We start from the raw sequence: 56591 nt of genomic DNA, 5'->3' as shown, positions 1-56591 counted from the left end.
ACCCTGCGCGACGGCAAGCCGAGCACACCGTTCATGTCGTTCGGCGACGTGGTGCGGATTGAAATGTTCGACGCTGCCGGCAACAGCATCTTCGGTGCGATCGAGCAGCGTATCGAGCAGGCGGCCAGGCCCTGAGGAGGGACGCGGCGATGGAGATTCCGGTCGACGACGGCATCGTGCTGTACACCTACTGGCGATCCAGCGCCGCCTACCGCGTGCGCATCGGCCTGGAGCTGAAGGGCCTGGGCTGGGAGGCGCGCCCGGTTCATCTGCTGCGCGACGGTGGTGAACAGCACGGCGAAGCCTATCGCGCACTCAATCCGCAGGAGCGGGTGCCGACCCTGCTGCACGAGGGGCAGGTGCTGACCCAGTCGCTGGCGATCCTGGAGTATCTGGACGAACGTTTTCCGCAGACGCCGCTGCTGCCGGCCGATGCCGCCGGCCGCGCCCGCGTCCGTGCGCTGGCGCAGCTGGTGGCCTGCGACATCCATCCGCTGAACAACCTGCGGGTGATGCAGTATCTGGAACGCAGCCTGCACCTGTCCGCCGATGTCCGCACCCAGTGGACGCTGCAGTGGATCGCCGAAGGCTTTGCGGCCCTGGAAACCCTGCTGGCCGGGAGCAGCGACACCGGCACTTTCTGCCATGGCGACCGGCCCGGCCTGGCCGACATCTGTCTGCTGCCGCAGGTGTACAACGCACATCGCTTTGGTCTGGATCTGTCGCCGTATCCGACTCTGCGCCGCATCGAAGCCGCCTGTCAGGCGCTGGATGCATTCGAGCGTGCGCGCCCGGAAAACCAGGTCGACGCGGCCTGATTGCCGCTGCGATCGCCGGGCATGGCCCGGCGCTACGCCCCGGTGGTCGGTGGCAGCGCCGGGCGACGCCCGGTGGATCCCGCATCCCCGATGAGCAACTGCCGCAGGTCATCGCGGAACAGCCGGTAGGCGTCTTCTCGACGGACCTCGTCGGCCTGCCGCAACACCCATGCGGGATGCACCGTGGCAGAGCCCCGGGTGCCATCCGGCAGGGTGTGCCAACGGGCACGATCACGCGTCAGGCTGAAATGGCGGCCGAACACCGCCGACGCCGCCGTTGCGCCCAGGCACACGATGATCTCCGGCCGCACCCGCTCGATCTCGCCCAGCAGCCACGGACGGCAGGCCTGCACATGGCGGCCCTGCGGACGTTTGTGCAGGCGCACCTTGCCGCGCCTCTCGTGGTGGAAATGCTTCACTGCGTTGGTCAGGTACAGCGTGGAGCGGGCGATACCCAGCTCGGTCAGGGCACGGTCCAGCAGGGCGCCGGCAGGTCCCGCGAAGGGGCGTCCGCACAGGTCCTCGGTGTCACCCGGCTGTTCGCCGACCAGCATCACCCGTGCATCGCCAGGCCCTTCACCGAACACCACCTGGGTGGTGGACTCCCACAGGGGGCACTGCCGGCAGCCCACTGCCTGGCGCTGCAGGGTAGCCAGATCACTGGAGGGTGAGGGGAGCGGGGATGTCGCCTGCCGCGACGGGATCCGCCGCTGGGGTGGCTGCGCCGGGCGATCGTGCATGGCCTGCACGCGGTCGCCAGCATCGCGGATCAGCCCGGGCAGCAGCTGCGCCTCGGGCAGGTGCCGCCAGTACCGGGCAGGCATCTCCTGCTGCATCATCCGCGTGTTGAGGCGTGCGGGATTGAAGATGCTTGCGTAGTAGGTCTGCCAGAGCGTCTCGCGTGCGTCCTCCGCTGGTGCCTGCTCGCGGTGCCCCCCAGCGCCGAATGACAGCGCCTGGCCATCCCAGTGCACGCTCCGGTAGGGGGTGAGGATGGCCCAGCGCATGCCAGCGAAGCGGCGTGCGAAGAACCCCGCGACCCGGTCGACGATCCGATGCTGCGGCTCGAACCATGCGATGAAGGCATCCTGCTCGCCGGGGATCTCACGGAATCGCACGAACGCCTTCATCTTGTGCGTGTCGCGGCGGACCGCCTGCGCCATCGTCATCGCGCGCAGCACATCGGCGTCGGTGGGATTGGAGAGCAGCGCGCGCTCGCCGTGCACGATCCGCCACAGCAGCCGGTACAGCAGTGGCATCGGCTGCGCATCGGCATGGCACAGGCAGGTGGAGGCCAGCTCAAGGAACGCACTCGGCACATGCGGCACGGGGGGCGTTTCCAGCAGCGGGGCCTGGGTCGCTGCAGGAGCATCCAGCAACGATCCGGCGCCGCTTTCCAGCCAGTCCAGCTGCTCGGGCGACAGCCCGCGCAGCAGCGCTTCGCGCGCTGCACCCCGCCAGGCATCGAGCGACCACGGGGGATCGACCCGCAGCGACCAGCGCTGGGCGTCAGGCCGCCGGCGGTGCATCGAACAGCGATCCCTGGCGGGGCGGCGGCGCCAAACGCGCACGCAATGCCACAGGATCCTCCAGCGCCTTGCGTGGCTGGTGGTCAGCCAGCAGCACGAACGGCAGCAGCTTGCCCATCGGTGCCTTCAGCCTCGCAATGTCCGCCACCCGCAGCCGGCCATGGCGGCGCGCCATCAACACGCGTTTCACATTGCGTACGCCGAGCCCGGGAACCCGCAGCAGCAGTTCCTTCGGCGCACGATTGAGGTCGACCGGGAAGCGCTCGGGATGGCGGATCGCCCAGGCCATCTTCGGATCGATGTCCAGATCCAGCATGCCCCCCTGCGCGGTGTCGGTGATCTCTTCCACGCCGTAGCCATAGAAGCGCAGCAGCCAGTCCGCCTGGTACAGCCGATGCTCGCGCTGCAGTGGCGGCGGCTGTACCGGCAACTGCAGACTGGCGTCGGGAATGGGGCTGAACGCCGAGTAGTAGACGCGGCGCATCCGGTAACTGCCGTACAGATTGTCGGCACTGCAGAGGATCTGCTTGTCGCTGGCGCCATCGGCACCGACGATCATCTGCGTGCTCTGCCCCGCCGGTGCGAAGCGCGGGGCTTTCGCTCGCGTCCGGCGCGGCGCGCCCGCGGTGATCGCGCGCGATGCCTTGCCGGCCTCCTTGGCTTCCTCGATGCGCCAGCGCAGCTCGCCCATGGCGCCGCGGATCGAGCCGACGGTCTTCTCCGGAGCCAGTTTCGTCAGTCCGGCCTCGGTGGGCAGTTCGACATTGATCGAAAGACGGTCGGCGTGCCGGCCGGCCGCTGCCAGCAGTTCCGGCGATGCTTCGGGAATGGTCTTGAGGTGGATGTAGCCGGCGAAGCGATGTTCCTCGCGCAGCCGGCGGGCGACTTCCACCAGGCGCTCCATCGTGTAATCCGCATTGCGGATGATTCCGCTGGAAAGGAACAGGCCCTCGATGTAGTTGCGCTTGTAGAAGTCCAGGGTCAGCGCGACCACCTCATCCACACTGAAACGCGCGCGTGGCACGTTGCTGGAGACGCGGTTGATGCAGTACGCACAGTCGTAGACGCAGAAGTTGGTGAGCAGGATCTTCAACAGGGACACGCAGCGGCCGTCCGGCGTGTAGCTGTGGCAGATGCCCATGCCCTCGGTGCTGCCGATGCCACCGCTGGTCCGGGAGTCGCGCTTGCCGGACCCGCTGGAAGCACAGGAGGCGTCGTATTTGGCGGCGTCGGCAAGAATGGCCAGCTTGCGGAGGGTGTCCATGGCGGCACGCTACGCAGGGGCTGTCTCATTGGGTGAGACAGCCCCTGAACTCTTCAGGATCTGCCGCCGGGCATGGCCCGGCGCTACCGACGGGCGAGCGCCGCCACCGGGCACGGCCCGGCGCTACCGATGCACTGGCACCGCCACCGGGCATGGCCCGGCGGGGTGGATCAGAAGCCGTGGGTGATGCTCGGCTGGCCTGCCGAATAGTCGGCGTACGGGTCGTGCTCGCCGCTGCTGCCTTCGGAGAGGCGGAACTTCAGCGCCAGGCCGTCGCGCGAATCGGCAGCGCGCAAGGCTTCCTCCTGCTCGATCACGCCGGACTTGGCGAGCCGGAACAGGCATTGGTCGAAGCTCTCCATGCCTTCTTCCAGCGAGGCTTCCATCGCGGCCTTGATCTCGTGCACCTGGCCGCGTCGCAGCAGGTCGCGGATCATCGGGGTGTTGATCAGCACCTCGGTGGCTGGAAGACGGCGGCCGTCCTTGTTCTTCACCAGGCGCTGGCTGATCACCGCACGCAGGTTCAGCGCCAGGTTCATCAGCACGTTCTTGTGCGCGCTTTCCGGGAAGAAGTTGAGGATCCGCTCGATGGTCTGGTCGGCATTGTTGGAATGCAGCGTGGCCAGGCACAGATGGCCGGTCTCGGCGAAGGCGATGGCCGCTTCCATCGTCTCGGCATCCAGGATCTCGCCGATCAGGATGACGTCCGGTGCCTCGCGCATCGCGTTCTTCAGCGCATTGTGGAAGGCATGGGTGTCCAGCCCCACTTCACGCTGGTTGACGATGGACATCTTGTGCTTGTGCAGGTACTCGATCGGATCCTCGATGGTGAGGATGTGTCCGGTCGTGGTGCTGTTGCGATGGTCGATCATCGACGCCAGCGAGGTCGATTTGCCGGAACCGGTGGACCCCACCACCAGCACCAGCCCGCGCGGGGTCATGATGACGTCCTTCAGCACCTGCGGCAGGTTCAGCTCCTCGATGCTCGGGATCCGGCTGCGGATGGCGCGGATGACCATGCCGACCTCGCCCCGCTGCTTGAACACGTTCACCCGGAAACGGCCGGCATCGGCCAGGGCGATGGCCATGTTGAGCTCCAGCTCGCGCTCGAACTGCGGCACCTGGCCTTCGTCCATCAGCGAATAGGCTATCTTCTTGACCATGCCGGGCGGCAGGCCGGTGTTGCCCAGCGGATAAAGCTTCCCCTCGATCTTGATGTAGACCGGTGCTCCGGTGGTCAGGAACATGTCCGAGGCGTTCTTTTCGGTCATCAGCTTCAGGAAGTAGCCGATATCCATCGCGAATTTTCCCCAACGAAACTGCCGGCGCCCGTTGCAAGCACGGCGCTGGCTTGACGACAATGGCCGTGAACCGACAACCGGTACGGCCTCCCCAATGAAACGACCTAGCTTCGCACGAATGCGCCACGGCCTGTATGTGATGGCGTTTGCATTCGCACTGTCTGCCCCCGCCTGGGCGCAGGACGGTGCGCTGGAACTGGCCCAGGCCCGGCAGGCGGTGGATAAGGCCACCCAGGCCGATGCCGACCAGTACGCCCCGGACCTGATCGATCTGGCCCGGCAGGGCCTGGAGCAGGCGCAGCGCGCCGCTGGCGATCGCCGCGAACGCAAGAACGCCCCGGCCATGGCCCTGCGCGCGGCGGCCGATGCCGACCTGGCCCGCGCCCGCAGCGAGGAGGCCACTGCCACCGCGCAGCTGCAGCTGCGCCGCAACGAGGTCAACCAGCTGCAGCGCCAGCTCTCGACCGGGGAGGACCGCCGGTGAAACACGTGAACGCCGCAACCCTGGCCGTACTGCTGGCTCTGCCGACCCTTGCCCTGGCGGCCGACAACCCCGTGGTGGCCCAGCTGAGCCAGCGCCTGATGGCCATCCAGGCCAATCCGGACACCGCCGAACTGGGCGCCTTCGAGCGCATGCAGGCCCAGCAGGCCATTGCCACTCTGGACAAGGCCAAGCGCCGCGACCAGGAGTTGGCGACCTACCTGGCCCAGCGCCGGGTCGAGATCGCCGAGACCGCCGTACGCGCGGCCCTGGCCGCCCGTGAGGTCGATCGGCTCGAGCGGACCCGCAGTGACCTGCTGATCGAGGCGAGCCGCCGCGATGCCGCCCGCGCCCGCCAGGAGGCCGAACAGCTGCGCATGCAGGCGCAGATGCAGGCCGAGGAAGCTGAACGCCTGCGTCAGGCTGCCGAGGCCGAGACGCTGGCACGGCAGGACGCCGAGAACGCCCTGACCAGCGTGGCCGGCAAGCAGCAGCAGCGATTGAGCGCGGCCCAGCAGAATGCGGCGAAACTGGCCCGCGAGGAGGCCGAGCTGGTGTCCGGGCAGAAGCTGCCGGGCTCGAAGTTCGACGGACGCGGCGAGGTCTTCACCTTCGCCGGTGATGCTTTCGGAGCGGGCGGCTCCAGTCTGTCCGCCGGGGCGCGCAACCAGGCCAAGGCGTTGGCCGAGTACCTGAACATCGGGAAGAAGGGCCGGCTGCGCATCGAGGCCTACGACAGCGCCAACGGCGTCGGGCAGAAGCGCGCCGAGGCCCTGCGTGATGCACTGGTGGCGGGCGGTGTCGCCAGCAACCGCATCCAGATCAGCGGCAAGAAGGCGGCGTCGACCCGGGCGCGCTCGGCCGAGGTCATCATCGCCCCGTAATTGATTGATATTGTTTGTTTTTCGTTGCGTTGAGCATTCAGCCTGAACCTCGCCCCGGCGGGGTTCGGTCTTTTTGTCGCAGGGGTCTTGTACCCCGCCCGGAGCAGGCGTAGGGTCAATCGTCCGGGACGCAATGCCGCGGACCGGACGATGGGAGGGCCGGGCCGATGCAAGCAGGGCGCGAACCGCAGCAGACCGACGTGCGCAGGCCAGTGCCGCAGGTCGTTGTGCGCACCCATGCAGCCATCGAACGGCGCTCCTCCATGAACAACGCCCCGTGCCTTGCGGCCGGGGCGTTCGCGTATCTGTCGAAGGAGGTCCATCATGTTTGAAGATCAGCCCCAGAGCGAGATCGACGCACGTCGCGCGCGTGATCCGGAGTTCAGGGCACTCCATGACCAGCACCGCAAGTTGAACAAGAAGTGCATGGACGCGGAGTTGGGTGTACTCCCGATCGATGATGTCACCCTGGGTCGCATGAAGCGTGAGAAGCTGCTGGCCAAGCAACGACTTCTGCGAATGTACGAAACACCGCTCCCAACGACGTCCGCCACGCTGTGACGCACCTCGTCGCGCCCGGAGCGGCGTGACCCGGCCACAGAAGGCCCGGCCAGGCGCTCGCGCCCTGGCGTCGCGGTACCGCCGATGACGGCGGCCGCGCCAAGGCACCACAGGCGGTGGTGCCTTGGCCCGCACGTCCCTGTCTCACCGATGCGGACGGTACCGGTCTCCTCGTCGATCCGGGGCCGTCCGCATCCCTTTTGCGGCAGCGTCGCGCCCATGCCCGGACTGACCTGACTTTCAGCGCCATCCGTCGGATAATCCTCTGTCCGGCCCTGTGTGGCGCGAACCGAAAGTCCTGCGAATGCCCATCCATTCTTCCGTCCTCGAACTCATTGGCCAGACCCCGATCGTCAAGGCCCAGCGCCTGGACACCGGTGTCTGCGAGCTCTATCTGAAGCTCGAGAACGCCAACCCGGGTGGATCGATCAAGGATCGCATCGGCCTGTCGATGATCGAGGCAGCGGAGAAGCGCGGGGACCTGAAGCCGGGCGCGACGCTGGTCGAGGGCACCGCGGGCAACACCGGACTGGGCCTGGCCCTGGTCGCCCAGCAGAAGGGCTACAAGTTGATCCTGGTCGTTCCCGACAAGATGAGCCGGGAAAAGATCTTCAATCTGAAGGCGATGGGCGCTGAAGTGCGTCTGACCCGCTCGGACGTGGCCAAGGGCCACCCGGAGTACTACCAGGACCTGGCAAAGACCATCGCCGAGCAGACGCCGGGCGCCTACTTCATCAACCAGTTCGGCAACCCCGACAATCCGGCCGCCCACGAATTCGGCACCGGCCCGGAGATCCTGGAGCAGATGGGCGGCGATCTGGACGCCATCGTGTTCGGCTGCGGCAGCTCGGGCACCATGACCGGCCTGTCGCGCGCCTTCGCCACGCTGTCGCCAAAGACCGAGCTGGTGCTGGCCGACCCGGTCGGGTCGATCCTGGCCGAGTACATCAACGATGGCGTGCTCAATGACAAGTCGGGCAGCTGGCTGGTGGAAGGCATCGGCGAGGATTTCCTGCCCTCGATCTCCGATTTCAGCCGTGTCACCAAGGCCTATGCCATCAGCGACGCCGAGAGCTTCCATACCGCACGCGAACTGCTGGGCAAGGAAGGCATCCTCGGTGGCTCCTCCACGGGTACCCTGCTCGCCGCCGCGCTGAAGTACTGCCGCGAGCAGACCACGCCGAAGAAGGTGCTGGTGCTGGTGTGCGACACCGGCAACAAGTACCTGTCGAAGATGTACAACGACTACTGGATGCTGGACAACGGCTTCCTCGAGCGCCCGCAGCACGGCGACCTGCGCGACCTGATCCTGCGCCCGTACGGCCAGCGCGACACCGTCGTGATCGGCCCGAATGATCTGTTGACCACCGCCTACCAGCGGATGAAGCTGTACGACGTCTCGCAGTTGCCGGTGATGGAGGGCGACCAGCTGGTCGGCATCGTCGATGAAAGCGACGTACTGCTGCATGTCTACGGCGACGAGGCGCGCTTCCGGGATCCGGTGGCCACGGCCATGGTCAGCAAGCTGGACCGGCTGGACGTGAAGTCGCCGATCGAAGCCCTGCTGCCCGTGTTCGATCGTGGCCAGGTGGCGATCGTGATGGACGGCAATGCCTTCCTCGGCCTGATCACCCGGATCGATCTGCTCAACTACCTGCGGCGTCGCGTTCAGTAACGCGAAGATCGCAGACGATCGCAGCTGAATTCACGTTTATTCGCGTCAAAGGTTGTTAAGGCCGCGCTGATAGACTTCCGCTCCTTCGACGGCACCGTCCACCGGTGCCCATCAGGAATCAACATGTCCAACGCTTCTTCCCAGGATCGCGCGCTCGCCCTGGCCACCTTGGCCATCCACGGCGGCCAGTCGCCCGATCCGAGCACCGGTGCGGTGATGCCGCCGATCTACGCCACCTCGACCTATGCGCAGTCCAGCCCGGGCGAGCACCAGGGCTTCGAATACTCGCGTACGCACAATCCGACCCGCTTTGCCTATGAGCGTTGCGTCGCCTCGCTGGAGGGGGGAACCCGCGGTTTCGCCTTTGCTTCCGGCATGGCCGCCAGCTCGACCGTGATCGAACTGCTGGACGCCGGCAGCCACGTGGTGGCGATGGATGACATCTATGGCGGCAGCTTCCGCCTGTTCGAGCGCGTGCGCCGCCGTACCGCCGGGCTGGACTTCAGCTTCGTCGATCTGACCGACCTGGCCGCGTTCGAGGCTGCGATCACGCCGGCCACGCGCATGGTGTGGATCGAAACCCCGACCAACCCGATGCTGAAGATCGTGGACATCGCCGCGGTCGCCGCCATCGCCAAGCGCCATGGCCTGATCGTGGTGGTGGACAACACATTCGCCTCACCGATGCTGCAGCGTCCGCTGGAACTGGGTGCGGACCTGGTCCTGCACTCGGCCACCAAGTACCTCAACGGGCATTCGGACATGGTCGGCGGCATGGTCGTGGTCGGCGACAACGCCGAACTGGCCGAGCAGATGGCGTTCCTGCAGAACTCGGTGGGGGGCGTGCAGGGGCCGTTCGACAGCTTCCTGGCCCTGCGTGGCCTGAAGACCCTGCCGCTGCGCATGAAGGCGCACTGCGCCAATGCGCTGGCCCTGGCCCAATGGCTGGAAAAGCACCCGGCGGTGGACAAGGTGATCTACCCCGGCCTGGCCTCGCACCCGCAGCACGACCTGGCGACCCGCCAGATGGGCGGCTACGGCGGCATCGTCTCGATCGTCCTCAAGGGCGGCTTCGAGGCGGCCAAGCGCTTCTGCGAGAAGACCGAGCTGTTCACCCTGGCCGAATCGCTCGGCGGCGTGGAGAGCCTGGTCAACCATCCTGCCGTGATGACCCATGCGTCGATCCCGGTCGCGCGCCGCGAGCAGCTGGGCATCAGCGATGCGCTGGTGCGCCTGAGCGTCGGGGTGGAAGACCTGGGCGACCTGCAGCTGGACCTGGAACGGGCGCTGGGTTGAGCCGCACCATGGCCAGCAACGACGAAAGCAGGGGAGGGAGGCGGGCGCCACGTCGCATCGTCCACGCCCTGCGCGCCCGCTTGGGCGGGCTGCGCCGTTGGTGGCTTGCCCGCGGACTGGAGCAGGCACGTTTCCCCAGGCTGCCCGCACCGGCCGCTGGCGACGCGCGCGGTGAAACGCTGGTCTTCCCGCCGACCGACCCCACCCTGGGGCCGGGCGTCAATCTGTACGGCTACATCCACGGCCAGTTCGGTCTGGGGCAGACGGCACGCATGTATGCCCGTGCCCTGCTGGGTGAGGGATATCCGGTTGCGGTGAACGATGCCGCCCTCCGCATCCCGCATGCGTGCAATGACCACAGCCTGTCCGGCCAGCTCGGACGGGGCGCGCCCTATCCCTTCAACCTGGTGTTCGTGAATCCGGACCTGTTCGGTGAACTGGCGCCCCGCCTGCCACGCGATACCTACACCATCGCGTTCTGGTTCTGGGAACTGGATACCGTGCCGGCCGCATGGCAGCGAATGCTGGAGCAGGTCGACGAAGTCTGGGTCTCCACCCGCTTCGTCGAGGATGCCTTCCGGCGCGCGACCGGCAAGCCGGTGGTGCGCATTCCGCATCCGATCGTGCCGCAGCCCGGCGCGGACCTGTCCCGGTCCAGCTTCGGCCTGGACGACGACGCGTTCGTGTTCCTGTGCAGCTTCGACTTCAATTCGTCGATCCACCGCAAGAATCCGTGGGCGGTGCTGGCGGCGTTCCGCGCGGCCTTCGATGGCGCACCGGACAACGTGCAGCTGGTGATGAAGTGCAGCAACGGCTTCCGCCATCCGCAGCGGCTGCGCGAGCTGATGCAGCAGGCTGCCGGCGATCCGCGCGTCCTGGTACGCGACCAGGTGCTCGACGATGCGCAGCTGCACGCATTGCAGGAAACTGCCGATGCCTATGTCTCGCTGCACCGCGCGGAAGGGCTGGGGCTCGGACTGGCCGAGAGCATGGCCCGTGGCAAGCCGGTGATCGCCACCGCCTGGTCGGGCAATCTCGATTTCATGAACGAGGGCAACAGCTGCCTGGTGCCGTTCCGCACGGTGCCGATCCGCCCGGGGGAGTATCCCTTCGCCGATGGCGGCACCTGGGCCGAGGCCGACGTGCCGGCCGCGGCAGCGTGGATGCGCCGGCTCGCGCGCGAACCGGGCCTGGCGCAGCAGATCGGCGCGCAGGCGCGCAGCGACATCCTGGAAACCATGAGCCTGCAGGCCGCCGCAACGGCCATGCGCGCTCGATTGCAGTCTTTGGAACGACACGACCGATGAACCCAAGAACCACCACCACCGGGCACGAGGATTGGACATGCTGGGTATGCTGAAGGCCCTGTGGAACTACCGCTATTTCATTTTTTCCTCGATCAAGAACGAGCTGCGGCTGCGCTTCATCCGCAGCCGCCTGGGCGCCCTGTGGATGATCATCCACCCGCTGATGCAGGTGCTGATCTTCGCCACGATCCTGTCCGAGGTGCTGGCCGCCAAGCTGCCGGGCATCGATGACAAGTACGGTTACGCGCTGTACCTGATGTCCGGCACCCTGTGCTGGACGATGTTCTCCGAGACCATCGGCAAGTCGGTGAACCTGTTCGTCGACAGCGGCAACCTGATGAAGAAGATGTCGTTCCCCCGCATCTGCCTGCCGTTCATTGCCGGCGGCACGATGCTGGTCAACAACGTGCTGCTGCTGGTGGCGATCTTCGCGGTGTTCGCGGTGATGGGTCACATGCCCACGGCCGAGGCCCTGTGGCTGCCGGCACTGATGCTGCTGACGCTGAGTTTCTCGATGGCGCTGGGCCTGCTGCTGGGCGTGCTCAACGTGTTCATGCGCGATATCGGCCAGGTGGTTCCGGTGGTCCTGCAGGCATTGTTCTGGCTGACCCCCATCGTCTACCACATCACCATCCTGCCCGAGCGCGTGCAGGCGATCTTCCGGCTCAACCCGTTGCTGCCGCTGGTTACCAGCTACCAGAACGTGCTGCTGTTCGACAAGCCGCCGGTCTGGGGTGACCTGTTGTGGCTGATGATCGCCACGGTGGTGCTGGCATTGGCTTCGCTGGTGATGTTCCGTCGTGCCAGCCCGGAAATGGTGGATGCGCTATGAGTGGTGAACTGAAGGTCGACAACGTCGGCAAGGCGTATCGCGTCTGGACGAGCGAGTGGCTGCGCGCGGCGCGCTGGTTCGGTGTACCGACGCGGCCCAAGGAAGAGAACTGGGTGCTGCGCAATGTGTCCTTCACCATCGCGCCCGGCGAAGCCGTCGGCGTGATCGGCCAGAACGGCGCGGGCAAGAGCACCCTGCTCAAGCTCATCACCGGCACCGCCCAGCCCACCGAGGGCCAGGTGACGCGGACCGGCCGCGTCGCGGCGATCCTCGAGCTGGGCATGGGCTTCAACCCGGACCTCACCGGTCGCCAGAACGCGTTCCACTCCGCAGGCCTGATGGGCTATTCGCAGGAGCAGATCGAAGCCGCGATGCCGGAGATCGAGGCCTTCGCCGAAGTGGGCGAGTATTTCGACCAGCCCGTGCGTACCTATTCCAGCGGCATGCAGGTGCGCGTGGCGTTTGCCGTCGCCACTGCGTTCACCCCGGACCTGCTGATCGTCGACGAGGCCCTGTCGGTCGGCGACAGCTACTTCCAGCACAAGAGCTTCGACCGCATGCGTCGCTTCCGCGAGGAGGGCACGTCGATCATGCTGGTCTCGCACAGCCTCAGCGACGTGAAGGCACTGTGCGACCGCGCGATCCTGCTGGACAAGGGACGAGTGCTGAAGGATGGCGAGCCGGACGAGGTCATCGATTTCTACAACGCGCTGATCGCGAAGAAGGAAAACGAGACGCTTGCGGTCGAGCAGCGCCGTGGCAAATCCGGCTGGGTGACCACCCGGAGCGGGACCGGCCAGGCCCGCGTGGAATCGCTGCGACTGCTCGATGGCGAAAGCAGCCAGGAGGTCAAGCTGGCAACCGTTGGCCAGAAGCTCCGGCTTGAACTGAAGGCGCAGGTCAGTGCCGACCTGCCCAGCCTGGTACTGGGGTTCATGCTGCGCGACAAGCAGGGTCACATCATCTGGGGCAGCAACACCTGGCATACCGGTCAGGTCCAGCGAGATGTACGGGGCGGAGAACAGGTGGTCTACCACCTGGACTTCACCTGTACGCTGGGCCCGGGTTCCTACTCGGTGTCGCCGGCGCTGGTCAGCACCGAAACGCACATGGTCGACAACTTCGAGTGGGTGGACAACCTGCTGGTGTTCGACGTGATGAATGCCGACAGGACTACGTTCATCGGATCAAACTGGCTCGATGCGGCCTTCAGCGTCGAACGCAGCCGCGCATCGGCCGATGGTGTGCAGGCGGACTGACGGACAACCATGTCAAAGCTGATTTCCTACGCGCAGAATTTCGAAGACGTCATGCTCTGGCGCGCGCTGTCACATGTGGTCAATGGCTGCTATGTCGATGTGGGCGCACAGAGCCCCGATACCGACTCGGTAAGCCGGATGTTCTACGAGCATGGCTGGCGCGGCGTGCACGTGGAGCCCACGCCGCAGTATGCCAACCTGCTGCGCGATCGCCGGCCGGATGAAGTGGTGCTGCAGGTGGCCGTAAGCGATCAACCCGGGATACTGCAGTTCTTCAACATCGCCGATACCGGCCTGAGCACCACGGATCCGGCCATCGCTGCCGAACATCGGGCGGCGGGCTTCAACGTCTCCGACGTGCGTGTACCGGCGCTGACGCTGGACACCGTGCTGGAGCAGGTGCCAGCCACCGACATCCACTGGTTGAAGGTCGACGTCGAGGGCGCAGAGGAACTGGTGCTGCGCGGTTGGCAGCGCGATACCCGCTTGCCCTGGCTGGTCGTGGTGGAAAGCACGCGTCCGCTGAGTTCGGAACAATCCCACCAGAGCTGGGAACCGATCCTGCTCGACAAGGGGTACCGGTTCGTCTATTTCGACGGCCTCAACCGGTTCTACGCCAGTGCGCAGCATCCCGAACTGGATGCGGCATTCGAGAGCGGACCCAATGTGTTCGATGATTTCAGTCTGAGTTCGGGCTCGCAGTTCTGCTCGCAGATCAACCTGGCCTATCACGAACTGCAGACGCTGGCGGATCGACGCGAGGTCGAACTGAACGAGCGGATCCAGGATCTGGACGCGGCACTGCAGCGGGCGCAGGAAGAATCCGCCGAGGCAACCGAGCACAACGCCCGGGCAATGGAAAGGCTGCGCAGCGAGCACGAAGGCGCGGTCCGTGCGATGGCAGTGGCCCAGCGGGAACTGGTGAGCAAGCATGAGCGTGAGCGCAGCCTGCTCGACAGGAAGGCGCTGACCGAACTGCACGAGCTGACTGAGCAGGTCACCAAGGGCAAGCACGAGGCCCACCGCTGGTGGTTGGCGCATGAGCAGCTGCGCGCGCAGCTGGATGCGATCGAACGCAGCCGTTCGTGGCAGCTCACGCGGCCGTTCCGGGCCGTGCGCCGGCGCCTGTCGTCCAGCGTGCTGGGCCGCATGAAACGGGCGCTGCGACCGGCGGTCGTGCGCGCGCTGAAGGTCGCCATGGCCGCACCGTGGCTGCGACGCCTGGCCAAGCCCCTGGTTACGCGCATTCCCTTCCTTCACCAGCGCCTGCAGAAGATCGCCATCAGCGAACAGCTGTTCGAGATCGAGCGGGCGCGATTGGCTGCAATGGAGGGCAACGAGCACGAAGTCACTGTCGTCCATCTGGATCGACGGGCCCGGCGCGTGCTGGAAGACCTGAAGCGTTCAAGGAATGAAAGGGCTGCCCGATGAGAGTGCTGATTGACCTGCAGGGTGCACAGACCGAGAGCCGATTCCGGGGCATCGGGCGCTATTCGACCTCGCTGGCGCAAGCGATGGCCCGCAATGCGGGCGACCATGAGATCTGGGTGGCGGTCAACGGCACCTTCCCCGATGGCATCGGCGATATCCGCCAGGCCCTGGATGGCCTGGTCCCGCAGGAACGGATCCGTCAGTTCGATACCTTCAGCCGGGTAGGCTGGCCGAACGCCGCGGATGCGTGGCGGCGTGGTGCATCCGAGCTGATGTGGGAAGCGTTCCTGGACGGCCTCCAGCCCGACTTCATCCACGTATCCAGCCTGTTCGAAGGTTCCCAGGGCGGTGCGGTCGGCTCGATCGGCAAGTTGCCGGGCGTACGGGCGGCGACCGCGCTGACCCTTTATGACCTGATTCCGCTGCTCAATCCCGACGTCTATCTGGCATCGGACTGGGTCCGGTCCTGGTACATGGACAAGGTCGAGTCGCTCAAGCGCGCCGACCTGCTGCTGTCGATCTCCCAGCATGCCCGGCAGGAGGCTTTGCAGGCGTTGGATATCGATCCGGCGCGTGTGGTCAACATCTCCTCGGCAATCTCGCCGCACTTCGTGCCGATGGTCATCGGCGAACGCGAGCAGACCCTGTTCCGCGAGCGCTTCGGCCTGCGTGGCCGCTACGTGATGTACAGCGGGGCAATGGAGCCGCGCAAGAATGCAGAGGGTCTGCTGCGGGCATTCTCCCTGATGGATCCTGCCGTACGTGCGTCGACGCAGCTGGTCATCGCCGGCAAGGTGTCCGAGCACGACCGCCGCAATTTCGATGCGCTGGCAGCGCAGCTCGGCGTCAGCAACCAGGTGGTGTTCACCGGCTATATCACCGACGAAGAGTTGATCGCGCTGTACAGCGCGACGGCGGCCTTCGTGTTCCCCTCGTTGCATGAAGGTTTTGGCCTGCCCGCGCTGGAGGCCATGTCCTGCGGAGCGCCGACCATTGGTTCGGGCACGACCAGCGTCCCCGAGGTGATCGGTCGTGAAGATGCGTTGTTCGATCCAACCGAGCCTGCTTCGATTGCCCGCTCCATGCAGAAGGTTCTGACTGACACCGCATTCGCCGACTCCCTGCGTGCCCATGCCCCCCTGCAGGCGGCGAAGTTCTCGTGGGACAATTCGGCCAAGGCCGCGCTGCAGGCCATGGAAGCGGTCGCATCGCGTCGTGCGCCACGCGATCGCCGCTGGGTCGCTGCGTCGCCCGTGCTCGACGCCGGCTACCGCACCCTGGTCCAGGCGGTGGGTGGGCTGGACGTCGGCTGCGAGCCGGAACCCTTCGAACTGCAGCAGGCGGCAGCGCTGATTTCCTCCGGAATGGCGGCCAACGAGGCGCTCGCACGTGGCGGTGAGCTGCCCGTGTCGCTGTCCTGGCGCGTGGAAGGGCCATTCGACAGCAGCTACAGCCTGGCCCTGGTGAACCGTTGCCTCGCGGAAGCATTGGCCGATCGTGGCCACCGCGTGGGTCTGCATTCGACCGAGGGCCCGGGTGATTTCGATCCTTCACCGCAGTTCCTTGCGCGCAATCCGCGCGTGGCGGCGCTGCATGCTGCCGTCGCCGCGATTCCGGCCGACCAGGCCGATGTGACCAGTCGACTGTTGTATCCACCGCGGGTTGCCGATGCACGCGCGAGGATGAATCTGCTGCACGCCTATCCCTGGGAAGAGAGCGGTTTTCCGCAGGAGTGGGTCGAGGAGTTCAATGACAGCCTGCAGGGGATCTCCTGCGTTTCGCATCATGTCGAGAAGATCATGGTGGACAACGGCGTGTCGGTTCCCCTTGGCGTCTGCTGGAACGGCGTGGATCACTGGGAGCAGATTGTTGCCGATGCGACGTATCCCGTGCCGGGCAGGGGGTTCCGCTTCCTCCACGTGTCCTCGTGCTTCCCGCGCAAGGGCGTTGACGCGATGCTTCTGGCCTATGGCAAGGCGTTCAGCGCCGCCGACGATGTCAGCCTCGTCATCAAGACCTTCGCCAATCCGCACAATGAAGTGCATCGCTGGCTGGCTGACGCCCGCCGTGACAACCCGGATTATCCGGAGGTGCACATCATCGAGGAGGATGTGAGCGACGCCCAGCTCAAGCATCTGTACGCGAGCTGCAACGCGCTGCTGGCGCCGAGCCGGGCTGAAGGCTTTGGCCTGCCATTGGCCGAAGCCATGCTGGGCGGCCTGCCGGTGATCACCACCAACTGGGGGGGGCAGCTGGATTTCTGCAGCGAAGAAACCGCCTGGATGGTGGATTACCGCTTCGTTCCGGCGCAGACCCACTTCAATCTGCGCAATTCGGTCTGGGCCGAACCCGATGTCGACGCGCTGGCCGCCGCAATGCGTGAAGTGCACGGCGCCGATCCGGCGCGTGTGCGGGACAAGGTCGAGGCCGCGCGGCGACTTCTGAAGTCGCGCTTCACGTGGTCCGATGCCGCGCGGAGACTGGAGCAGGACGTACGCGCGTTCGCGGCGCAGCCGACGCTGCCCGATGCTCGCGTCGGCTGGATCACGACCTGGAATACGCGCTGCGGCGTGGCCAGTTACGCCAGCTATCTCGTGGAGAGCGGCGGAACGCCGGTGGCGATCCTGGCGGCCGAGGCCGATGACCGCACGTTCCGCGATGGGCCAGAGGTTGTCCGCTGCTGGCGGCAGGGCGAAGGCGACATGCTCGAGCGGCTGGAACAGCAGATCGAGCGTCTGAAGCTGGACACGCTGATCATCCAGTTCCAGTACGGCTTCTTCGACTTCCCCGCGTTCTCGGCCTTCCTTGAGCGGCAGCAGGCGGCCGGCAGGGGCCTGATCGTGATGATGCATGCAACCGTTGATGCCGCGGAGAATCCGCGCAAGCGGCTGCGCGATCTGGGGCCGGCCCTGGCCGGCTGCGATCGCGTGCTGGTGCACTCCATACACGACCTCAACCGCCTCAAGGACATCGGCGTGGAGCGCAACACCGCGATGTTCCCGCACGGCATCCTGGAACCGGCTGAGCCGGCGGCGGCAAACACGGGTGCACGCCTGCGCGTCGTTTCCTACGGATTCTTCCTGCCGCACAAGGGGTTGCTGGAACTGATCGACGCTGTTGCGTTGATGGTCGCCCAGGGCGTGGACGTCGAACTGGCGATGATCAATGCCGAGTATCCGGTGGATGTCTCGCGGCAGCAGATCGACCAGGCGGTGGCCCGGGTCGTGCAGCATGGCCTGCAGTCGCGTGTGCGGATGGTGACCCGTTTCCTGCGTGACCAGGAGAGCATGCAGGAGCTGGTGCAGGCCGATGTGGTGGTGTTCCCATACCAGGGCACCGGCGAATCCTCCAGTGCGGCAGTCCGCTATGGGTTGGCCTCAGGCCGCCCGGTGGCTGTCACGCCGCTGGCGATCTTCGACAACGTCGGCGACGTCGTTCACCGTCTGCCCGGGACCTCCCCGGCCGATCTTGCGGCCGGTCTGCGGCAACTGCTGCGTGCCAGCCGTGACGGCGATCCAGTGTTGGCCGATGTGCAGCAGCGTGCCGCACAATGGCGCGCCGAACACCGGTATCCTGCGCTGGCCCGCCGTCTGGACTCCATGGCTCGACAGATCCTCCGCACGCGTCGGCAGGTTCTGGCTGCAAATACACTCAATCATCAGGACGAGAAGCAATGAAGAAGGCAATCATCACAGGCATCACGGGTCAGGACGGCGCCTATCTCACCCAACTGCTGCTGGAGAAGGGCTATGAAGTGCACGGCACCTACCGCCGCACCAGCTCGGTCAATTTCTGGCGCCTGGATGAGCTGGGCGTGACCAACCACCCGAACCTGCACCTGGTGGAGTACGACCTGACCGACCTGGGCACGTCGCTGGCGATGGTGCAGAAGATCCAGCCGGATGAGATCTACAACCTGGCTGCGCAGAGCTTCGTTGGCGTCAGCTTCGACCAGCCGACCACCACCGCGCAGATCACCGGCATGGGTGCACTGAACCTGCTGGAAGCGATCCGCCTGGTCAATCCGAAGATCCGCTTCTACCAGGCGTCGACCTCGGAAATGTTCGGCAAGGTGCAGGCCGTGCCGCAGGTGGAGGACACCCCGTTCTACCCGCGCAGCCCGTACGGCGTGGCCAAGCTCTACGCGCACTGGATCACCGTCAACTACCGCGAGAGCTACGACATCTTCGGTTCCAGCGGCATCCTGTTCAACCACGAAAGCCCGCTGCGCGGGCGCGAGTTCGTGACCCGCAAGATCACCGACTCGGTGGCCAAGATCAAGCTGGGCCAGCTGGACGTGCTGGAACTGGGCAACCTGGACGCCAAGCGTGACTGGGGCTTCGCCAAGGAATACGTGGAAGGCATGTGGCGCATGCTGCAGGCCGAGCAGCCGGACACCTTCGTGCTGGCCACCAACCGTACCGAGACCGTGCGCGACTTCGTGGCGATGGCGTTCAAGGGCGCCGGCATCGATGTCGAGTTCAAGGGCAAGGACGTGGACGAAGTCGCGGTGGACACCGCCACCGGCAAGACCGTGATGCGCATCAATCCGAAGTTCCACCGCCCGGCCGAAGTCGATCTGCTGATCGGCAACCCGGAAAAGGCCGAGCGCATCCTTGGCTGGAAGCCGCAGACCAGCCTGGAACAGCTGTGCCAGATGATGGTCGAGGCTGACCTCAAGAGGAACGAGCGTGGCTTCTCGTTCTGAGTTGTCAGGCCAGCGCGTGCTGGTCACGGGGGCGTCCGGGTTCACCGGGCGCTACGTGATCGAGCGCCTGCGTGCTGCCGGTTGCGATGTGCATGATCTGCATTCCGGCGACACCGCAACGTCGGTCAATCTGCTCGACCGTGCTGCGCTCAAGCAGCACGTCGCCAGGGTGCGTCCGCAGCGCGTGGTCCATCTGGCGGCGATCTCGTTCGTCGCCCACGGTGACGCCGACGAGATCTACCGGGTCAACGTGGTGGGGACGCGCAATCTGCTGGAAGCGCTGGCGTCTCTGGACGAGCCGCCGAGCAATGTACTGCTGGCCAGCAGTGCCAATGTCTACGGCAACGCGTCCGGCGTGCTCGACGAGCAGGCGCCGCTTTCGCCGCAGAACGACTACGCGGTCAGCAAGATGGCGATGGAGGCCATGGCGGCGCTGTGGATCGATCAGCTTCCGCTGACCCTGGTGCGTCCATTCAATTACACCGGCGTGGGCCAGGACGAGAAGTTCCTGATCCCGAAGATCGTGGCGCACTTCCGCCGCGGTGCCGATGTGATCGAGCTGGGCAACACCGATGTCTCGCGCGATTTCAATGACGTGCGGGGCGTGGCCGCTGCCTACGAAGGCCTGCTGGCACTGCCGGGCAATGGCCAGACCTACAACGTCTGCTCCGGCCAGGAGCATTCGCTGCATGAGGTCATCGAACGCATGCGTGGCATCTCCGGCCGCGACATCGAAGTGAAGGTGAATCCCGCCTTCGTCCGCGCCAACGAGGTCAAGTCGCTGCGTGGTGACAACGGCAAGCTGCGGGCCGCGGTCGGGTCATTGCCGGACTTCGATCTGGGCGAGACGCTTCGTTGGATGTACCAGGCCCGCGCGGAGGCCTGAAAGAGCGCGGGGTCCGCTTCGGCGGATCCCGCCTTCAGTGCAGGGAGAACACGCAGTGCATTATGTCTGGCAACTGATTGCGCCGGTATTGGCGATGTGTCTTGCTGTCATCGGCAGCTCGACTCTGCTGGCCGTCGCCGGCATCCGCGTGAGCCCGCATCTGCGGCGGATCGGGCCGGTCCAGGCGTTGCTGCTTGCGAGCGTGTGCGTACTGGCTCTGTTGATGAATGCCAATGCGTGGCTGCCCGGCTACGTGGTGTTTCCCTGTTTCCTGATCAGCGGGGCCGTGGGAGCCCTCGTGGCGCTTCGCCGTGGCTTCGCCGATCCGCTCGCCCATGCGTCGATCTGGGCGTTCACGATCAGTCTGCTTGCGGGCGTTCTGCTGGTCGCATGGTGGAATCTCATGTTCGCCTCCCGGCATCTGTGGATGCTTGAAGGCACCAACCACGATCTGGTGTTCTTCTACGGCGGTGCCAAATGGGCCATGCAACACCCGCTCTGGGTCGAGCAGGCCACGGTGGCCCGCGAGTGGGCGCTGGGGCAATGCGGTCAGGGCATGCAGTTCATCGGCAACGGCTGCATCGTGCAGCGCAATGGGGCGTACAGCCTGTTGGCACTGGCGTCCAGCTTCGTGCCGGAGGCAGGCCCAAACCAGGTGCGGGCGATGATCGGCACCGCCGCACTGTTCCCGGTGCTCGGCATGCTGCCCTCGATGGCAGGCCGCTTCGGCGGCGCGCGTCGCTGGCCGCGGGGAACCGCGGTGGCCTTCCTGCTGTCGGTGCTGTGCATGCTGGGTACCGGCATGATGCTTGCGGTGGTCAACGAGAACATCGGTACGGCAATGGCGGGCGCCCTGCTGATGATGATCGTGCTATGGGCACTTACGCCGATGCAGTCGCTGGGTGCAAAGTGGATCATGCTGGGTGCAGCCGCGGGCTGTACCGGCATGGCATACGGCGAAGCGGCGGTGCATGCGTGCATGATCGTGGCCCTGGCCGTACTGGTGACGGCCATGTGGCTGCGTTCCTGGCGGGTGTTCCTGCTGGGCGGCCTGCTGGCGATGCTGGCTTGCGCGATCGTCCTCAACCGGATGCTGCCCGAGCTGATGGCATCCTATGCCCAGGTCAGTGGCATCGTCGCGCAGTCGTCGTGGCCCAGCTGGTACATCCGGCAGCCCTTCTGGGGCTGGTGGCTGTCGGCTCCCTTCGCCGGCCTGTTGATGACCGGCGAACCTGCCGTGAATCCGGAAGCCATCATGCTCGGGCTGCTGCTGATGGCGTCCACTGCATGGCTTTCCATCCGGGAAGGACGCTGGCGGTTCTTCGTCGGCTTGCTGGCAGCCAGCATGGTGCTGGTTGCCTATGTGCAGAGCCATGGCTATCAGTACGGCGAGCACAAGCTGGTGCAGGTGCTCGGGCCGGCATGGGTGGCGCTGTTGAGCTGGCTTCTGCTGCGCCATGCGCGCCGTCGCGGCCGCACAGGTGTGGTACTGCTGCTGATGGCGACGCTGGGGGCCCTGTCGGCAGCCTACGCCGTGCGTTCGCGATCGATCCTGGTCTCGCATGTGCCTTCGGGTATCACCCATGCCCTCTCGGAAGCGATCAGGCTGCCGCAGAAGGGAGATGAGGTCGTCATCGACACGTCCGGGGTCAACGGGCCGGAGCGCTACGTCAAGCAGGACTTTGCTGTGCTGGAGCTGCATCGGCGCGGAGTGCGCGCGCGCATTGCCGACCGTGGCGACGCTCCGGTGGGGTACAGCGATGCCCTGTTCAATGACAGCCTGCGCGCTGCCGAATCACCCGATTGGCTGCTGGTACTCAGGCAGCCCGGTACGGGCCCAGCGCTGCCGCCGGGCACTGCCCCGCTCCTGGAAGATCCCACATTCGCATTGTTCTCGCTGCAGTCCGGTCAGTTGCCGCTGGCCCAGGCGGGTACGGGCTGGCACACCTGCGAACAGGATCACTGCTGGACCCGCGGCGCCTTCAGCCTTGAAACCTTCGTGCCCAAAGGATGTGCGGGCGCACGACTGCAGGTTGATCTGGATCTGCTGCAGCCACCCGCCGAGGGACGTATCCATGTGACCGTCAACGGTGTGGAAGCAGCAACCGTCGACGGGCACCAGGGCGAGGTCAGTCTGCCGCTGGCCGGCGGCAGCTCGGTGGTCGTCCTCGCGCCGGATTGGCCGGTTGCGTCGCCGCAGGCGTTGGGTCTATCAACCGATCCCCGGCCTCTGTTCGCCAACGTGTCCCACGCCCGCATCAGCTGCGGCGTGCCTGCCGAGCCGGCAGAATGACGGTCTCCGCAATCACCCATCGAACAGCGTCGGGCCACGGCCACGGCGCAAGAGGTCTCCCATGCAACTCCTGATCGTCTTCGGCCTGGTCATCCTGGGCGCCTGTGGAACCGTCCTCCTGAAGGTCGGGGCAGGGCGTGTCACCTATTCCGACGGCATCCTGCCTATGCTGTCGTCTGCGTTCAACCTGCCACTGGTGACCGGCTTCATCCTGCAGATGATCCCGCTGGTGTCGTGGGTGGTGCTGCTCAAGTACATGCCACTGACCAAGCTGCAGCCGATGATCGCCCTGACCTACGTGGTGACACCGGTGCTTGCCGTGCTGTTCCTGGGCGAGCACATCGGCCCACTGCGCATGGCCGGCATCGGCCTGATCGTGCTGGGCGTGGTACTGGTGAGCGCGAGCTGAGCATGAAGATCCTGATCGTCCTGACCTACTACACGCCCTACATGAGCGGGGTGACTGAATTCGCGCGGATGCTCGCCGAGGACCTGGCCCATCGCCACGAGGTCACCGTGCTCACCACCCAGCACGATGCGTCCCTGCCGGTGGAAGAGGCCATCAACGGCGTGCGCGTGGTGCGCGCACCGGTGTTCGCCCGCATGCACAAGGGCGTCCTGAGCTGGAAGTTCATCACCTGGTTCCGGCGACTGGCGCGGCAGTATGATGTGGTCAACCTGCATATGCCGATGCTGGAATCGGGCCTGCTGTCATTGCTGGTCCCTGCCCGCAAGCTGGTGGTGAACTACCAGTGCGACATGGCCGTGGTGGGGGGACTGCTGGACCGGCTGGCGGTGAACGTGACCCGTGTGTCCTGCTGGCTGGCCACGCGGCGGGCCCGTGATGTCGGGGTACTCACCCACGATTACGCGAGCTCCTCGGCCTGGTTGTCCGGTATCCGCCACAAGCAGCATGAAGTGCTGGCGCCGATGAAGGCGATGCCCTGGCAGGATCGCCCGGCGAGTACCGACGGGGTGTTCCGCTTTGGTTTCGTGGGCCGCTTCGTCGCCGAGAAAGGCCTGCCTGTCCTGCTGGAGGCCTTCAGCCAGGTCCATGCCCTGCATGGCGACCGCGTCCGCTTGGTGCTGGTGGGGGACACCCACAACATCGCCGGCGGCGGCATCATGGATGCCATCCACGGCAGCATCGCCGCGCTGGGGGATGCGGTCGACGTGCGCGGTCGCGTCAGCGAACAGGAACTGCAGGCGTTCTATGCGCAGCTTGATGTGCTGGTACTGCCCAGCGTCAACCGCTATGAAGCGTTCGGCATGGTGCAGCTGGAGGCGATGCTCAGTGGTTCACGGGTGATCGCGTCGAACCTGCCGGGCGTGCGCACCATCGTGCAGAACACCTGCAATGGCGAAGTGGTGCCGGTCGGCGATGCACCGGCACTGGCGGCAGCGATGCTGCGCCTGATGGCCAGCCGCGATGCGGCAAGCCGTGCCGAGGTACGGGCACAGGCACTGCAGGCCTATCCGCTGCGGCGCTTCTACGATCTGCAGGAAGCCATGCTGCTCGATCGCACCGGACCCGAGCGTCCGGCCTGATCCGACCTGGCCGGGTTGCCACCGCTGCCTGCGGGCAGCGATGGCACCGTGATTCCCCGCGCTCGAATGACGGGCTGCGCGCCGGTGGCGCAGCGGTGAGGTGCCTGAGTCAGATCGCCGCCAGTACCGACAGGCCACCCACCAGCACCGTGATCAGGCTGCCGGGATCCTTCACTGCGAACACGACCGGGTCGTCGTGCATCTGTCCACGGTGGGCCAGCAGCCAGGTGCGGCAGATCCAGTAGAGCAGGACCGGGCACAGCAGCCACAGGAACAGCGGATGCCCGTAGAGCTCCTGGCTTTCCGGCGCGTTGATGTACAGGCACAGCACCAGTACCGACGCCATGCCCGACGCGGTACCCAGGGCCTGTACCAGTCCCAGGTCCTCGACATGGTAGCCACGCCCGCTGGGCTTCTCCTTGCCGCTGGCCAGCGTCATGCGCAGTTCGGTGTAGCGCTTGAGCATGGCCAGGCTGAGGAAGATGAACATCGAGAAGGTCAGCAGCCAGAACGACAGCGTGACGTCGATCGCCGCGGCACCGCCGACGATGCGGATGGTGTAGAGCGCGGCCAGCATCACCACATCGATCATCACCACCTGCTTCATCCGCAGCGAATAGGCCAGGGTGAGGCAGAAATAGGTGGCCAGTACCAGCAGGAATGCAGGGGCGACAATGGCCGCCAGCAGGAAGCCGGCCAGGGTCAGTACCGGCGTGGCCAGCAGCCCCGAACGCAGATCCAGCCGGCCACAGGCGAACGGGCGCTTGCGCTTGCGCGGATGCTGCCGGTCCGAGTCGAGGTCCAGCAGATCATTGAACAGATACACGCCGGATGCGCACAGCCCGAAGGCGATGAATGCCAGCACCGCGTTGAGCGTGGTCTCCAGCTCCAGGAAACGATGACTCGCCAGCAACGGCACGAACACCAACACGTTCTTCAGCCACTGGTGGACACGCATCGCCTTGAGCCAGGCGCGTGGGCCGCCGCCTTCGCGGGGCCAGTGTGCGGCCAGTTCCGAACAGTGCGCCGCAGCGCGGGCGACGCCGGCACCGGCGTTGACCACCCAGGCCGAGTGCGCGTGCTTCCAGATGGCCAGATCGACCCGGGCGTTGCCCATGTAGTCGAAACCGCGCTCGCCGAACTGCTCCACCAGCAGATCGGCCTTGCGATGGCCGGCAAGATTGGTGTGTCCATCGCTGCAGAACACGTCGTCGAACACGCCCAGATGGCGCGCGATCGGCTCGACCAGTGCGGCGTCCGATGCCGTGCACAGGACCCGCCTGCGATCACTGCTGGTCCGCAGCAGTTCGACCACGCGCGGGTCGTACGGCAGCAGTGCCGGATCGCCGGCACCGTGCACCGCCAGCTGGTGCTTCAGGTGGGCCTTGCCACGCAGCAGCCAGAACGGCAGCAAGAACAGCATCCAGGGCTGCCGTGCCAGCATCCTCAGGAAGGTCTCGTACAACAGGTCACTGCGCAGCAGGGTGCCGTCCAGATCAACACACAACGGCCTCGAACGGCCGGCACCCGAAGCACTCACCGATCAGCCTCCCGCGCGGCCGTACTGGTCTTCGAAACGAACGATATCGTCCTCGCCCAGGTAGCTGCCCGACTGCACTTCGATCAACTCCAGCGGCAGCTTGCCCGGGTTCTTCAGGCGATGGGTGACGCCCAACGGGATGTACGTGCTCTGGTTTTCCGACAGCAGGATGACCTCGTCGCCCCGGGTCACCTCGGCCGTGCCGCTGACCACGATCCAGTGCTCGGCGCGGTGGTGATGCATCTGCAGGCTCAGGGTCGCGCCCGGCTTGACGGTGATGCGCTTGACCTGGAAGCGGTCGCCATTGTCGATGGAATCGTAGGCGCCCCACGGACGGTACACCTTGCGGTGCGCGGCAGCTTCACTGCGGCCCTCACGCTTGATCCGGCCGACAATCTCCTTCACGTCCTGCACGCGGTCCTTGTGGCCGACGAACACGGCGTCGTCGGTCTCCACGACCACCACGTCCTGCAGGCCGACCATCGCGATCAGACGGTTGCCATAGGCATAGCTGTCCTTGCAGTCCAGGGCGATGACATCGCCATGGCAGGCGTTGCCGTCGGCATCCTTGTCGGACACTTCCCACAATGCCGACCACGAGCCGACGTCATTCCATTCCGCGTCGAGCGGTACGACGGCGGCATCGGCGGTCTTTTCCATCACCGCGTAGTCGATCGAGTCGTTCGGGCTGGCAGCGAAGGCCTCGGCGTCGAGGCGGATGAAGTCGTTGTCGCGTGCGGCCTTGTCGAGCGCATTGCGGCAGGCGGCGAGGATCGCCGGCTGCAGCGTCTCCAGTTCCTTCAGGTAGCGCGAGGCCTTGAACAGGAACATGCCGCTGTTCCAGAAGTACTCGCCGGATGCCACGTACTGTTCGGCGGTAGCCAGGTCGGGCTTCTCGACGAAGCGGTCGACGGCACGCACGCCTTCACCCGTGGCGGCCTTGATGTAGCCGTAGCCGGTCTCCGGCGCCGTCGGCACGATGCCGAAGGTGACCAGCTTGCCGGATTCGGCCGCGACGGCGGCCTGCTTGACCGCGGCATGGAACGCCGCCTCGTTGCGAACCACGTGGTCCGACGGCAGCACCAGCAGCAGCGCGTCATCGCCGGCCGACAGTGCCTGCAGCGCGGCGATGGCGATCGCCGGCGCGGTGTTGCGGCCGACCGGCTCGAGGATCAGCGCCTGCGGCAGCACCTTGCATTCGCGCAGCTGCTCGGCCGCCATGAAACGGTGTTCCTGGTTGGCGACCACGATCGGTGCCGCGCCGGCAATCGACGCAACGCGCTTCCAGGTCGCCTGCAGCATCGTGTCGTTGCCGACCAGCGGCAGGAACTGCTTCGGATACGCTTCGCGCGACAGCGGCCACAGACGCGTGCCAGAGCCGCCGGAAAGAATGACGGGAACGATGGGATTCATGGTGCGTCCTTCGGTTAATGGTTTGCCGGCGTGCCGCCGATCAGGGCGGTCAGCTCGGCGATGCGTTCGCGCAGCAGGGCGTCATCGCCACGGGTTTCGATGTTCAGGCGCAGCAGCGGCTCGGTGTTGGAGCTGCGCAGGTTGAAGCGCCAGTCGGCGAAATCCGCGCTGACGCCATCGGTGTGGTCCAGTACCGGCTGCTGTTGCTGGAAATGCGCCAGCACGCGCGCCACGGTCGCCTTGGCATCATCGACACGGAAGTTGATCTCGCCGCTGCACGGATAGGCCTTCATGCGATCGGCCACCAGCTCGCCCAGTGACTTGCCGGTCGTGGACACCAGCTGCGCGATCAGCAGCCACGGGATCATGCCCGAGTCGCAGTAGGCGAACTCGCGGAAGTAATGGTGGGCGCTCATCTCGCCGCCGTAGATGGCATCTTCGGCACGCATGCGCTCCTTGATGAACGCATGCCCGGTCTTGCTCATGATCGGCACGCCGCCGGCCTGCTCGACCATTTCCACGGTGTTCCAGGTCAGGCGCGGGTCGTGGATGATCTTGCCGCCCGCCTGGCGGGCCAGCAGCGCCGTCGCCAGCAGCCCGACCAGGTAGTAGCCCTCGATGAAGTTGCCGTCGGCGTCGAAGAAGAAGCAGCGATCGAAATCGCCGTCCCAGGCGATGCCGAAATCTGCACCGTGCGCGCGCACGGCATCGCGCGTTGCCGCACGGTTCTCCGGCAGCAGCGGATTGGGGATGCCATTCGGGAAACTGCCATCGGCCTCGTGCTGGATGCGGATGAACTCGAACGGCAGGTGCGGCGCCAGTTCGTCGATCACCAGGCCAGCGCCACCGTTGCCGGGGTTGGTGACGATCTTCAGCGGCTTCAGGCCGGCCACGTCGACGTAGCCGAGCAGGTGCTGGATGTAGGCGGACTTGTCGGTGTCCTGGCGGACCTCGCCCTGGCCGGTTCCCAGCGGTGCCTCCGAGGCGGCGAAGTCGCGGATGTCGAACAGGCCGGTATCGCCGCTGATCGGCTTGGACTCCTCGCGCACCAGCTTCATCCCGTTGTAGTCCATCGGGTTGTGGCTGGCGGTGACCATGATGCCGCCGGCGGCCTTGCGGTGGAAGGTCTGGAAATAGACCTCCTCGGTACCGCACATGCCGATATCGATGACATCGCGGCCGCTGGCGGTCAGGCCTTCGATGGCGGCCTGCAGGAGGGCAGGGCTGCTCAGGCGGATATCGTGTCCCACCACCACCGGTCCCGGGCCCAGCAACGCGGCAGTGCCGGCGCCGATGCGGCGGGCAAGGCGTTCATCCAGTTCATCCGGAACGCGGCCACGGATGTCATAGGCCTTGAAACACGGGAGCGTCATCAATGCAGTCCTTACACGGGTTGACCCCGGATTATAGCGACAGGCACTGCAAGGACGGGTGAGCCAGGCCAGCGTCCCTGCGGGCCCCAGAAGGAAGGGAATGCCGCGTAACCTGTTGATTACGCGGCACCCCGGGCGGGCGCTCAGCCCAGCGCGGCCTCGAGTTCCGGCAGGATCGTGAACAGATCCCCGACCAGGCCGATATCGGCAACCTCGAAGATCGGCGCATCGCCGTCCTTGTTGATCGCCACGATCGTGCCGGCATCCTTGATGCCGGTCAGGTGCTGGATCGCACCGCTGATGCCGACGGCTACGTACAGCTCCGGCGCGATGATCTTGCCGGTCTGGCCGACCTGCAGGTCGCTGGGCACGTAGCCGGCATCGACGGCGGCGCGCGAGGCGCCGACGGCGGCGCCGAGCTTGTCGGCCAGCTGGAAGACGACCTTGAAGTTCTCTTCCGAGCCGACACCACGGCCACCGGAGACCACGCGCTTGGCGCTCTGCAGGTCCGGACGGTCGCTGGCACCGGCGGCCAGGCCGACGAAACGGGTGTGGGTCGGCAGTGCCGCATCCACGCTGGCCGCTTCGATCGCAGCGCTGCCGCCCTGCGCGGCTTCCGGCCACGACGCGGCACGCACGGTGGCGACCACGACCTGGTCGGCCGGGGCTTCCACAGTGATGATGGCGTTGCCGGCGTAGATCGGGCGCTTGAAGGTGTGGCTGCCTTCCACGGCCATCAGGTCGGAGACCTGGTTGACACCCAGCAGGGCGGCCACGCACGGCATCAGGTCCTTGCCGAAGGTGGTGGACGGGCCGAACACGTGGCTGTAGCCCTTGGCCAGCTGTGCGATCTGCGGCGCCAGCACCTGGGCCAGGGCCTGTGCGTTGGCGGCGTTGGCCACGGTCAGGACCTTGGCGACGCCGGCGATCCTGGCGGCCTCGGCGGCGACGGCCGTCGGGTCGGCGGCCAGCACCACCACGTCGATGCTGGCACCGCTGATCGCGGCGGCGGCGCTGACGGTCTTGGCGGTAGCGGCGTTGAGCTTGCCGTCGTGGTGCTCGGCGATGACGAGAATCTTGCTCATTACAGCAACCCCTTCTGCTTGAGTGCGGCCACCAGTTCGGCCGCGTCCTTGACCATTACACCCTTGCTGCGCTTGGACGGCGCAGCGTACCGGGTGGTCTTGAAGGTGTCGGCGGCTTCAACGCCGAGGTCGGCCAGCTGCAGGGTTTCCAGCGGCTTGGCCTTGGCCTTCATGATGTCCGGCAGCTTGATGAAGCGCGGCTCGTTCAGGCGCAGGTCGGTGGTGATCACCGCCGGCAGATCCACTTCCAGCGTTTCCAGGCCGGCGTCGACCTCACGGGTCACCGTGGCCTTGCCATCGGCGATGTCCAGCTTGCTGGCGAAGGTCGCCTGCGGGCGGCCCCAGAGCGTGGCCAGCATCTGCCCGGTCTGGTTGGCGTCATCGTCGATGGCCTGCTTGCCGAGGATCACCAGGTCCGGCTGCTCCTTCTCGACCAGCTTGAGCAGGGTGCGCGCGGCGGTCAGCGGCTGGATGGACTGGTCGGTGACCACGTGCACGGCACGGTTGGCGCCCATGGCCAGGCCGTTGCGCAGATGCGCCTGGGCGTCGGCCGGGGCGATGGTGGCCACCACCACCTCCGTGGCGATGCCCTTGTCGCGCAGGCGCAGGGCTTCTTCCAGGGCGATTTCATCGAAAGGATTGGGAGACAGCTTGACGCCGTCGGTGACCACGCCGGAACCGTCCGGCTTGACCTGAATGCGGACGTTGTAGTCCACCACGCGCTTGTATGCGACGAGGATTTTCATCTGGTACGGGGTCCTTCAGTAACAGGGAGAACGTCCGGTCCTGACAGCAACCGGTTCGGGGGTGGGATCCCGATTCTAGCTGGCTTGGGGCAACCATGCGAATGCGTATGGTTGTGCTGCGGTGCGGAAACAATGCAACGCCGATGCCGGGTGCCGTTCACCTGCGGCACGCAGTCCGGGAGGAAGCCCGATGTATGCTGTGGCGCTTCGCAGGCTGCCGTCGGGCGCCGCAGTTGAATCAACAACACAGGAGAACAGGTAGTGCCTACATGGATTGTCACCGGCGGCGCCGGGTTCATTGGCGGCAATTTCGTCCTCGAGGCCGTGGCCCGTGGCGTCAAGGTCGTCAATCTCGATGCACTGACCTACGCCGGCAACCTGCAGACGCTGTCCAGCCTGGAAGGCAACCCGGACCACGTGTTCGTGCACGGCGACATCGGCGATCGTGAGCGGGTCGCCCGCCTGCTCGCCGAGCATCAGCCCGATGCGGTGCTGAACTTCGCGGCCGAGAGCCACGTCGACCGCTCCATCGATGGCCCCGGTGCCTTCATCCAGACCAATGTGGTGGGGACCCTGGGCCTGCTCGAAGCGGTGCGCGATTACTGGAAGGCGTTGCCGGCCGAGCGCGGCGCGGCCTTCCGCTTCCTGCATGTGTCCACCGACGAGGTGTATGGCACGCTGGGCGAGACCGGCGCGTTCAGCGAGACCACCCCGTACGCGCCGAACTCGCCGTACTCGGCGTCCAAGGCCGCGTCCGATCATCTGGTGCGTGCGTTCCACCACACCTACGGGCTGCCGGTGCTGACCACCAACTGCTCCAACAACTACGGCCCCTACCACTTCCCGGAAAAGCTCATTCCGCTGGTGATCGCCAAGGCGCTGGCCGGCGAACCGCTGCCGGTCTACGGCGACGGCAGGCAGGTGCGTGACTGGCTGTTCGTGTCCGATCACTGCGAGGCGATCCGCACCGTGCTGGCCAAGGGCCGGGTGGGCGAGACCTACAATGTGGGCGGCAATTCGGAACGGCAGAACATCGAGGTGGTGCATGCGATCTGCGCTCTGCTGGACCAGCGCCGTCCGCGCGCTGACGGGCAGCCGCGCAGCAGCCAGATCACCCATGTGGCCGATCGGCCCGGCCATGACCGTCGCTACGCGATCGACGCCAGCAAGCTGAAGAACGAGCTCGGCTGGCAGCCGGCCTACACCTTCGAACAGGGCATCGCCTTCACCGTCGACTGGTACCTGGAAAACCAGGAATGGGTCAACGGCGTGCTCGATGGCAGCTACCGCCTGCAGCGCATCGGCACTGCCGCCTAATTCGGGAGACACCATGACCCAACGCAAAGGCATCATCCTCGCCGGCGGATCCGGCACCCGGCTGTATCCGATCACCAAGGGCGTCAGCAAGCAGCTGTTGCCCGTGTACGACAAGCCGATGATCTACTACCCGCTCAGCGTGCTGATGCTGGCCGGCATCCGGGAAGTGCTGATCATCAACACCCCGCATGAGCAGGCCCTGTTCCAGCAGCTGCTGGGTGATGGCTCGCAGTGGGGCATGGACATCCAGTACGCCGTGCAGCCCAGTCCGGATGGCCTGGCGCAGGCGTATCTGATCGGCCGCGAGTTCGTCGCCGGCAAGCCCAGCTGCCTGGTGCTTGGCGACAACATCTTCCATGGCCACGGCCTGCGCGACGTACTCCGGCGTGCTGATGCCCGCACCGATGGCGCGACCGTGTTCGGCTACTGGGTCAACGATCCCGAGCGTTACGGCGTGGCCGAATTCGACAAGGCCGGCCGGGTTGTCGGCCTGGTCGAAAAGCCGCAGAACCCGCGTTCCAATTACGCGGTCACCGGCCTGTATTTCTATGATGGCAACGCCAGCGATTATGCGGCCGAGCTGAGGCCTTCGCCGCGCGGCGAGCTGGAAATCACCGATCTCAACCAGCGCTATCTCGGTGCGGGCAGCCTGCATCTGGAGGCGCTGGGGCGTGGCTATGCATGGCTGGACACCGGCACTCACCAGTCGCTGCTGGAAGCGTCCAACTTCATCGAGACCATCCAGACGCGCCAGGGCCTGCAGGTCTGCTGTCCGGAAGAAGTGGCGTTCGGGCAGGGCTGGATCAATGCCGAGCAGCTGGAAGCGCTGGCCGCTCCGTTGATCAAGAATGGCTACGGCCAGTACCTGCACAAACTTGCATTGCGTGGAGTGGTTCCGTGAAAGTGATTGAAACCCGGTTGCCGGGATGCGTGGTGATTGAACCGGCGGTGTTCGGTGACGAGCGCGGCTTCTTCTTCGAGGGCTGGAATGCGGCGCGATTCGGCCAGCTGGGCCTGCCCGACCGCTTCGTGCAGAGCAATGTCTCCTCATCGAGCAAGGGCGTGCTGCGCGGCCTGCATTACCAGTGGCCGAGACCGCAGGGCAAGCTGGTGAGCGTGCTGGAAGGCGAGGTGTACGACGTGGCCGTCGATATCCGCCGCGGATCGCCCACCTTCGGCCAATGGGAAGCAGTGGTGCTGAGCGCGCAGAACAAGCGCCAGTTCTGGATTCCGGAAGGCTTCGCGCACGGGTTTGCCGTGCTGTCCGACACCGCGCTGTTCCACTACCTGTGCACCGATGTGTACGTGAAGGAAGTCGATGCCGGGGTGCGCTGGAACGACGCGGACATCGCCGTGGACTGGCCGGTGGGCGCGCCGACCCTCTCGCCCAAGGACGAACATGCGCCGTTCCTGAAGGACATCGCCGAGGAACGTCTGCCGGTCTTCGCGCCATGACGGTTCTCGTGCTGGGTGGCAACGGCCAGGTCGGCCAGGAGCTGCTGCGCGCGCTGGCGCCGTTGGGGCCGGTGGTCGCCACCACCCGCAGTGGCCGGCTGCCCGATGGCAGCCCCTGCGAGACGGCGGACTTCGGCCAGCCCGCGAGCCTGCCGGCGCTGCTGGATCGCGTGCAGCCATCGGTGGTGGTCAATGCGGCGGCCTATACCGCCGTGGATCGCGCCGAGCAGGACATCGAGGCCGCCTTCGCCGCCAATGCGCAGGCCCCGGGCGTAATCGCGCGCTGGTGCCAGGCGCAGGGCGTGCCGTTCGTGCATTACTCCACCGACTACGTGTTCGACGGCGAAGGTTCCGCGCCCTATCGCGAGGACGAGCCGACCGCGCCGCTGGGTGTGTATGGCACCAGCAAGCGCGATGGCGAAGACGCCGTGCGCGCTGCCGGTGGCCGCCACCTGATCTTCCGTACCGCATGGGTGTATGCCGAGCACGGCGCGAACTTCCTGCGCACGATGCTGCGCCTGGGCGCAGAGCGCGACCATCTGCGTGTGGTGGCCGACCAGATCGGCACGCCGACGCCGGCTGCGCTGATCGCCGATGTCACCGCGCTCGCGCTGCAGCATCCTGCCGCGCTCTCCGGTACCTGGCACCTCACCGCCAGTGGCCAGACCAGCTGGCACGGCTTCGCTGAAGCGATCTTCGCCGAAGCGCTGGCAACCGGTGTCCTGCACAGGGTGCCGGTGGTTGAAGCGATTCCGGGTGCCGAGTATCCGACCCCGGCGCGGCGGCCGGCCTGGTCGGTGCTGGACAACAGGGCCCTGCAGCAGGCGCTGGGCATCGTGCTGCCGCCGTGGCAGGACGGCCTGAAGCAGGTCATGGCCGCGATCGCGCGCGGCTGAGGGCACGCTGCAATTGCTGCGGCGCATCCCAGCCGGATGCGGGTGTGCCGCTAGAATGCGGGCATCCTTACCGTGTGGGACAGCAAAGCGATGGACAAGTCCAATACCGGCGGCAAGCGCAGCAAGCGCTATGCCAGCGCGGCCCAGGCGCTGGAGGGCGTGGTCGCCGATGGCCAGACGCTGGCCGTCGGCGGCTTCGGCCTGTGTGGCATACCCGAGGCGCTGATCGCAGCGTTGCGCGACAGTGGAGTCAAGGGCCTGACCGTGATCTCCAACAATGCCGGTGTCGATGGCTTCGGCCTGGGGCAGCTGCTGGAAACACGCCAGATCAGCAGGATGATTTCCTCGTACGTGGGCGAGAACAAGGAGTTCGAGCGCCAGTTCCTGGCCGGTGAGCTGGAGCTGGAATTCAATCCACAGGGCACCTTGGCCGAGCGCCTGCGTGCCGGCGGCGCCGGAATTCCTGCCTTCTTCACTGCCACCGGCTACGGCACGGTGGTGGCCGAAGGCAAGGAGACCCGCGAATTCGACGGCAGGCACTATGTGCTGGAAACCGCGCTGCGTGCCGACGTTGCCCTGGTGAAGGCGTGGAAGGCCGACGAAGCCGGCAACCTGGTGTTCCGCAAGACCGCGCGCAATTTCAATCCTGCCTGCGCGATGGCCGGCAAGGTGTGCATCGCCGAAGTGGAAGAGGTGGTGCCGGTCGGTGCGATCGATCCGGACCAGGTGCATCTGCCGGGCATCTATGTGCATCGCATCGTGCACAACGCGCATCCTGAAAAGCGAATCGAGCAGCGCACCGTGCGTGCGGAGGGCAACTGACATGGCGTGGACCCGCGATGAGATGGCGGCCCGCGCCGCCCGCGAACTGACCGACGGTGCCTATGTGAACCTGGGCATCGGCCTGCCGACCCTGGTCGCCAATCACATTCCCGAAGGCGTGGACGTGTGGCTGCAATCCGAGAACGGCCTGCTTGGCATCGGCCCGTTCCCGACCGAAGCCGAGGTCGATGCCGACCTGATCAACGCCGGCAAGCAGACCGTGACCGCGCGCGCCGGTGCCAGCTACTTCGGCAGCCATGACAGTTTCGCCATGATCCGTGGCGGCCACATCAACCTGGCCATTCTTGGCGCGATGCAGGTGACCGACAAGGGCGACCTGGCGAACTGGATGGTGCCCGGCAAGATGGTCAAGGGCATGGGCGGCGCGATGGACCTGGTGGCCGGCGTGCAGCGCGTGGTGGTGCTGATGGAGCACACCGCGAAGAACGGCGAGCACAAGGTGCTGGCCGAATGCACGCTGCCGTTGACCGGCGTGGGCGTGGTCGACCGCATCATCACCGATCTGGCTGTGTTCGACGTGACCGATGCCGGTCTGGTGCTGGTGGAGACCGCGCCGGGGGTTGGCGAGGACGAACTGAAGGAAAAGACCGGCGTGCCGTTCCGGCGTGCCTGAGTCCGGCGGGGCGGCCTCGTGCCGCCCCGACACTGCCTGGCGATCCCGATGCTGTTTCCACACGAGCTGCCCGATGCCGACGTCCGTCATGTTCCGGGCTGGCTGCTGCCGGATCGGGCGGATGCGCTGCAGCGGACACTGCGCGAACAGGTGGCCTGGGATGTGCACCGCATCCGGATGTTTGGTCACTGGGTGGATTCGCCGCGGCTGAGCAGTTGGATCGGCGATCCGCAGGCGCGCTACCGGTATTCCGGCGCCGAGTTCGTCCCGCGGCCCTGGCTGCCGGCTTTGCAGGCGCTGCGCGTGCGATTGCAGGAAGAGGGTATTGGCCGGTTCAACAGCGTGCTGCTCAATCGATACCGCGATGGTGGCGATTACATGGGGTGGCACAGCGACGACGAACCCGAACTGGGCCCGGCGCCGGTGATCGCTTCACTGAGCCTGGGTGCAGCGCGGCGTTTCCTGCTGCGACGGCGCGACGAGCCGGCACGCAAGGCGGAGTTCCTGCTGGGCCATGGCGATCTGCTGTTGATGGCCGGCAGCACCCAGCGTTTCTATCAGCACGCGTTGCCGAAGATGGCGCGGGCCCAGGGCGAGCGGATCAACCTGACATTCCGCTGGATCACGCCGCGCTGAGCGAGGGATCAGCGCGGTGCTGCGGCGCTGTCGTTCTGCCCGCTGAGCAGCGTCCAGCCGACCACGTCCTGCGCGATCTGCTGCAGGCCACGCTCGAACGCCGCCGCAACCGCCGGCACATCGGTACTGCCAACGGGCTGCGCCTGGCGGAAGGTGCGATCAGCAACCACGCGCTGGTCGGCCACGTGGATCAGCTTGGCATTGAGTTCGATCACCACCGTCGGCGTGGTCTGGCCCTGGTAGTCCGACTCGAAACGACGGATGTCCGTGGACAGCTTGTAATCGGCGCGGATACCGGCGGCGGTGCGGGCCACGCCGTTGATGCGGCCGGAGTCCTCGAAACCGCGCAGCAGGGTGTCCTCGATCATGTCGGTGGCCGGCTGGGCCCAGCTGGCGCCCCTGTAGATCTCCAGCTCCGATGGCGTGGGACGCACGTTGATGCGCGGGCTGTCGACCATGCGCGCTGCGCTGGGTTTGGCCAGCACCAGCTGCCAGGCGACCTGGGGCCAGCTGGGATCGACCTTCACCTGCACGGCAGGCGAGTACAGGGTGACGGGATTCTTGTCGCCGCTGCCGAGGATCGAGCAGCCCGACAGCAGCGCCAGGGCCAGGCCTGGCAGCAGCAGGCGTGGGAAGAGGGTCGGGCTCATTTGGGTTCGAACTCCTTCGGGGCATCGCGGCCGAGCAGATAGCGCGCGGGGTTGTTCTCGAGGCGGTCGCTGACCCGGCGCAGGTCGCGGATCAGGCCGCGCAGTTCGGTCAGGGTCGGGCCCAGCTGGCCCAGCCCGTCATTGGCGAAGCTGTTGATCGCGGCGCGGTTCTCGCCAAGGATTGAATCGGCGTTGCCGGCAGCCGAATCGAGCTTGACCAGGGTGGCGTCGAGCTTGTCGATGATGCCCGGCAGCTGCTGCACCAGGTTCCTGTCGAGGCGCTCGATGGTGCCGTTGGTGGTCTTCAGCGTGGTGTCCAGGCTGCGTGCGGCATCGCGCGCGCTGAGCAGCAGCGCCTGCGTGCCCTGGTCGCGGTCGGCCAGCCCGCCGCTGATGGTTTCCAGGTTGGCCAGGGTCGCGTTGATCGACGCCACGTTGCGATCGCTGAGGATCTGGTCCATGCGCTCGACGATGCGGTTGGCCACATCGGTAATGTTCTGCAGTGCCGAAGGCGTGGTCGGGATGATCGGCGCCGGGTCCTTGTTGACCGTGGTCAGTGCCGGCGACTGCGGCGTGCCACCGCTGAGCTGGATGATCGACGGACCGGTCAGGCTGGTGATCGCCAGCTTGGCACGGGTATCGGTCTTCACCGGCGTGGTGGAGTTCAGGCGGATGCGCGCCACCACCTGGCGCGGATCATCCGGTACCAGGTTCAGCTCGATGATCGAGCCGACCGCGATGCCGTTGTACTGCACCGGGCTGCCGACCGACAGGCCGGTCACCGCCTCGCGGAACACCACGCGGTATTCCTGCCAGGTGCGGTCGGATGAGTACTTGGCCGCCCACAGGCCGAAGGCCAGCAGGGCCAGGCCGGTGATCAGGGTGAACGCGCCGATCAGCACGTAGTTGGCTTTGGTTTCCATGGCTCAGGCACTCTCGATCTGTTCGCCACGCGCGGCACGCGCACGTGGTCCGTGGAAGTATTCCTGGATCCACGGATGATCCAGTTTCTCGATTTCCGCAAGCGGTGCGTTGGCGATCACCTTGTGGTCGGCCAGCACGGCGACGCGGTCGCAGATGGCGTACAGCGTGTCCAGGTCATGGGTGATCAGGAACACGGTCAGGCCCAGCGCTTCCTGCAGGGTCTTGATCAGCCGGTCGAAGGCCGCCGCGCCGATCGGGTCCAGGCCGGCGGTCGGTTCGTCCAGAAACAGCAGCGGCGGGTCCAGTGCCAGCGCGCGGGCCAGGCCGGCACGCTTGCGCATGCCGCCGGACAGCTGCGAGGGCAGCTTGTTGATCGCATCGGCGGGCAGGCCGGCCAGCTTCACCTTCAGCAGTGCCAGCTCGTAGTGCCAGCGTTCGGGAAGGTCGCGATGATGCTCCTTCAGCGGAACCTGCACGTTCTCGCCGACGGTCAGCGAGGAGAACAGCGCGCCATCCTGGAACAGCACGCCGGTGTTGCGCTCGATATGCAGCCGGCTTTCGGCATCGTCGGCACGCGCATCGCGGCCGAGCACTTCGATCTGTCCTTCATCCGGCACGCGCAGGCCCAGGATCGAGCGCATCAGCACGGACTTGCCGGTGCCCGAGCCGCCGACGACGCCGAGGATCTCGCCGCGCCGCACGTCCAGGTCGAGGTCCTCGTGGACGGTCTGGCTGCCGAAGCGGTTGACCAGCCCACGCACGCGGATGGCCAGGTCGTGGCCATCGTCATCACGCATCTCGAAACTGCCGGAGTCGGAGGTCGTGTTCATGTCACCAGTCCATGTGCATGAACCACAACGCCGCGAAGGCGTCGATGATGATCACCAGCGAGATGGTCTGCACCACGCTGGATGTGGTGCGCTCGCCGACCGACTGTGCGGTGCCGGTGACCTTCAGGCCCTCCAGGCAGCCGATCAGGCCGATCACCACCGCGAAGACGGGCGCCTTGGACAGACCGACCAGCATGTGCCGCACCTCCATCGTGTCGTGCATCCGCGCGATGTACATCTGCGGCGGAATGTCCAGATCGAACGCGCCGACCGTGATGCCGCCGGCCAGGCCGGCAATCATCGCGATGAAGGTCAGCAGCGGCAGGGTCACCAGCAGCGCGAACAGGCGCGGCAGTACCAGCAGGTCGATCGGGTCCAGCCCCAGCGTGCGCATCGCATCGATCTCCTCGCGGGCCTTCATCGCGCCGATCTGCGCGGTGAACGCGCTTGCCGTGCGGCCGGCCAGCACGATCGCGGTCAGCAGCACGGCGAACTCGCGCAGGAAGGCGATGTTGACCAGCTCGACCACGTAGATCTCCGCGCCGAAGTCGCGCAGGATGGTCGAGCCTAGGAACGCGATCACCGCACCGACCAGGTAGGACAGCAGCGCCACCAGCGGCACGGCGTCCAGGCCCACCTGTTCCATCTGATGCACGGTGGCGGTGAGGCGGAAGCGCCGCGGCTGCTTGACCAGGCGAGCGGTCTTGACCATCGCCTCGCCGAGGAAGCTGGCCAGGGCCACGATGTTGTGGCCGGTGCCATGCATGCTGACGCCCAGCCGTTCCAGCGCGGCCAGCACGCCGAAGTCGCGCTTGGGCTTGGGCCGGTCGTCGGCCACTTCCTCGATGGTGCACACCAGTGCCTGGTGATCCGGCCGGAACTGCAGCGCATCCTCACCGAGGTCGGCGCGATGGGCCACGCGCAACAGCTGCAGTACGCCGGCCGAATCGAGCTGCTCGATGCCCGTGGCGTCAATGCCGGTCAGTTTGTCGGGAACGGCGCGCAGCACCTCGGCCGCGGCCAGCGCGGTCTTCAAGGTCCAGTGGCCGGACAGGCGGATCAGCCCGGGGTCGTGGGCGTCCTGTTCGAGCTGGGGGGCGAGGTTCTGGGTCACATGGGCCATTCGGGTCGCAGCATAACCGTTCTGTATTGTGCTTCGCGTTGAACCAGGATGAATTCCTCCGGTGGGGCCCGGCCTAGGTAATACTACGGCGCATGTCCGCAGACGCTCACACGATCCCCACGCCCCAGGCCACCTACGCGCAGCGCGTGGCCTTCGTTTCCGAGATCGCCGGCCGCCTCCACAGCTACGGCACCACGGCCCAGCGTCTGGAAACGGCCGTGGTCGCACTGGCAAAACAGCTCGATCTCGATTGTGAACCGTGGTCTAACCCCACCGGCATCATCCTCAGTTTCAGCGATCCGGCCCAGGCGATCGGCTCCAGCGACATCACCCGCGTGATCCGCCTGGCACCGGGCGAGAACGACCTGCACAAGCTCAGTGTCGCCGACCGGATCGCCGAGGAAGTGGCCAACGGGCGGATGAGCATCGCGCAGGGGCACACCGCGCTGCGTCAGCTGGACAAGGATCCCGGCCGTCGCGGCAAGCTCCGCACCATCCTCTCGTTCACGCTCGGCGCGGCCGGCGTCGCCGGCATGTGGAAGCTGCCCTGGCTGGACATCGCCACCGCCGGTGTCATCGGCCTGATGATCGGCCTGCTCGGCATGGTCACCGACCGTCGCCCGGCGACCCGCGAGGCCGCCGAGGCGCTGGCCGCGCTGCTGGCCGGCCTGGTTGCCACCCTGATCGCTTCGTTTGTCGGCGCGCTCAACCTCAACACGGTGATCATCGCCTCGCTGGTGGTGTTGCTGCCCGGCATGTCGCTGACCAACGCGGTCAACGAACTGGCCAGCCAGCACTGGGTGTCAGGCACCGCGCGGTTTGCCGGTGCGCTGACCACGATCATGAAACTGAGCGTCGGCGCGATGATCGCGGTGACCCTGGCCGATGTGCTGGGCCTGGACCCGGTGATCCGTGCCTCGCGACCGCAGGGGCCGTGGGTGGAGTGGGGGTCGCTGCTGACCGCGGCCTTCGCCTTCGCGATGCTGTTCAAGGCCAGCCGTCGCGATTATCCCTGGGTGATTGCCGCGTCCGTGGCCGGCTATGCCATTTCCAAGTTTGGCGGGCACGCCTGGGGGGCACCGGCGGGCATCTTCCTGTCGGCGATGGTGCTGACCGCCGGCGGCAACCTGTTCGGTCGGCTGGCCGGGCGTCCGGGTGCGATCATCCGCCTGCCGGGCATCATCATGATGGTCCCTGGCAGCACCAGCCTGCGTGGCGTGCTGACGCTCGTCCAGCAGCAGGATGTCGGTGCCGGCCAGAGCGTGTTCCTGACCGTGCTCAACGTGGTGATGGCGCTGGTGGCGGGCCTGCTGTTCGGCAACCTGTTGATGCCGGCGCGCAAGACGTTGTGATGGAATGGAGAACGCCGGCTTGCGCCGGCGTTCTCCATTCTTTCCGATCCGGCCTCAGGCCTTCTTGATCAGGAAATCTTCCGGCTTCTTGCTGCCCTTGGCGGTCAGCTCGGCCATCCAGCGCGGCTGCTTGCCACGGCCGGTCCAGGTTTCCTTCGGGTTGGCCGGGTTGCGGTACTTCGGGGCGACCTTGCCGAGCTTGCGGCCGGCGGTCTTGGACGGCGCCGCTGCCTTGCGGGCGCGTGGCTTGGCAGCCGTGGTAGCGGTACCGAACAACTCCTCGATGGTGTAACCCTCGGTCTTGGCCAACTTGCTCAGCTGGGCCCGCACCTTGGCGATCGGGCGACGCTTGGCGACGATGGTCTGCTGCTTTTTCGCGGTGCGGATCAATGCGCCCAGCTCGCGTGCCGACAGGCCGGTCAGGTCGATGCTCATCTACGGTTACTCCGGAAACTAATAAGGGACAGGGACGAGCCGGTCCGTGGCGTCGGCGCACAGGATAATGATGAATTAAATCCAGTACAAATCATGCAGGTCAGGGTATGGCGATGGACCGGCTGCATCGTGACCATTTTGACCGGATTATGTCCAGCTGCATATTCACCGGCCCACCGCCGGTACAAAGAAAAAGACCGGGGCATGCCCCGGTCCGGTCACTCAACCCTGCAGGCGTTGCAGCAGGGCGGCCTTGTCCAGGCTTTCGGCTTCGCTGGCACGTCGCGAGCGGTACTCGTACGTGCCGGCCGCCAGGCCGCGCTCGCTGACCACCACGCGATGCGGGATGCCGATCAACTCCATGTCGGCAAACATCGCACCCGGGCGCAGCCCGCGATCATCCAGCGCGGCATCGAGACCGGCATCGCGAAGTTCCTGCAGCAGGCCGGCAGCGGCTTCGGCCACAGCGGCATCGCCCTTGGGGTTGATGACGCACACCACCACCTGCCACGGCGCCATCGCGTCCGGCCAGATGATGCCGGCATCGTCGTGATTCTGTTCGATCGCGGCAGCGACCACGCGCGAGATGCCGATCCCGTAGCAGCCCATTGCCATCACTGCGGCCTTGCCGTTCTCATCCAGTACGGTGGCGTCCAGTGCTTCGGCGTATTTGCGGCCAAGCTGGAACACGTGGCCGACTTCGATGCCACGGGCGATCTTCAACTCGCCGCCGTCCAGTGCACGGTCACCGGCACGCACGTTGCGGATATCGACCACTTCCGGTTCCGGCAGGTCGCGGCCCCAGTTGACTCCGGCCAGGTGGTAGCCCGCTTCATTGGCACCGACCACGAAATCGGACATCGCCGCCACTTCGCGGTCGGCCACCACGCGGATCGCCTTGGCCGGTGAAACCGGGCCGAGGAAGCCGGGCACGCTGCCCAGGTACTCGGCGATCTCCGCTTCGCTGGCAAAGCGCTGCTCTTCCAGGCCGGGAACCTTGCCCAGCTTGATCTCGTTGACCTCGTGGTCGCCACGGACCAGCGCCAGCACGAACCCTTCGGCGGTCATCAGCGCCACCGACTTCACCGTGCGCTGCAGCGCGATGCCGAGCAGGGCGGCAACGTCCTCGCAGGTCTTCTGGGTGGGGGTCTCGACCTTGCGCATCGTCTCGCCGGCTGCCGCGCGCGGTGCCGGTTCCGCGGCGATCGCCGCTTCCATGTTGGCCGCGTAGTCCGAGCCGGTGGAGAACACCAGCGCGTCCTCGCCCGAATCGGCGATCACATGGAATTCCTGCGACGCGTCGCCACCGATCGCGCCGGAATCGGCCTGCACCATGCGGAAGTCCAGGCCCAGCCGGGTGAAGATGCGGCTGTAGGCGGCCTTCATGTTCTCGTACTCGCGCACCAGGCACTCATCGTGCAGGTGGAACGAATAGGCGTCCTTCATCAGGAATTCGCGTGCACGCATCACGCCGAAGCGCGGGCGGATCTCATCGCGGAACTTGGTCTGGATCTGGTAGAAGTTCACCGGCAGCTGCTTGTAGCTGGACAGTTCGCTGCGCGCGAAGTCGCAGGCGGCTTCCTCGGCGGTCGGGCTGTAGCAGAACACCTGGTCCTTGCGATCCTTGATCTTCAGCAGCTGCGGCCCGAACTTCTGCCAGCGGCCGGTCTGCTCCCACAGCTCCTTGGGCTGGATGGTCGGAATCTGGAACTCCACGGCGCCGGCGCGATCCATTTCCTCCCGCACGATGCGTTCGACCTTGCGCAGCACGCGCAGTCCCAGCGGCGACCAGGTGTACAGGCCGGAGGCGAGCTTGCGGATCATGCCCGCACGCAGCATCAGGCGGTGGCTGGTCAGCTCCGCGTCGCTGGGGGTTTCCTTGGTGGTGTGCAGGTGGAACTGGGAGAGGCGCATCGTCGGCTTCGGTCTACGGCAGAGATCCCTATTCTGCCAGCCCGGGCGGGGGGAGGGTATCGGCAGGGCTGCGCCCTGCACCCGCCTCAGGCAACGTCAACTGCCACAGCAACAGCAACAGCGGGCTTCCTGTGGGATGGCGGGGTGGATCCGGTGGCAGGGGACGCCGTAAACCCGTCCATGGGGGCTTGGTCGCGGCATCCATGCCGCTCACACCCCTGCCACCGGACCCACCCCGCCTTCGACAGATCTCTGCGACCTGCCCGCACATGCCTTGGGGTCAGATCCGTTTTCCTGCGGAAACGGATCTGACCCCATTTTTGATTCCATGTAGCCCCCATGGATGGCTTTACGGCGTGTCCTGCCAGCCCACACCGCCCCGCCAGACCAGCAGGAAACCAGAGCCGCTTTGGCATTTGACGTTGCCGTTGCCTGAAGCAGGTGCAGGGCGCAGCCCTGCCGACCCCTCAACCGGCTGCTGGGCAGTAGGCCTTGATGCTGGCTTCAGCCAGTCCCTTCTGCGCGGTGCGCTGCTCCGCGGTCAGTACGGTGTCGCCCTTGCCGTCGCCGTCGGTGTCCTGCATCACCTGGCCGGACCCCTCCAGCAGGGCCAGGTTGGCACGGGCGGTGCTGCACTGCTCCGGCACGGGTGCGGCCGGGCGTTCGGCGCTGTCAGCCGATGGCGCCGAGCGCGCCTGCGCCCGGGTCTCGTAGGTCCTGCCTGCTGGCGGGGTTTCCGAATACTGGGTGACGCCGTTGGCGTCCTTCCACTTGTAGACGGGGCCGGCCATGGCACTGGTACTGGCCAACAGCAGCAGGCATCCCAGGCAGGACAGGGCACGCATGGCAAACTCCGCAGAATGAGCGTAGAACGCCGATTGCAGCATTGGTACCGACCGCTGGCAAGTCGATTAAACTGGATTCCATGGACCCGATCACACCGCCGCCGCGTTCGCGCACGATTTACCTGCTGCCCAACCTGTTCACCACTGCGGGCCTGTTCGCGGGCTTCTACGCGATCATCGCCGCTGCCAACGGGGATTTCGTCAATGCCAGCATCGCGGTGTTCGTGGCGGCGGTGATGGACGGCCTGGATGGCCGTGTCGCGCGCCTGACCGGCACCAGCAGCGAGTTCGGCGTGCAGTACGACTCGCTGGCCGACCTGGTCAGCTTCGGCATGGCGCCGGCACTGGTGATGTACCACTGGTCGCTGTCCTGGCTGAAATTCGATGATCCCCTGCTGGGCCGTGTCGGCTGGGCCGTGGCCTTTCTGTACGCCGCATGCGCGGCGCTGCGTCTGGCCCGCTTCAATACCCAGGTGGCGGTGGTGGACAAGCGCTGGTTCGTCGGCCTGGCCAGCCCGGCTGCTGCCGGGCTGATGATGTCGTTCGTCTGGGCCTTCGCCGATGGCAACCTGGGCTGGGACGGCAATCAGCTGCGCTATGTGGCGCTGGCGGTGACGCTGGTCGCTGCGCTGCTGATGGTCAGCCGCATCCGCTTCTGGAGCTTCAAGGGCGGTGCCGCCAAGGATTCCCGTTCCGACCGGGTGCCGTTCCTGGTCCTGGCACTGGTACCGATGGCCATCGCGATCGCGGTGATCGACCTGCCGCGCGTCCTGTTCGCCGTGGGCATCCTGTATGCCCTGTCCGGCCCGGTGATGTGGGCGGTGCAGCGCCTGCGCAAGAAGTCCGAGGCCGCGTGAGCCAGGATCTGCCCGTGCTGTGGTCACCGGCCCAGCAGGCCTGGCTGCAGGCGATGGGCTATACCGTCTATCACGACGGCCAGCTCGCCGCAGAGCTGGACGCTGCATTGCAGCTGAGCGTGGCCGACGCCGATGCGGCCAGCCCGGCAGCGCAGTCTCCGCCACGCCAGCCCGAACCGGCAGCGGTGGAGCCGGCACCGCGCCAGCCGCGGAGTCCGTCGCCGCCGCCTCGCACCGCGCCCGCCGTGGAGCCGGCAACCGAACCGCAGGCGGCACGCGCAGCCTCGGCGGGCACCACCCGGCAGCCGGCGGTACGTCTGCCTGATCGCCTGCAGATCGCACTGCTGCGCGCGTCCGGCTGCAATCCGAACGATGCCGCGACGCAGGCGCTGATGGACAGCTGGCCGTTGGAGCAGCTGCGCCGTGATCCAGCCGCCAAGCGCGCGCTGTGGCCGCAGCTGCGCGCCCTGCGCAAGCGGGGCGCGCCGTGAGTGCGGTCAGCCAGCCCGGTCCGGTGCGCCTGCGGGCGCTGCGCGAGAGCGATCTTGCCGAGGTGATGGCGATCGAGGTGCGTGGCTATCCCTTCCCGTGGACGCGCGGCATTTTCATCGATTGCCTGCGTGCGGGTTACCCCGGTCTGGCGATGGAGCGCGATGGCCAGCTGCTCGGCTACGGCGTACTGAGCATCGCCGCCGACGAGGCGCATGTGCTGAACATCTGCATCGATCCGCTGGTGCAGTCACGTGGGCTGGGGCGGCAGCTGCTGCGTGCGCTGGTGCAGTTGGCCGGTGATCGCGGTGCCCAGCGTGTGTTCCTGGAAGTGCGCCCGTCCAATGCACCGGCGCTGGCGCTGTATCACAGCGAAGGGTTCAACGAGATCGGCCGGCGTCCGCGCTATTACCCGGCCGCGCAGGGGCGCGAGGACGCGGTGGTGATGGCGATCGAGCTGGTCGAGGGCGACCTGCAGACGATGCCGCCGCTGTAACCGGCATGCGCCGCGTTGCCCGCCGGTACGGCCGGGCGCTGGCGGCAGGTGCCAACCTTGGCGGGCACGTGTGGCTCACGCCAGCCGCAGGGCCAGCACTCCGCTGACGATCAGCGACGCCGCCAGCCAGCGCACGCGCGGTATCCGTTCACGCAGCAGGAATGCCGAGATCAGCAGGGCGAACAGGATCGATGACTCGCGCAGGGCCGACACCATCGCGACCGGTGCCTGGGTCATCGCCCACAGTGCCATCGCATAGGACGCGGTGGTGCCCACGCCGCCGGCCAGGCCCAGCGGCCAATGCTGGCGCGCATAGGTCAGCACCGCGCTGCGGCGGGTGTACAGCGCCCACAGCGGCAGCGGGATGCCCGACAGCAGGAACAGCCACAACGTGTAGGCCAGCGGGCTGCCCGACAGGCGCGCGCCGTGCGCATCGACCAGGGTGTAGGTTGCGATCATCGTCGCCGTCAGCAGCGGCAGGCCGAGCTGGCCTGCGCGCGCGCCCAGTGCCATGGCCAGGATGCCGCTGCTGACCAGCGCCACGCCCAGCCACGCCGCTGCGGGCAGTGATTCGCCGAGCACGGTGCCAGCCAGCGCGACCAGGATCGGTGCGCAACCGCGCATGAGCGGATACGCCAGGCTCATGTCCACCTGCTGATAGCAGCGCGCGACCAGCGCGTAATAGACCACCTGCAGCAGTACCGAGGCCGCCAGCCACGGCCAGCTGGTCACGTCCGGCAGAGGAAGGAGAGGCAGCAGCGCGGCGGACAGCAGTGCGGCGCTGCCGGTGACGAGCACCGTGCCCAGGAGCTTGTCGGCGCCACGCTTGACGATGGCGTTCCAGCTGGCATGCAGCGCGGCAGCGGCGAGAACCAGCAGGAAGATCGAAAGCGGCATCCGCTGATGATGCCAAAAGACCTGGGCGGGTGCGGACCGGGATCCGCACCCGCCGGTCGGCTGTTACAGCTTCGCGCGTTGTTCGCGCAGGCCGGCCAGCTGGGTGTTCCAGTCGGCCAGGCGCACGCGCTCCTGCTCGACCACCGCAGCCGGCACCTTGTCGGTGAACCGGGCCAGCTTGGTTTCGCTCTTCTCCTGCTCGCCTTCCACGCGCTTGATCTCCTTGTCCAGGCGTGCACGTTCGGCATCCAGATCGACCAGGCCTTCCAGCGGCACCAGCAGCTTCAACTCACCGACGATGGCGGCGGCCGCAGGCGGAGCGCTTTCGCCGTCGCCCAGCCATTGCACGCTGTCCAGCTTCAGCAGGAACGACAGCGACGCACTGAAGCGTTCGACGCGGGCACGGTCCTGCTGCTGGCCGGCCTGCAGGCGCAGGGGCACCAGCCTGGACGGTGCGACGTTCAGTTCGCTGCGCACGCGGCGCACCGCGCTGATCACCGCCTTGAGCCATTCGACGTCGGCCTCGGCCTGGGCGAAATCGCCCTGGAACTCGGCTGCGGTGGGGTAGGGGCGCAGCGACAGCGTGGTTTCGGCCAGGCCCAGGCGCGGGGCGAGCTGCTGCCACAGCTGTTCGGTAATGAACGGCGTCAACGGGTGCAGCAGGCGCAGCAGGGCTTCCAGCACATACAGCAGGGTGTGGCGGGTGCTTTCGGCATCCGCTGCGTCGCTGCCGCTCAGCGCCGGCTTGCTCAGTTCGAGGAACCAGTCGCAGAACGCATTCCAGGCAAACTCGTACAGGCACTGCGCCAGCAGGTCGAAGCGGTAGGCGGCGAAGTGACCCTGCGCTTCAGCGGTGGTGGCCGCCAGGCGTGCAAGGATCCAGCGCTCGGCATCGGTACGCGGTGCCGGCACGCCGCTGAACGCCGCACCTTCGGTGTTCATCAGCGCGAAGCGGCTGGCATTCCACAGCTTGTTGCAGAAGTTCTTGTAGCCTTCGGCACGGTTCATGTCGAACTTGATGTCGCGGCCGTGGGTGGCCAGCGCCGCGATGGTGAAGCGCAGCGCGTCGGCCCCGTGGGCGGCGATGCCGTCCGGGAACTCCCTGCGCGTGGCCTTCTCGATCTTCTCCACCATCTTCGGCTGCATCAGGCCGCCGGTGCGCTTGGCGACCAGGTCATCGATGCTGATGCCGTCGATGATGTCCAGCGGGTCGAGCACATTGCCCTTGCTCTTGGACATCTTCTGGCCTTGTCCGTCGCGGATCAGGCCGGTGAAGTAGACGTCCTTGAACGGAATCTTTCCGGTCAGGTTGTCGGTGGCCATGATCATGCGGGCCACCCAGAAGAAGATGATGTCGAAGCCGGTGACCAGCACCGACGACGGCAGGTAGCGGTCGAAGCCACGCTCGGCCATGGCCTGTTCGTTCGGCCAGCCCAGGGTGGAGAACGGCCACAGCTGCGAGGAGAACCACGTTTCCAGCACGTCGCTTTCCTGGTTCAGCACGACATCGCTGCCCAGCTTGTGCTTTGCCCGCACCTCATCCTCGCTGCGACCGACGTAGCAGGTGCCGGTGGCAGCGTCGAACCACGCCGGAATGCGGTGGCCCCACCACAGCTGGCGGCTGATGCACCAATCCTGGATGTTGGCCATCCAGTGACGGTAGGTGTTGATCCAGTTCGGCGGCACGAAGGAGATGCTGCCCGGCTTCCCATCGGTACCTTCGACCAGCTCCAGGCCGCGCTTGGCCAGCTCGTCCATCTTCACGAACCACTGGTCGGTCAGGTACGGCTCGATCACCTGGCCGGTGCGGTCGCCGCGCGGCACCTGCAGCTTGTGCGCCTTGGTCTCGACCAGGATGCCCAGGTCTTCCAGCTCGGACAGCACGGCCTTGCGTGCTTCATAGCGGTCCAGGCCCTGGAAGCGTTCCGGGGCGTTCTCATTCAGCGCCGCCACCGGAGTGAACAGGTTGATCATCGGCAGGCTGTGGCGCACCCCGACCTGGTAATCGTTGAAGTCATGCGCGGGCGTGACCTTGACCACGCCGGTACCGAACGCGCGGTCCACGTAATCATCGGCGATCACCGGCACGCGGCGGCCGGTCAGCGGCAGCACCACGGTCTTGCCGATCAGGTGCGCGTACCGCTCGTCTTCCGGATGCACCATCACGGCGGTGTCGCCCAGCAGGGTCTCCGGGCGGGTGGTGGCCACCACCAGGTAATCGCGGGTCTCGCGCAGGGTTTCGTTACCGTCGGCGTCGCGCTCGACGTGCTCGTAGCTCAGACCATCATCGAGCTGATAGGCGATCGACCACAGGAAACCGTCTTCTTCGGCGCTCTCCACTTCCAGGTCGGAGATGGCGGTTTTCAGCACCGGATCCCAGTTGACCAGACGCTGGCCGCGGTAGATCAGGCCCTGCTCATGCCAGCGCACGAAGGCCTCGATCACCGCCGCCGAGGGCTGCGGGTCCATGGTGAAGGTGCTGCGCGACCAGTCGGCCGACGTGCCGAGGCGGCGCATCTGTCGTTCGATGGTGTCGCCGGACTGCTGCTTCCACTCCCAGACCTTGCCGATGAAGCCTTCGCGGCCCAGCGAGTCACGGGTTTCGCCCTTGCCTTCCAGCGCCAGGTTGCGGCTGACCACCATCTCGGTGGCGATGCCGGCGTGGTCGGTACCGACCTGCCACAGCGTGTCGTAGCCGCGCATGCGGTGGTAGCGCACCAGCGCATCCATCAGGGTCTGCTGGAAGGCGTGTCCCATGTGCAGCGTGCCCGTCACATTCGGCGGTGGCAGCAGGATGGTGTACGGCTCGCCCTGGCCGGACGGCTTGAAGTGGCCGGCCTTCTCCCAGGCCTCGTAGAGGTCGGTCTCGAAGGACTTCGGGTCGTAGCTGGAGGCGAGTTGGGTCATGCGGGGGAACCAGGAGGTAATCGTTGAAGGATCAGGGCGCGGCGGCGGCCCATCAAGGGGGCCGCGGGGCGCTCACATGTCGTGCTTGTTCAGGTCGTAACCGGCGGCCTTGTACTGGCGCCAGCGTTCGCGCAGCGGTTCGCGCGCTTCAGGGTCGGCCGGGACCACTTCCAGCACGCGCTCGCACTGGCCCAGCCAGGGGTCGTCGCGCAGGTTGATCACCAGCGGGCGGGCCGGCGCCTCGGTGCCGGGCACGGCGATCAGCACCAGCGCTTCTTCCTCGTCCATGTCCTCGCCGGCGATCTGGTGCGGGATGTAGGCGTCGTCATCGAACGCCCACAGCAGTTCGTCCAGTTCCTCGGCCTGGGCCTGGTCGCGCGCCAGCACCAGGGTGAACAGGCCGGCATCGTTGGCCTTGCGTGCCAGCTCGCAGACCAGGCGCAACGGCTCGGTCAGGAAACGGGGCTTGGCGATCAGGTAGAAGTCGGCGCGGGGCATGGCAGGGTCCGGAACAGGCGGGGGCCCGGTCTGGCCGGGCGAGGCCCTGGCCGGCGGTGGCCGGCCAGGGTCTGGTACAGCATCAGGCGCGGGCGGCCTGGTCCAGCAGCCACTGGCTCAGCAGACCGACCGGGCGGCCGGTGGCCATGCCACGCTTGCCCTCGTCGCTGGCGACGCCGGCGATGTCCAGGTGAGCCCAGCGCTGGCCTTCGGCGAAGCGCGACAGGAAGCAGCCGGCGGTGATGGCGCCGGCCCAGCGGCCGCCGATGTTGTAGACGTCGGCGAAGCTCGAATCCAGCATCGGCTGGTACTCATCCCAAAGCGGCAGGCGCCAGGCGCGGTCGAACACGTGCTCGCCGGCGGCCAGCAGCTCGTTGGCCAGGTCGTCGTGCTTGCTCATCAGGCCCGCGGTCTGGTGGCCGAGGGCGACCATGCAGGCGCCGGTCAGGGTGGCGACGTCGACCAGCGCGGCCGGCTCGAAGCGCTGCGCGTAGGTCAGCGCATCGCACAGGATCAGGCGGCCTTCGGCGTCCGTGTTGCCGACTTCGATGGTCTTGCCCGACATCGAGGTGATGACGTCGGACGGGCGGTAGGCGTTGCCGTCGATGGCGTTCTCCACGGCCGGCACCACCACCACCAGGTTCAGCGGCAGCCTGGCCTTGACCGCAGCGACGAAGGTGCCGATGACGTTGGCGCCGCCGCACATGTCGTACTTCATTTCCTCGATGCCGCCCTGGGTCTTCAGGTTGACGCCACCGGTATCGAAGGTGATGCCCTTGCCGACCAGTACATAGGGCTTGGCGTCGCCGGCACCGGTCCACTTCAGCACGACCAGGCGCGGGCGATTGGCCGAACCACGGGCCACGGCCAGCAGCGAGCCCATGCCCAGGGCTTCCATCTGGGTCTCGTCCAGGATCTCGGCCTCGGCGCCGTCATGCTCGCTGGCGAACTTCACGCCGACTTCGGCCAGGTAGGCCGGGGTGCAGTAGTTCGGCGGCAGGTTGCCCAGTTCGCGGGCGAACTCGACACCGGCAGCGATGGCCTGGCCCTGGGCCAGGGCCTGCGCGTCGTCACCGGCGATGGCCAGCTGGGCCAGCCCGGCATCATCGGCCTTCTTCTTGCCCAGCGTGGCGGTGTAGCGGTAGGCCGCGTGATCGGCGGCGATCACTGCCTGGCGGATCGCCCAGGCCGCATCGCGCTCCTTCACAGCCACTTCAGACAGGGTGAACAGCGCGCTGCGGGTGGCGCCTGCCTTCAGCGCGCGAACGGCGTCGCCTACGGCCTTCAGGTACTGCGGCACGCCGAAGCGGGCGGCTTCACCCAGCCCGACCACCAGCACGCGCGGCGCTGCCACGCCCGGCAGGTCGTGCAGCAGGCTGGTGGCGCCGGTCTTGCCGGACAGGTCGCCGCGCTGGGCGAGGGCCGACAGGCGGCCGCCGCTGGCGGCATCCAGCGCCTGTGCAGCCGGAGTCAGGGTATGGTCGGCGTACGCGCCGACCACCAGGCAGTCAACGGGGGCGGCGGCCGGGGCGAGGTGGTTCAGGGTGAATTCGAGAGCCATTGAGCAGATTCCATTGGCAAGTCCGTACAATCGCGGACCGTTTACGCCCAGACGCTAGACTGGGCGGCACCGCGAACGAACCCCAGAGTTTAAACCACCGCCCCATGTTGAAGCTCGACCGCTACCTGCTGGGCGATTTCGTCCAGAGTTTCCTGGCCACCCTGATCGTCCTGCTGGTGGTCAGCGTGGGCGGCGTGCTGGTGGACATCCTCGGCAACATCGCCGACGGTCGCCTGCCGGCCAGGCTGCTGTTCTCGCAGCTGGCGCTGCAGTTCATCGTCTACATGCCGCTGATCCTGCCGCTGGCCTTGATGCTGGGCCTGCTGCTGGCGATCGCCCGCCTCTACCGCGACTCGGAAATGGCGGTGATCACTGCCATCGGCGTGGGCCCCAGGCGCCTGCTGCGGCCGCTGCTGATGCTGGTGGTGCCGGTGGTGGCGGTGGTGGGCGCCTGCTCGCTGTGGCTGGGTCCGTGGGCCTCGCGCACCGCCGAGCAGATGGTGCAGGACGCCAACCGCAGCGTGCTGATGGCTGGCCTGGAGCCCGGGCGCTTCACCCCGCTGCCCAACGGCGGCGTGGTCTACCTGTCCTCGATTTCGCCCGATGGCACCCAACTGGGCAAGGTGTTCCTGCAGCGTGCCAAGGACGACCGGCTGGAAGTGGTCTCTGCCGCCAGCGGCCGCATGTACTTCGAGGGCGAGCGGCAGCGCTTCCTGGAACTGGACAAGGGGCACCAGGTGGAGGGTCCGCTGGCCGGTGCGCTGGATTACCGGCTGGCCACCTTCGCCCGCAACGACGTGGCCCTGCCTGACGGCGCGCAGACCCGCAAGGATGACGATCCGGAACTGATGTCGACCCTGCAGCTGCTGGGCGACGGCCGCACCCAGGCCCAGGCCGAACTGCATCGCCGGCTGGCCCCGCCGCTGATCGCCCTGGCGTTCGCCCTGCTGACCGTGCCGCTGGGGCGCAGCTCGCCGCGCCAGCAGCGCTACGGGCGCATGATGCTGGCCCTGCTGGCCTACATGGTCGGCACCAACCTGACGTTCATCGGCGCCGGCTGGATCGCCAGTGGCAAGCTGCCGGCGATGCTGGGCCTGTGGTGGCTGACCCTGCCACTGCTGGCGTTCGCGGTCTGGATGTATGCGCGTGATGGACGCATGAGCCTGCCCAAGGGGGCCCGCGCATGATGCTGCGACCGATGCGGTTCGATTTCTACCTCGGGCGCGCGGTGTTCGGCACCGTGCTGTTGACTTGGGCGGTGCTGACCGGCCTGGACGTGGTGATGGCCTTCTCCGGCGAGTTCAAGGACATCGGCAAGAACGGCTACACCCTGGGACACGCCGCGGCGTGGGTGCTGTATACGGTGCCACGCCGCGCCTACACCTTCTTCCCGACTGCGGCGGTGATCGGCGCGCTGATGGGGCTGGGCCAGCTGGCGGCGACCTCCGAACTGACCGCGCTGCGTGCGCTGGGCCTGTCCCGCAAACGCCTGAGCGTGTCGGTGGCGATTGCCCTGTCGCTGCTGACCGCAGTGATGGTGTTCAGCGCCGAGACGCTGGGCCCGTGGGGGCAGAACCGTGCCGATTCGCTGAAGATGAGTGCCAAATGGGGCCAGGACATGGCCGTGGCCCGTTATTCCGGCATGTGGGCACGCGAAGGCGATACCTTCCTCAACGCGCAGAGCGGTGAGGAACAGCTGGTCGGCAACACGGGAACGCGATTGATCCTGCGTGACGTCCGCCTGTACCGGATCGCCGAAGACGGGCGGATCGCGTCCCTGACCCACGCCGCCACCGCCGAGCATGACAAGGACGGCTGGGTATTGACCGGCGTGCGCCGCGATACCTTCGGCGAGCGCTCGGCAACGCGCGAGGAAGTGGCGCGCGAGCCCTGGAATTCCAAGCTGGACGCGGCGGCACTGGCGACCGGTATCGCCAAGCCGCGCAACCTGAGCGTGTCCGAACTGAGCACGAGCATCGCCTATCGCGAGCGCAACGGCCTGGATGCGCGTGACTTCGAGGATGTGTACTGGAGCCGCTGGTTCTACCCGGTGAACGTACTGGCGCTGTGCCTGGCCGCCGTGCCGTTCGCGTTTGGTTCGCTGCGCAGTGGTGGCATGGGCAAGCGCCTGTTCCTCGGCATCCTGTTCGCGTTGGGCTTCTGGCTGCTGCAGCTGTTCTTCGGGCGCATGGCCGGCGCACTGAAGTTTGATTACCGCATCGCCTACGCGCTGCCGCCGATCGTGATGCTGGTGGTGTCAGGCCTGCTGTTCCGGCGTAAATCGGGCTGATTCTGGCAGCGCCGGGCCATGCCCGGCGCCGGCAGGACACTTCAGCGCTTGGGCATCCGCACCAGCCGGGTGCCACTGGCACGGTCGTGCCACGCCAGGCGTTGGCGATCCAGCAGCGCCCACCAGAAGCCCAGCCCGCCCAGCAGCAGCGACAGCGTTGCCACCGCAAACCGCAGCCACAGCTGCGTGCGTCGCAGCGCGGTGCCGTCGGCCGACACCAGTTTCAGCCGCCACGGCCGCATGCCGAGGGTCTGCCCGCCCCGGCGCCAGCTGGCGGTTGCATAGGCCCCGGTGACGACCCAGCACACCGCCCACAGCAGCCACTGCCAGGCACTGAAGGGTGCGATGTTCTCGCGCTGTGCGTGGCCACTGAAGGTGTAGGCCAGGGTGAACGCCGTGCCGGCCAGCATCCACAGTGCGAGCACGGGCAGCGCGTCGTAGACCATCGCCAGCAGGCGCCACGGCAGCAGCGCACGAGGGCGCTGCGCCCCGGGCGTGGCAGCGGAAGACACGTCGGTGGCAGGGCTGGACATGCGCCGAGCATACGCAAAGCTGGCCGCGTCCGCAGTCACCCTCGTATCCTCCACGCATGGCCGTCATTTCCACTCCCGCCGAGCGCCGTCAGCTGGTCCAGCAACTGCCTGCGCTGCGTGCCGACGACAGCATGCGCATCCAGCGCTTCCTTGATGCCATCTGGGCGGAGAACGGTCTGGCCAGGGCCACCCTGGACAGCTACCGCCGCGATCTGGAGGGGTTGGCACGCTGGCTGGACGGCCGCGAAGGCGGCCTGGCCGGCGTCGAGCGCGCCGGGCTGTTCGACTACCTGGCCTGGCGCACGCGCCATGGCTGGTCGCCACGCAGCAATGCGCGCCTGCTGTCGGCGCTGCGTGCGTTCTTCGCCGATGGCGTGCGTCGCGGCGAGCGCAGCGAGGACCCCGGCGCTCTGCCGGATCCGCCGAAGCTGCCACGCCTGCTGCCCAAGGCGCTGGCCGAAAGCCAGATCGATGCGTTGCTGGCCGCGCCGGATGTCGGCAGTCCGCTGGGGCTGCGCGATCGGGCCATGCTGGAGCTGATGTACGCCGCGGGCCTGCGCGTGAGCGAACTGGTACTGCTGCCGGCAACGGCGGTGAACCTGCGGCAGGGCGTGCTGCGGGTGACCGGCAAGGGCAGCAAGGAGCGGCTGGTGCCGCTGGGCGAGGAGTCACAGCACTGGCTGGAGCGTTACCTGCAGCATTCGCGGCCGCAGCTGGTGGGAAAGGGCAGGGTGCAGGCACTCGCCGATGGGCAGACGCCGCTGTTCATCGAGCCCCGGCTGCACGCGCTCACGCGGCAGGCGTTCTGGCATCTGGTCAAGCGCCATGCGCAGGTCGCCGGCATCGATCCGGCCCGCATCAGCCCGCATGGCCTGCGGCACAGCTTCGCCACCCATCTGCTCAACCGTGGCGCGGACCTGCGCGCGCTGCAGATGCTGCTTGGCCACAGCTCGCTGTCGACCACCCAGATCTACACGCTGGTGGCGCGTGAACACCTGCAGAAGCTGCACGCCCGCCACCATCCCCGTGGTTGAGCGGCCTGGATGAACCCCGTCCGGCTCCCGTCAGCAGGCCACGGCGCCGCCCCGGGCGGCTGTGTCAGAATCGGTGGTCCTCTTCTGTTGCGGAATGCTCCATGCTCCGATTCGCCATCGCCGCCGTGTTCGGCGCGCTCAGCCTGACGGCCTGCGCCCAGCCGGCTCCGCCGGCCCCTGCGGCCAAGGCGCCTGCCGCCGCCTCCGCCCGGGCCACCCCGGCTGCCAATGGTCCGGCAGAGCAGGCGGTGCGCGCCGCGCTGACCGCGCTCAACCCCGGTTTCGAAGTGGATTACATCGGCGCCGCGCCCTTCCCCGGTTTCCGCGAGGTGGTGGTCTCCGGTCAGCTGCTGTATGTCTCCGACGACGGCCGCTACCTGTTCCAGTCGCAGCCCTATGACACCCGGGCCAAGGGGCCGGCCAACAGCGAGGGCCTGCTCGGTTACCGTCGCGCGCTGCTGGCCAAGGCCAACCATGGCGACCGCATCGTGTTCGCCGCGCCCAACGCCAAGTACACGGTCAGCGTGTTCACCGACATCGAGTGCGGCTATTGCCGCAAGCTGCACCAGGACATCGCCGAACTCAACCGCAACGGCATCAGCGTCGAGTACCTGGCCTTCCCGCGCATGGGACTGGGCAGCAAGGATTACACCGACATGATTTCGGTCTGGTGCGCAGCCGATCGCCGCCAGGCGCTGACCAATGCCAAGCGTGGCGGAACCGTGCCGGCGAAGAACTGCACCAATCCGGTGGCGATGCAGTACGCGCTCGGACAGCAGCTGGGGGTGAACGGTACCCCGGCGATCTTCGCGCCCGATGGCACCCAGCTGGGCGGCTACCTGCCGCCGGCGCAGCTGCGTGCGGCGCTGGAGAAGCTGTCGGCCCAGCGCTGACCGGGATATCGCCGGGGAGGGCCCGGCGCGCACCCCCCGGCCCCGGGCTCGCCGGGCCCCGCCCCGCGGGGGC

52 protein-coding genes (1 of these 52 running past the window's edge) are annotated in these 56591 nt (G+C 66.8%); 32 read left to right on the top strand and 20 right to left on the bottom strand.

Annotation, left to right across the window (positions count from 1 at the left end):
* Both ACVOKU_RS17040 and maiA read left to right on the top strand, forming a co-directional pair.
* Window positions 1-135, top strand: the end of a protein-coding gene (locus tag ACVOKU_RS17040; RefSeq protein WP_481560464.1) for a fumarylacetoacetate hydrolase family protein. Its footprint begins 855 nt before the window's first position; 135 of the gene's 990 nt are visible here — the last part of the coding sequence; its start codon lies beyond the left edge, outside the window; the stop codon is at window positions 133-135.
* A 14-nt stretch (window positions 136-149) separates the two neighbouring features.
* Window positions 150-818: a maleylacetoacetate isomerase gene (gene maiA, locus ACVOKU_RS17035; protein WP_481560463.1), complete on the top strand. Its 669-nt coding sequence runs from the start codon at window positions 150-152 to the stop codon at window positions 816-818.
* Between the two features lie 32 nt (window positions 819-850).
* Here maiA and ACVOKU_RS17030 read toward each other — a convergent pair whose 3' ends face one another.
* From ACVOKU_RS17030 to ACVOKU_RS17020, 3 genes are all read right to left on the bottom strand, one after another.
* Window positions 851-2347, bottom strand: coding sequence for a UdgX family uracil-DNA binding protein (locus ACVOKU_RS17030; RefSeq protein WP_481560462.1), 1497 nt, complete (start codon window positions 2345-2347; stop codon window positions 851-853).
* Window positions 2328-3611 carry a putative DNA modification/repair radical SAM protein gene (locus ACVOKU_RS17025; protein ID WP_481560461.1) on the bottom strand — a complete coding sequence of 428 codons (1284 nt, stop codon included), beginning with the start codon at window positions 3609-3611 and terminating at the stop codon, window positions 2328-2330. Before ACVOKU_RS17025 ends, ACVOKU_RS17030 begins: the two co-directional genes overlap by 20 nt.
* A 170-nt stretch (window positions 3612-3781) precedes the next feature.
* Window positions 3782-4909, bottom strand: coding sequence for a PilT/PilU family type 4a pilus ATPase (locus ACVOKU_RS17020; protein ID WP_053516991.1), 1128 nt, complete (start codon window positions 4907-4909; stop codon window positions 3782-3784).
* Between the two features lie 121 nt (window positions 4910-5030).
* Here ACVOKU_RS17020 and ACVOKU_RS17015 point away from each other — a divergent pair, with 121 nt between their 5' ends.
* The 15 genes from ACVOKU_RS17015 to ACVOKU_RS16945 all read left to right on the top strand — a co-directional run bounded on the left by ACVOKU_RS17015 (window position 5031) and on the right by ACVOKU_RS16945 (window position 24073).
* A complete protein-coding gene (locus ACVOKU_RS17015) occupies window positions 5031-5396 on the top strand; it encodes a DUF4398 domain-containing protein (protein WP_053516990.1) in 366 nt (121 codons plus the stop codon).
* Window positions 5393-6277: an OmpA family protein gene (locus ACVOKU_RS17010; RefSeq protein ID WP_481560460.1), complete on the top strand. Its 885-nt coding sequence runs from the start codon at window positions 5393-5395 to the stop codon at window positions 6275-6277. The genes ACVOKU_RS17015 and ACVOKU_RS17010 overlap by 4 nt, the downstream gene beginning before the upstream one ends.
* A 324-nt stretch (window positions 6278-6601) precedes the next feature.
* Window positions 6602-6838, top strand: a complete 237-nt coding sequence (locus ACVOKU_RS17005) for an HP1242/YdcH family protein (protein WP_053516987.1) — start codon at window positions 6602-6604, stop codon at window positions 6836-6838.
* Window positions 6839-7142: 304 nt separating this feature from the next.
* Window positions 7143-8513 (top strand): pyridoxal-phosphate dependent enzyme, encoded by a 1371-nt coding sequence (locus ACVOKU_RS17000; protein WP_053516986.1) that lies wholly within the window; start codon window positions 7143-7145, stop codon window positions 8511-8513.
* Window positions 8514-8636: 123 nt separating this feature from the next.
* A complete protein-coding gene (locus ACVOKU_RS16995) occupies window positions 8637-9809 on the top strand; it encodes a cystathionine gamma-synthase (RefSeq protein ID WP_065175355.1) in 1173 nt (390 codons plus the stop codon).
* 8 nt (window positions 9810-9817) lie between these two features.
* On the top strand, window positions 9818-11116 hold the full coding sequence (locus tag ACVOKU_RS16990) for a glycosyltransferase family 4 protein (protein ID WP_481560459.1): 1299 nt from the start codon (window positions 9818-9820) through the stop codon (window positions 11114-11116).
* Window positions 11117-11153: 37 nt separating this feature from the next.
* Window positions 11154-11948 carry an ABC transporter permease gene (locus tag ACVOKU_RS16985; protein WP_111186692.1) on the top strand — a complete coding sequence of 265 codons (795 nt, stop codon included), beginning with the start codon at window positions 11154-11156 and terminating at the stop codon, window positions 11946-11948.
* On the top strand, window positions 11945-13207 hold the full coding sequence (locus ACVOKU_RS16980) for an ABC transporter ATP-binding protein (protein WP_053516984.1): 1263 nt from the start codon (window positions 11945-11947) through the stop codon (window positions 13205-13207). Before ACVOKU_RS16985 ends, ACVOKU_RS16980 begins: the two co-directional genes overlap by 4 nt.
* A 9-nt stretch (window positions 13208-13216) precedes the next feature.
* Complete coding sequence (locus ACVOKU_RS16975) at window positions 13217-14638, top strand: FkbM family methyltransferase (RefSeq protein ID WP_481560458.1); 1422 nt, start codon at window positions 13217-13219, stop codon at window positions 14636-14638.
* Complete coding sequence (locus ACVOKU_RS16970; protein ID WP_481560457.1) at window positions 14635-18315, top strand: glycosyltransferase; 3681 nt, start codon at window positions 14635-14637, stop codon at window positions 18313-18315. The genes ACVOKU_RS16975 and ACVOKU_RS16970 overlap by 4 nt, the downstream gene beginning before the upstream one ends.
* The gene (gmd, locus tag ACVOKU_RS16965) at window positions 18312-19346 is read left to right on the top strand and encodes a GDP-mannose 4,6-dehydratase (RefSeq protein WP_481560456.1); all 1035 of its coding nucleotides are present in this window, start codon (window positions 18312-18314) and stop codon (window positions 19344-19346) included. The genes ACVOKU_RS16970 and gmd overlap by 4 nt, the downstream gene beginning before the upstream one ends.
* Window positions 19330-20232 (top strand): GDP-mannose 4,6-dehydratase, encoded by a 903-nt coding sequence (locus tag ACVOKU_RS16960; RefSeq protein WP_481560455.1) that lies wholly within the window; start codon window positions 19330-19332, stop codon window positions 20230-20232. The genes gmd and ACVOKU_RS16960 overlap by 17 nt, the downstream gene beginning before the upstream one ends.
* Window positions 20233-20326: 94 nt before the next feature.
* Entirely contained in the window at window positions 20327-22525 is a 2199-nt protein-coding gene (locus ACVOKU_RS16955) for a hypothetical protein (protein ID WP_481560454.1), read from the top strand.
* Between the two features lie 61 nt (window positions 22526-22586).
* Window positions 22587-22934: an EamA family transporter gene (locus ACVOKU_RS16950; protein ID WP_262101494.1), complete on the top strand. Its 348-nt coding sequence runs from the start codon at window positions 22587-22589 to the stop codon at window positions 22932-22934.
* Window positions 22935-22936: 2 nt separating this feature from the next.
* Window positions 22937-24073 (top strand): glycosyltransferase family 4 protein, encoded by a 1137-nt coding sequence (locus tag ACVOKU_RS16945; RefSeq protein WP_481560453.1) that lies wholly within the window; start codon window positions 22937-22939, stop codon window positions 24071-24073.
* Window positions 24074-24182: 109 nt separating this feature from the next.
* Here ACVOKU_RS16945 and ACVOKU_RS16940 read toward each other — a convergent pair whose 3' ends face one another.
* The 5 genes from ACVOKU_RS16940 to ACVOKU_RS16920 form a co-directional block, all read right to left on the bottom strand.
* Window positions 24183-25613, bottom strand: a complete 1431-nt coding sequence (locus tag ACVOKU_RS16940; RefSeq protein ID WP_481560452.1) for a UbiA family prenyltransferase — start codon at window positions 25611-25613, stop codon at window positions 24183-24185.
* 3 nt (window positions 25614-25616) lie between these two features.
* Complete coding sequence (locus ACVOKU_RS16935) at window positions 25617-27026, bottom strand: mannose-1-phosphate guanylyltransferase/mannose-6-phosphate isomerase (protein ID WP_065175349.1); 1410 nt, start codon at window positions 27024-27026, stop codon at window positions 25617-25619.
* A gap of 14 nt (window positions 27027-27040) precedes the next feature.
* Window positions 27041-28399, bottom strand: coding sequence for a phosphohexomutase domain-containing protein (locus ACVOKU_RS16930; protein ID WP_053516973.1), 1359 nt, complete (start codon window positions 28397-28399; stop codon window positions 27041-27043).
* 143 nt (window positions 28400-28542) lie between these two features.
* On the bottom strand, window positions 28543-29484 hold the full coding sequence (locus ACVOKU_RS16925; RefSeq protein WP_481560451.1) for an electron transfer flavoprotein subunit alpha/FixB family protein: 942 nt from the start codon (window positions 29482-29484) through the stop codon (window positions 28543-28545).
* Window positions 29484-30230 carry an electron transfer flavoprotein subunit beta/FixA family protein gene (locus ACVOKU_RS16920; RefSeq protein ID WP_481560450.1) on the bottom strand — a complete coding sequence of 249 codons (747 nt, stop codon included), beginning with the start codon at window positions 30228-30230 and terminating at the stop codon, window positions 29484-29486. Before ACVOKU_RS16920 ends, ACVOKU_RS16925 begins: the two co-directional genes overlap by 1 nt.
* A 261-nt stretch (window positions 30231-30491) precedes the next feature.
* Between ACVOKU_RS16920 and rfbB the strand changes: the two genes are divergently transcribed.
* The 7 genes from rfbB (at window position 30492) to ACVOKU_RS16885 (ending at window position 35990) form a co-directional block, all read left to right on the top strand.
* Entirely contained in the window at window positions 30492-31547 is a 1056-nt protein-coding gene (gene rfbB / locus ACVOKU_RS16915; protein ID WP_128988228.1) for a dTDP-glucose 4,6-dehydratase, read from the top strand.
* A 13-nt stretch (window positions 31548-31560) separates the two neighbouring features.
* A complete protein-coding gene (gene rfbA, locus ACVOKU_RS16910; protein WP_481560449.1) occupies window positions 31561-32448 on the top strand; it encodes a glucose-1-phosphate thymidylyltransferase RfbA in 888 nt (295 codons plus the stop codon).
* On the top strand, window positions 32445-33002 hold the full coding sequence (gene rfbC, locus ACVOKU_RS16905) for a dTDP-4-dehydrorhamnose 3,5-epimerase (protein ID WP_481560448.1): 558 nt from the start codon (window positions 32445-32447) through the stop codon (window positions 33000-33002). The genes rfbA and rfbC overlap by 4 nt, the downstream gene beginning before the upstream one ends.
* Window positions 32999-33898, top strand: coding sequence for a dTDP-4-dehydrorhamnose reductase (gene rfbD, locus ACVOKU_RS16900; protein ID WP_065175346.1), 900 nt, complete (start codon window positions 32999-33001; stop codon window positions 33896-33898). Before rfbC ends, rfbD begins: the two co-directional genes overlap by 4 nt.
* A gap of 90 nt (window positions 33899-33988) precedes the next feature.
* Window positions 33989-34720 carry a CoA transferase subunit A gene (locus tag ACVOKU_RS16895; protein ID WP_053516964.1) on the top strand — a complete coding sequence of 244 codons (732 nt, stop codon included), beginning with the start codon at window positions 33989-33991 and terminating at the stop codon, window positions 34718-34720.
* Window position 34721: 1 nt separating this feature from the next.
* Window positions 34722-35354, top strand: coding sequence for a CoA transferase subunit B (locus ACVOKU_RS16890; RefSeq protein ID WP_053516963.1), 633 nt, complete (start codon window positions 34722-34724; stop codon window positions 35352-35354).
* Between the two features lie 48 nt (window positions 35355-35402).
* A complete protein-coding gene (locus tag ACVOKU_RS16885; RefSeq protein WP_481560447.1) occupies window positions 35403-35990 on the top strand; it encodes an alpha-ketoglutarate-dependent dioxygenase AlkB family protein in 588 nt (195 codons plus the stop codon).
* Window positions 35991-35998: 8 nt separating this feature from the next.
* Here the strand turns inward: ACVOKU_RS16885 and ACVOKU_RS16880 are convergent, their stop codons facing one another.
* From ACVOKU_RS16880 to ACVOKU_RS16865, 4 genes are read right to left on the bottom strand one after another with little or no spacing between them, the layout of a single operon-like run.
* Window positions 35999-36640, bottom strand: a complete 642-nt coding sequence (locus ACVOKU_RS16880; RefSeq protein ID WP_481560446.1) for an ABC-type transport auxiliary lipoprotein family protein — start codon at window positions 36638-36640, stop codon at window positions 35999-36001.
* Window positions 36637-37563, bottom strand: coding sequence for an MlaD family protein (locus ACVOKU_RS16875; RefSeq protein ID WP_053516959.1), 927 nt, complete (start codon window positions 37561-37563; stop codon window positions 36637-36639). Before ACVOKU_RS16875 ends, ACVOKU_RS16880 begins: the two co-directional genes overlap by 4 nt.
* Before the next feature lie 3 nt (window positions 37564-37566).
* Window positions 37567-38394 (bottom strand): ABC transporter ATP-binding protein, encoded by an 828-nt coding sequence (locus ACVOKU_RS16870; protein ID WP_340044714.1) that lies wholly within the window; start codon window positions 38392-38394, stop codon window positions 37567-37569.
* Window position 38395: 1 nt separating this feature from the next.
* Window positions 38396-39517: an ABC transporter permease gene (locus tag ACVOKU_RS16865; RefSeq protein WP_053516957.1), complete on the bottom strand. Its 1122-nt coding sequence runs from the start codon at window positions 39515-39517 to the stop codon at window positions 38396-38398.
* A gap of 92 nt (window positions 39518-39609) precedes the next feature.
* Here ACVOKU_RS16865 and ACVOKU_RS16860 point away from each other — a divergent pair, with 92 nt between their 5' ends.
* On the top strand, window positions 39610-40869 hold the full coding sequence (locus ACVOKU_RS16860) for a threonine/serine exporter family protein (RefSeq protein WP_065182498.1): 1260 nt from the start codon (window positions 39610-39612) through the stop codon (window positions 40867-40869).
* A 54-nt stretch (window positions 40870-40923) separates the two neighbouring features.
* Here the strand turns inward: ACVOKU_RS16860 and ACVOKU_RS16855 are convergent, their stop codons facing one another.
* The 3 genes from ACVOKU_RS16855 to ACVOKU_RS16845 form a co-directional block, all read right to left on the bottom strand.
* Window positions 40924-41304: an H-NS histone family protein gene (locus ACVOKU_RS16855; RefSeq protein ID WP_053516955.1), complete on the bottom strand. Its 381-nt coding sequence runs from the start codon at window positions 41302-41304 to the stop codon at window positions 40924-40926.
* A 222-nt stretch (window positions 41305-41526) separates the two neighbouring features.
* Window positions 41527-43218, bottom strand: a complete 1692-nt coding sequence (locus ACVOKU_RS16850) for a proline--tRNA ligase (protein ID WP_481560445.1) — start codon at window positions 43216-43218, stop codon at window positions 41527-41529.
* A gap of 467 nt (window positions 43219-43685) precedes the next feature.
* Window positions 43686-44063, bottom strand: a complete 378-nt coding sequence (locus ACVOKU_RS16845; protein WP_074902117.1) for a DUF4124 domain-containing protein — start codon at window positions 44061-44063, stop codon at window positions 43686-43688.
* An 80-nt stretch (window positions 44064-44143) separates the two neighbouring features.
* On the opposite strand from ACVOKU_RS16845, the gene pssA reads away from it, so the two are divergent.
* The 3 genes from pssA to rimI are packed head-to-tail and all read left to right on the top strand — an operon-like array spanning window position 44144 to window position 45905.
* The gene (gene pssA / locus ACVOKU_RS16840) at window positions 44144-44920 is read left to right on the top strand and encodes a CDP-diacylglycerol--serine O-phosphatidyltransferase (protein ID WP_053516952.1); all 777 of its coding nucleotides are present in this window, start codon (window positions 44144-44146) and stop codon (window positions 44918-44920) included.
* Window positions 44917-45411: a hypothetical protein gene (locus tag ACVOKU_RS16835; RefSeq protein ID WP_481560444.1), complete on the top strand. Its 495-nt coding sequence runs from the start codon at window positions 44917-44919 to the stop codon at window positions 45409-45411. Before pssA ends, ACVOKU_RS16835 begins: the two co-directional genes overlap by 4 nt.
* Window positions 45408-45905: a ribosomal protein S18-alanine N-acetyltransferase gene (gene rimI, locus ACVOKU_RS16830; RefSeq protein WP_053516950.1), complete on the top strand. Its 498-nt coding sequence runs from the start codon at window positions 45408-45410 to the stop codon at window positions 45903-45905. Before ACVOKU_RS16835 ends, rimI begins: the two co-directional genes overlap by 4 nt.
* A gap of 75 nt (window positions 45906-45980) precedes the next feature.
* Here the strand turns inward: rimI and ACVOKU_RS16825 are convergent, their stop codons facing one another.
* From ACVOKU_RS16825 to ACVOKU_RS16810, 4 genes are all read right to left on the bottom strand, one after another.
* On the bottom strand, window positions 45981-46802 hold the full coding sequence (locus ACVOKU_RS16825; RefSeq protein WP_180875766.1) for an EamA family transporter: 822 nt from the start codon (window positions 46800-46802) through the stop codon (window positions 45981-45983).
* A gap of 63 nt (window positions 46803-46865) precedes the next feature.
* Window positions 46866-49709, bottom strand: a complete 2844-nt coding sequence (locus ACVOKU_RS16820) for a valine--tRNA ligase (RefSeq protein WP_481560443.1) — start codon at window positions 49707-49709, stop codon at window positions 46866-46868.
* Window positions 49710-49781: 72 nt separating this feature from the next.
* The gene (locus ACVOKU_RS16815; RefSeq protein ID WP_004154132.1) at window positions 49782-50207 is read right to left on the bottom strand and encodes a DNA polymerase III subunit chi; all 426 of its coding nucleotides are present in this window, start codon (window positions 50205-50207) and stop codon (window positions 49782-49784) included.
* An 82-nt stretch (window positions 50208-50289) separates the two neighbouring features.
* On the bottom strand, window positions 50290-51768 hold the full coding sequence (locus tag ACVOKU_RS16810) for a leucyl aminopeptidase (RefSeq protein ID WP_481560442.1): 1479 nt from the start codon (window positions 51766-51768) through the stop codon (window positions 50290-50292).
* 104 nt (window positions 51769-51872) lie between these two features.
* Here ACVOKU_RS16810 and lptF point away from each other — a divergent pair, with 104 nt between their 5' ends.
* Together lptF and lptG are read left to right on the top strand one after the other, a co-directional pair.
* Window positions 51873-52955, top strand: a complete 1083-nt coding sequence (gene lptF, locus ACVOKU_RS16805) for an LPS export ABC transporter permease LptF (protein WP_253120250.1) — start codon at window positions 51873-51875, stop codon at window positions 52953-52955.
* Window positions 52952-54058, top strand: coding sequence for an LPS export ABC transporter permease LptG (gene lptG / locus ACVOKU_RS16800; RefSeq protein ID WP_053516943.1), 1107 nt, complete (start codon window positions 52952-52954; stop codon window positions 54056-54058). The genes lptF and lptG overlap by 4 nt, the downstream gene beginning before the upstream one ends.
* A gap of 41 nt (window positions 54059-54099) precedes the next feature.
* On the opposite strand, the gene ACVOKU_RS16795 is transcribed toward lptG, so the two are convergent.
* Window positions 54100-54591, bottom strand: coding sequence for an RDD family protein (locus ACVOKU_RS16795; RefSeq protein WP_481560441.1), 492 nt, complete (start codon window positions 54589-54591; stop codon window positions 54100-54102).
* A gap of 56 nt (window positions 54592-54647) precedes the next feature.
* On the opposite strand from ACVOKU_RS16795, the gene xerD reads away from it, so the two are divergent.
* Window positions 54648-55625, top strand: coding sequence for a site-specific tyrosine recombinase XerD (gene xerD / locus ACVOKU_RS16790; protein ID WP_481560440.1), 978 nt, complete (start codon window positions 54648-54650; stop codon window positions 55623-55625).
* Window positions 55626-55726: 101 nt separating this feature from the next.
* Window positions 55727-56518 carry a DsbC family protein gene (locus tag ACVOKU_RS16785; protein ID WP_065175338.1) on the top strand — a complete coding sequence of 264 codons (792 nt, stop codon included), beginning with the start codon at window positions 55727-55729 and terminating at the stop codon, window positions 56516-56518.
* Window positions 56519-56591: the final 73 nt, after the last annotated feature.

The sequence above is a fragment of the Stenotrophomonas sp. STEN147 genome, assembly GCF_056757995.1.
This window is presented reverse-complemented; position numbering and strand designations above follow the sequence as displayed.

What these genes read in the sequence shown, in the direction of transcription:
- ACVOKU_RS16880 (WP_481560446.1), bottom strand. Translation starts at nt 36,640, where the DNA reads ATGAGCCCGACCCTCTTCCCACGCCTGCTGCTGCCAGGCCTGGCCCTG.
- ACVOKU_RS16980 (WP_053516984.1), top strand. Translation starts at nt 11,945, where the DNA reads ATGAGTGGTGAACTGAAGGTCGACAACGTCGGCAAGGCGTATCGCGTC.
- ACVOKU_RS16975 (WP_481560458.1), top strand. Translation starts at nt 13,217, where the DNA reads ATGTCAAAGCTGATTTCCTACGCGCAGAATTTCGAAGACGTCATGCTC.
- ACVOKU_RS16990 (WP_481560459.1), top strand. Translation starts at nt 9,818, where the DNA reads ATGGCCAGCAACGACGAAAGCAGGGGAGGGAGGCGGGCGCCACGTCGC.
- xerD (WP_481560440.1), top strand. Translation starts at nt 54,648, where the DNA reads ATGGCCGTCATTTCCACTCCCGCCGAGCGCCGTCAGCTGGTCCAGCAA.
- ACVOKU_RS17020 (WP_053516991.1), bottom strand. Translation starts at nt 4,909, where the DNA reads ATGGATATCGGCTACTTCCTGAAGCTGATGACCGAAAAGAACGCCTCG.
- ACVOKU_RS16985 (WP_111186692.1), top strand. Translation starts at nt 11,154, where the DNA reads ATGCTGGGTATGCTGAAGGCCCTGTGGAACTACCGCTATTTCATTTTT.
- ACVOKU_RS16995 (WP_065175355.1), top strand. Translation starts at nt 8,637, where the DNA reads ATGTCCAACGCTTCTTCCCAGGATCGCGCGCTCGCCCTGGCCACCTTG.
- rfbA (WP_481560449.1), top strand. Translation starts at nt 31,561, where the DNA reads ATGACCCAACGCAAAGGCATCATCCTCGCCGGCGGATCCGGCACCCGG.
- ACVOKU_RS16795 (WP_481560441.1), bottom strand. Translation starts at nt 54,591, where the DNA reads ATGTCCAGCCCTGCCACCGACGTGTCTTCCGCTGCCACGCCCGGGGCG.
- ACVOKU_RS16895 (WP_053516964.1), top strand. Translation starts at nt 33,989, where the DNA reads ATGGACAAGTCCAATACCGGCGGCAAGCGCAGCAAGCGCTATGCCAGC.
- ACVOKU_RS16945 (WP_481560453.1), top strand. Translation starts at nt 22,937, where the DNA reads ATGAAGATCCTGATCGTCCTGACCTACTACACGCCCTACATGAGCGGG.
- ACVOKU_RS17025 (WP_481560461.1), bottom strand. Translation starts at nt 3,611, where the DNA reads ATGGACACCCTCCGCAAGCTGGCCATTCTTGCCGACGCCGCCAAATAC.
- ACVOKU_RS16885 (WP_481560447.1), top strand. Translation starts at nt 35,403, where the DNA reads ATGCTGTTTCCACACGAGCTGCCCGATGCCGACGTCCGTCATGTTCCG.
- ACVOKU_RS16850 (WP_481560445.1), bottom strand. Translation starts at nt 43,218, where the DNA reads ATGCGCCTCTCCCAGTTCCACCTGCACACCACCAAGGAAACCCCCAGC.
- ACVOKU_RS16815 (WP_004154132.1), bottom strand. Translation starts at nt 50,207, where the DNA reads ATGCCCCGCGCCGACTTCTACCTGATCGCCAAGCCCCGTTTCCTGACC.
- ACVOKU_RS16825 (WP_180875766.1), bottom strand. Translation starts at nt 46,802, where the DNA reads ATGCCGCTTTCGATCTTCCTGCTGGTTCTCGCCGCTGCCGCGCTGCAT.
- maiA (WP_481560463.1), top strand. Translation starts at nt 150, where the DNA reads ATGGAGATTCCGGTCGACGACGGCATCGTGCTGTACACCTACTGGCGA.
- ACVOKU_RS17000 (WP_053516986.1), top strand. Translation starts at nt 7,143, where the DNA reads ATGCCCATCCATTCTTCCGTCCTCGAACTCATTGGCCAGACCCCGATC.
- ACVOKU_RS17030 (WP_481560462.1), bottom strand. Translation starts at nt 2,347, where the DNA reads ATGCACCGCCGGCGGCCTGACGCCCAGCGCTGGTCGCTGCGGGTCGAT.
- ACVOKU_RS16930 (WP_053516973.1), bottom strand. Translation starts at nt 28,399, where the DNA reads ATGACGCTCCCGTGTTTCAAGGCCTATGACATCCGTGGCCGCGTTCCG.
- ACVOKU_RS16785 (WP_065175338.1), top strand. Translation starts at nt 55,727, where the DNA reads ATGCTCCGATTCGCCATCGCCGCCGTGTTCGGCGCGCTCAGCCTGACG.
- ACVOKU_RS16925 (WP_481560451.1), bottom strand. Translation starts at nt 29,484, where the DNA reads ATGAGCAAGATTCTCGTCATCGCCGAGCACCACGACGGCAAGCTCAAC.
- lptG (WP_053516943.1), top strand. Translation starts at nt 52,952, where the DNA reads ATGATGCTGCGACCGATGCGGTTCGATTTCTACCTCGGGCGCGCGGTG.
- pssA (WP_053516952.1), top strand. Translation starts at nt 44,144, where the DNA reads ATGGACCCGATCACACCGCCGCCGCGTTCGCGCACGATTTACCTGCTG.
- ACVOKU_RS16855 (WP_053516955.1), bottom strand. Translation starts at nt 41,304, where the DNA reads ATGAGCATCGACCTGACCGGCCTGTCGGCACGCGAGCTGGGCGCATTG.
- ACVOKU_RS16970 (WP_481560457.1), top strand. Translation starts at nt 14,635, where the DNA reads ATGAGAGTGCTGATTGACCTGCAGGGTGCACAGACCGAGAGCCGATTC.
- gmd (WP_481560456.1), top strand. Translation starts at nt 18,312, where the DNA reads ATGAAGAAGGCAATCATCACAGGCATCACGGGTCAGGACGGCGCCTAT.
- ACVOKU_RS16820 (WP_481560443.1), bottom strand. Translation starts at nt 49,709, where the DNA reads ATGACCCAACTCGCCTCCAGCTACGACCCGAAGTCCTTCGAGACCGAC.
- ACVOKU_RS16920 (WP_481560450.1), bottom strand. Translation starts at nt 30,230, where the DNA reads ATGAAAATCCTCGTCGCATACAAGCGCGTGGTGGACTACAACGTCCGC.
- lptF (WP_253120250.1), top strand. Translation starts at nt 51,873, where the DNA reads ATGTTGAAGCTCGACCGCTACCTGCTGGGCGATTTCGTCCAGAGTTTC.
- rfbD (WP_065175346.1), top strand. Translation starts at nt 32,999, where the DNA reads ATGACGGTTCTCGTGCTGGGTGGCAACGGCCAGGTCGGCCAGGAGCTG.
- ACVOKU_RS16955 (WP_481560454.1), top strand. Translation starts at nt 20,327, where the DNA reads ATGTGTCTTGCTGTCATCGGCAGCTCGACTCTGCTGGCCGTCGCCGGC.
- ACVOKU_RS16810 (WP_481560442.1), bottom strand. Translation starts at nt 51,768, where the DNA reads ATGGCTCTCGAATTCACCCTGAACCACCTCGCCCCGGCCGCCGCCCCC.
- ACVOKU_RS16890 (WP_053516963.1), top strand. Translation starts at nt 34,722, where the DNA reads ATGGCGTGGACCCGCGATGAGATGGCGGCCCGCGCCGCCCGCGAACTG.
- ACVOKU_RS16935 (WP_065175349.1), bottom strand. Translation starts at nt 27,026, where the DNA reads ATGAATCCCATCGTTCCCGTCATTCTTTCCGGCGGCTCTGGCACGCGT.
- ACVOKU_RS16870 (WP_340044714.1), bottom strand. Translation starts at nt 38,394, where the DNA reads ATGAACACGACCTCCGACTCCGGCAGTTTCGAGATGCGTGATGACGAT.
- ACVOKU_RS17015 (WP_053516990.1), top strand. Translation starts at nt 5,031, where the DNA reads ATGCGCCACGGCCTGTATGTGATGGCGTTTGCATTCGCACTGTCTGCC.
- ACVOKU_RS16875 (WP_053516959.1), bottom strand. Translation starts at nt 37,563, where the DNA reads ATGGAAACCAAAGCCAACTACGTGCTGATCGGCGCGTTCACCCTGATC.
- ACVOKU_RS17005 (WP_053516987.1), top strand. Translation starts at nt 6,602, where the DNA reads ATGTTTGAAGATCAGCCCCAGAGCGAGATCGACGCACGTCGCGCGCGT.
- ACVOKU_RS16865 (WP_053516957.1), bottom strand. Translation starts at nt 39,517, where the DNA reads ATGGCCCATGTGACCCAGAACCTCGCCCCCCAGCTCGAACAGGACGCC.
- ACVOKU_RS16860 (WP_065182498.1), top strand. Translation starts at nt 39,610, where the DNA reads ATGTCCGCAGACGCTCACACGATCCCCACGCCCCAGGCCACCTACGCG.
- ACVOKU_RS16845 (WP_074902117.1), bottom strand. Translation starts at nt 44,063, where the DNA reads ATGCGTGCCCTGTCCTGCCTGGGATGCCTGCTGCTGTTGGCCAGTACC.
- ACVOKU_RS16950 (WP_262101494.1), top strand. Translation starts at nt 22,587, where the DNA reads ATGCAACTCCTGATCGTCTTCGGCCTGGTCATCCTGGGCGCCTGTGGA.